Below are 56,998 nucleotides of genomic sequence, written 5' to 3'. Positions count from 1 at the left end.
TCGCTGCCGCTGATCGTGCCCAAGCTCCTGGCGACCGACGCCTTCTTCGTCTTCCTCATGGTCCAGTTCATGCGGGGCATCCCGCGCACCCTGGACGAGGCGGCGGCCATCGACGGCTGCGGTCCCTACTCCACCTTCGCCCGCATCGTGCTGCCGCTGACGAAGCCGGCGCTGGTGACCACCGCCGTGTTCTCCTTCATCCAGACGTGGAACGACTTCTTCACCCAGCTCGTGTACCTCAACGACCTGGAGAAGTACACGATCCCGATCGGCCTGCGGCTGTTCCTGGACTCCTCCGGGCAGAACGCCATCGGCCCGATGTTCGCCATGTCCGTCCTGTCGCTGATCCCGGTCTTCCTCTTCTTCCTGGTGTTCCAGCGGCTCATCGTGGACGGCATCAACACCAGCGGGATCAAGGGGTGAGCCGGGCGGCGCGGGGCACGGCGGCTCCCCGCCGCCGGCCGCCGGAGCCGACGGGGTCGGGGCGGGGCTGGAAGGAGCAGCTGCGCCGGGTCTCCGAGCTCTGCCTGCTGGGCCTCGTCGCCGCCCTGCTCTGCGCGCCCGTGCTGACGGCCGGGGCGGTCGTCGCGGCCCTGTCCGGCGCCGTCGGGCACTGGTGCGAGGAGGACGAGCTGCCGCCCTGGTCGCGAACCGGCTCGGTGTTCGTGCGGCGGCTGCTGCCGGGGGCCGTGGTCAGCGCGGTGGGGGTGCTCGCCGTGCTGGTCGTGGCCGCCGAGCACAGGTGGCTGCGGGCGGGCACCGTGCCCGGCGGGGAGGTGGCCGCCGGTGCGCTGCTGGTGGCCGTGACGTGCCTGGCCGCGGTGGTGCTGCTGGCGGTGCCGCGCCTGGCCGACGGCAGGTCCTGGCGCTCGGCGCTGGCGGCGGGGTGGCAGGCGCTGCTGCGCGTCCCGGCGGCCGGCGCCGCGGTCGTGGTGGTCACCGGGATCGCGGTGCTGCTGGCGGTGCTGCTGCCGGGGGTCGTGCTGGTCCTGCCCGCCCTGTGGGTGCTCGGCCTGCACGCCGTGGACCGCGTCCTGGTCCGCCCCCGCCTCGCGGTCGCCCTCCCGGCGGCCTGAGCCCCCGGGCCGGCACGTCGTGTCCCCCCGCGTACCGGCACCTCACGCGCCGCACCGGCACCTCCGCACCCGGACCGGGTGCCGGGCGGGGCCCTCAGCGGCGCGGGCGGCGGTGCTGGCTGGAGCGGCGGACGACCAGTTCCGGCTCGAAGACGACCTGCCGGTGCTCGTGGCCCGGCACCCCCTCCGCCTCCGCCAGCAGCAGCTCGACCGCCGTCCGCCCGAGCTGGTGCCGCGGCTGGCGCACCGACGTCAGCGGCACGGCGGCCGCGGCGGCGAAGTCGATGTCGTCGTACCCGACGATGGCGAGGTCCTGCGGCACGCGGACCCCGCGCGCGGTGGCGTCCTGCAGGACCCCGAGCGCGACGAGGTCGTTGGCGCAGAACACGGCGGTGGGCCGCCGCCGCACGGGCATCGCCGCGATGATCCCGCCGGCCCGCCGGCCCTCCTCGACACCGAGCCCGTCGAGCTCCACCACGGTGACGGCCGCGGGGTCCTCCCCGGCCGCGGCGACCGCGGCGCGGGCTCCGGCGAGGCGGTCCTGCACCTGCTGCAACCCGGCGGGGCCGCCGGCGAAGGCGATGCGGCGGTGGCCGCACTCCAGCAGGTGCCGCGCGGCGAGGCCTCCGCCGTGCAGGTCGTCCACCGCGACGGCGCAGGTCTGCCCACCGGATGCGACGCGGTCCACCAGGACCAGCGGGCGGGGTCCCGCGACGAGCTCGGCCAGCCGGTCCGGGGAGCTGTCGACGGGGGAGAGGAGCACGCCCGTGACGCGCTGCTCGCGCAGCACCTCCAGGTGCCGCCGCTCCCGCTCGACCTGCTCGTCGCTGGTGCACAGCAGCAGCACCATCCCCGCCGCGTCGGCGGCCTCCTGCGCGCCGCGGGCGACGTCGGTGAAGAAGGGGTTCGAGACGTCGAGGACGACGAACGCGAGGAATCGGCTGCGGCCCGCGCGCAGCTGGCGGGCGGACTCGTTGCGGACGAAACCGAGGTCGTCGATGGCCTGCTGGACGCGCTCGCGGTTGGCGGAGGACACGGCATCGGGCCGGTTCAGGACGTTGCTGACCGTCCCCACGGAGACGCCGGCGCGCGCGGCGACCTCCTTGATGCTCACGGGGGTCATCCGGTGATCGTAACGGTCGGCGGACGGCTGGGGACACCTTGACGGCGGGGCGCGCGGCACCGTACTTTGAGAATGTAGTGAAACGTTTCACAAAGGAGTGACGACATGGTGGTCCGGACGAGGTGCCGGGGATGCCCGCGGGTGCCGGCGTGAACCGCGTCGTGTTCACCCTCCAGGTGCGCCCGGAGCGGCTGGAGGAGTACCGCGAGCGGCACGCGGCGGTGTGGCCGGAGATGCTGCGGGCGCTGCACGGGACCGGCTGGAACTCCTACACGCTGCACCTGCGCCCCGACGGCCTCCTCGTGGGCGTGGTCGAGACCGACGACCTCGCCGCCGCGGTCGCCGCCATGGGCCGCACCGACGTCAACGCGCGCTGGCAGGCCGAGATGGCGCCGTTCTTCGTCGCGCTCGACGGTGCCCCCGACGAGGCCGTGCGCCCGCTGGAGACCGTGTTCGACCTCGACGCCCAGCTCGCCGCGCTGCCCGGGCCCGGCGACGCCGCGACCACCCGCACACCCAGCCAGGAACCCACCGACGACGCGGCCGGCACCGACGCCGAGCCCAGGGGAGCAGGAGCACAGCGATGACCGACGACAGCCGCCAGGCCGCAGCACTCGACGCCCTGCGAGGTTTCGGGATCGAGCTCCCCTCCTGGGCGTTCGGCAACTCCGGGACCCGGTTCAAGGTCTTCGCGCAGCCCGGCGTCCCCCGCGACCCGTTCGAGAAGATCTCCGACGCCGCCCAGGTCCACCGCCTCACCGGCGCCGCCCCGCGCGTGTCCCTGCACATCCCCTGGGACCTCGTCGACGACTTCGGCAAGCTCGCCGCCCACGCCGCCGACGAGGGCGTCTCCATCGGCGCCATCAACTCCAACACGTTCCAGGACGACGACTACAAGCTCGGCTCGCTGTGCAACGCCGACGCGGCGGTCCGGGCCAAGGCCGTCGCCCACCACCTGCAGTGCCTCGACGTCATGCGCGCCACCGGCTCGCGGGACCTGAAGATCTGGCTGCCGGACGGGCTGAACTACCCCGGTCAGGACGACATCCGCGCCCGCCAGGAGCGCCTCGCCGAGGGCCTGCGGGAGATCTACGCGGCGCTGGACCCCGGGCACCGCATCATCCTCGAGTACAAGATCTTCGAGCCGCACTTCTACACGATGGACGTCCCCGACTGGGGGACCGCGCTCCTGCACTGCCTGGCCCTCGGGCCGCAGGCGAGCGTCGTGCTCGACACCGGCCACCACGCGCCGAGCACCAACATCGAGTTCATCGTCGCGCAGCTCCTGCGCATCGGGAAGCTCGGCGCCTTCGACTTCAACTCCCGCTTCTACGCCGACGACGACCTCATCGTCGGCTCGGCCGACCCCTTCCAGCTCTTCCGGATCATGAACGAGATCGTCCGGGCCGACGCCCTGCGCCCGGACTCCGGAGTGAACTTCATGCTCGACCAGTGCCACAACCTCGAGCCGAAGATCCCCGCGCAGATCCGCTCGGTGACCAACGTGCAGGAGGCCACCGCCAAGGCGCTGCTCGTCGACCGCGAGGCGCTGGCCGCCGCGCAGACCGCCGGGGACGTCCTGGGCGCCCACGCGGTGCTCATGGACGCCTACAACACCGACGTCCGCCCGCTGCTGGCCGACCTGCGCGAGAGCCAGGGCCTGCCCCGCGACCCGCACGCCGCCTACGCCGCCTCCGGCTACGCCCGGAAGATCGCCGCCGAGCGCGTCGGTGGCGCGCAGGCCGGCTGGGGCGCCTGAGCCCCCGCCCTCCCGACGAGCCGCACGCACCACGCCGAGAACCTGGAGGAACCCGGTCATGAGCACGACGCCCGAGGCGCTGATCGCCCGGAGCAACCGCCTGGGGGCGGACCCGCGCAACACCAACTACGCCGGGGGGAACACCTCCGCCAAGGGCACCGACCGCGACCCCGTCACCGGCGGGGACGTGGAGCTGCTGTGGGTCAAGGGGTCCGGCGGTGACCTCGGCACGCTGACCGAGGCCGGCCTGGCCGTCCTGCGCCTGGACCGGCTGCGCGCCCTCGCCGGCGTCTACCCGGGTCTCGAGCGCGAGGACGAGATGGTCGCCGCTTTCGACTACTGCCTGCACGGGCGCGGCGGCGCGGCCCCCTCGATCGACACCGCCATGCACGGCCTCGTCGACGCCGCGCACGTCGACCACCTGCACCCGGACTCCGGCATCGCGCTGGCGACCGCCGCGGACGGCGAGGCGCTCACCAAGGAGTGCTTCGGCGAGCGCGTCGTGTGGGTGCCGTGGCGCCGCCCCGGCTTCCAGCTCGGCCTGGACATCGCCGCGGTCAAGGCGGCCAACCCGCAGGCGATCGGCTGCATCCTGGGCGGGCACGGCGTCACCGCCTGGGGCGCCACCAGCGAGGAGTGCGAGGCGAACTCCCTGGAGATCGTCCGCACCGCCGAGCGGTTCATCGCCGAGCGGACGGCCGCGCGCGCGGAGCACCCCTTCGGCGCGGTGCGCGAGGGCTACGAGCCCCTCCCCGAGGCGCAGCGGCGCGCCCGGGCCGCCGCGCTGTTCCCGCTGCTGCGCGGCCTGGCCTCCACCGACGCGCCCCAGCTCGGGCACTTCACCGACTCGCCGGAGGTCCTGGACCTCCTCTCCCGCGAGAAGCTCCTGCCCCTGGCGGAGCTGGGCACCTCCTGCCCGGACCACTTCCTGCGGACCAAGGTCCGCCCCCTCGTGCTCGACCTGCCGGCCGACGCGCCCCTGGACCGGGTCGAGGACGAGCTGCGCGAGCTGCACGCGACCTACCGCGACGAGTACGCCGCCTACTACGAGCGCCACGCCGCGCCGGACTCCCCGGCGATGCGGGGCGCCGACCCGGCGATCGTGCTGGTGCCCGGGGTGGGCATGTTCTCCTTCGGGAGGAACAAGCAGACCGCGCGGGTCGCGGGGGAGTTCTACGTCAACGCGATCAACGTGATGCGCGGCGCGGAGGCGATCAGCACCTACGCCCCCATCGAGGAGTCGGAGAAGTTCCGCATCGAGTACTGGGCGCTGGAGGAGGCCAAGCTCGCCCGGATGCCGAAGCCCAAGCCGCTCGCCACGCGCGTCGCGTTCGTCACCGGCGCCGCCTCCGGCATCGGGCGGGCCACCGCCGAGCGCCTGGCCGCCGAGGGCGCCTGCGTCGTCATCGCCGACCTCGACCTCGCGAAGGCGCAGGCCGCGGCGGAGGGCATCGGCGGCGCCGACGTGGCCGTCGGGGTCGCCGCGGACGTCTCCGACGAGGAGGCCGTGGCCGCCGCCCTGGCCGAGGCCGTGCTGGCCTTCGGCGGGGTGGACCTCGTGGTCAACAACGCCGGGCTGTCCATCTCCAAGCCGCTGCTGGAGACCACCGCGAAGGACTGGGACCTCCAGCACGACGTCATGGCCAAGGGCTCGTTCCTCGTCTCCCGCGAGGCCGCCCGCATCATGATCGCGCAGGGCATGGGCGGGGACATCGTCTACATCTCCTCCAAGAACAGCGTCTTCGCCGGCCCCAACAACATCGCCTACTCCGCGGTGAAGGCCGACCAGGCCCACCAGGTGCGGCTGCTGGCGGCGGAGCTGGGCGAGCACCAGATCCGCGTCAACGGCATCAACCCGGACGGGGTGGTGCGCGGCTCCGGCATCTTCGCCGGCGGCTGGGGCGCCAAGCGCGCCGCCGTCTACGGCGTGCCGGAGTCGGAGCTTGGCGCGTACTACGCCCAGCGCACCCTGCTCAAGCGCGAGGTGCTGCCGGAGTCCGTCGCCAACGCCGTCTTCGCCCTGACCGCCGGGGAGCTGGACCGCACCACGGGCCTGCACGTCCCCGTCGACTCCGGCGTCGCCGCCGCCTTCCTGCGGTGAGCGGGCGGGGAGGACGCTCGTGAGCACCCGCGAGCTGCTCGCCGCGGCCGTCGACCTCGGGGCCTCCTCCGGCCGCGTGGTCCTCGGCCGCGTCGGGCCGGACACCCTGGAGGCGGAGGTCGTCCACCGCATCCCGCACGAGCCGTCCGTGCGCTCCGGGCACCTGCGCTGGGACTGGCCGGCCCTGCAGGAGGGCGTCCTGGCGGGCCTGGCCGCCGCCGGGGAGCGCGCCCGGGAGCGCGGCGGGCTCGCCAGCATCGGCGTGGACACCTGGGCCGTGGACTACGGCCTGCTCGCCGCGGACGGGACGCTGCCGGCGGACCCGGTGCACTACCGCGACGAGCGCACCGCCGGGCTGCGCGAGCGGCTGCGCACGGTGATCAGCGACGAGGACTGGTACGGCGTGACGGGGCTGCAGTTCCTGCCCTTCAACACCGCCTACCAGCTCCTCGCCGAGGACGACGCGCTGCTGGAGCGCGCCGAGCACCTGCTGATGCTGCCGGACCTGCTCGTGCACCGGCTCACCGGCGCGGTGGGGGCCGAGCGCACCAACGCCTCCACCACCCAGCTCTACGACGTGCGCGCCGGGCGCTGGTCCGCGCAGGTCCTGGACGCCCTGGGCCTGCCCCGGCGCCTGCTGCCGCAGATCGTGGAGCCGGGCAGCGCCGCCGGGCCGCTGCTGGCCCCCGTCCGCGGGCGCGTCGGCGACGACGGGCGCGCCGTGGTGCACCGGGTGGGCTCCCACGACACCGCCTCGGCGGTGCTCGCGGTCCCCGCGCAGGGGGAGCGCTTCGCGTACATCTCCTGCGGCACCTGGTCGCTCGTGGGCGTCGAGCTGGACGCGCCCGTCCTGAGCGCCGACAGCCTCGCCGCCGACTTCACCAACGAGGTGGGCGTCGACGGGACCATCCGGTACCTGCGCAACGTGACCGGCATGTGGCTGCTGGCCGAGAGCATGCGCCAGTGGCAGCGGGAGGGCGGCGCGCCCGAGCTCACCGCCCTGCTGGCGGCCGCGGCCGCCGAGCCGGCGCTGCGCTCGGTGGTCGACGCCAACGACCCCTCCCTGGCCGCACCCGGGGACGTGCCCGGGCGCATCGCCAGGCTGTGCCGGCGCACGGGCCAGCCGGTGCCCACCACCCCCGCCGCGGTGGTCCGGTGCGTCGTGGACAGCCTGGCCCTGGCCCACGCCCGGACCCTGGCCGACGCGGTGCGCCTGTCCGGCCGCGAGGTCGACGTCGTCCACGTCGTCGGTGGCGGTGCCCTCAACGCGCTGCTCATGCAGGCCACCGCCGACGCCTGCGGCCTGCCGGTGCTGGCGGGACCCGTGGAGGCCACCGCGCTGGGCAACCTGCTGGCGCAGGCCACCGCCCTCGGCGTGGTGCGCGGCCGCGCCCACGCCCGCGAGCTGCTGCGGCGCACGCAGCGGCTCGAGCGCTACGAGCCGCGCGGGGACACCGCCTGGGCGCCGCTGCTGGCGGCCGGGGTGCCGGTCGCGGGCTGAGCGCCCCGGGGTCCTCCCCTCCCTCCCCGCCGGGCCGGCGGGGAGGGAGGGGGCCGCCCTCCCGGACGGCCCCCGGCGGCCGCGGCGGTACGCCGACAGCGAACAGCCGACCGGAACAGCGCCCCGTGAGCACCCGTTGACACCGGTGAGGGGTGCTGTCCACCCGCTCCGGCTGCGAGAACCACCGGTGCGGGGTGAAGCTGTCAGGGCCCAGGTCTAGCATCGGAGTGGTCCGCTGGGGGGAATGCCCCCGGTCCCGACCACCCGCGAGGAGCGCCGCATGTTCGAGAGGTTCACCGACCGCGCCCGACGGGTCGTCGTCCTGGCTCAGGAAGAAGCCAGGATGCTCAACCACAACTACATCGGGACCGAGCACATCCTGCTCGGGCTGATCCACGAGGGCGAGGGCGTCGCCGCGAAGGCGCTCGAGTCCCTGGGCATCTCGCTGGACGCCGTCCGCGAGCAGGTCCAGGAGATCATCGGCCAGGGTCAGCAGGCCCCCTCGGGGCACATCCCCTTCACGCCGCGGGCCAAGAAGGTGCTGGAGCTGTCCCTGCGCGAGGCGCTGCAGCTCGGGCACAACTACATCGGGACCGAGCACATCCTGCTCGGCCTCATCCGCGAGGGCGAGGGCGTCGCCGCCCAGGTCCTCGTCAAGCTCGGCGCCGACCTCAACCGCGTCCGCCAGCAGGTCATCCAGCTCCTGTCCGGCTACCAGGGCAAGGAGCCGGCCACCTCCGGCGGCCCCCAGGAGGGCACCCCCTCCGGCTCGCTCGTCCTCGACCAGTTCGGCCGCAACCTCACCCAGGCCGCGCGCGAGGGCAAGCTGGACCCGGTCATCGGCCGCGAGACGCAGATCGAGCGCGTCATGCAGGTCCTGTCCCGCCGCACCAAGAACAACCCGATCCTCATCGGGGAGCCCGGTGTCGGCAAGACCGCGGTCGTCGAGGGCCTGGCCCAGGGCATCGTCCGCGGGGAGGTCCCCGAGACCCTCAAGGACAAGCAGATCTACACGCTCGACCTCGGCGCGCTGGTCGCGGGCAGCCGCTACCGCGGTGACTTCGAGGAGCGGCTGAAGAAGGTCCTCAAGGAGATCCGCACCCGCGGCGACATCATCCTGTTCATCGACGAGATCCACACCCTCGTCGGGGCGGGTGCCGCGGAGGGCGCGATCGACGCCGCCAGCATCCTCAAGCCGATGCTCGCGCGCGGTGAGCTGCAGACCATCGGGGCGACCACCCTCGACGAGTTCCGCAAGCACATCGAGAAGGACCCCGCCCTGGAGCGGCGCTTCCAGCCCATCCAGGTGCCCGAGCCCTCCCTGGCGCACGCCATCGAGATCCTCAAGGGCCTGCGCGACCGCTACGAGGCGCACCACCGGGTGTCCATCACGGACTCCGCCCTCGTGGCCGCCGCCACCCTCGCGGACCGCTACGTCAACGACCGGTACCTCCCGGACAAGGCCATCGACCTCATCGACGAGGCCGGCGCACGGCTGCGCATCCGCCGCATGACCGCGCCGCCGGACCTGCGCGAGTTCGACGACCGCATCGCCGACGTGCGCCGCGAGAAGGAGTCCGCGATCGACGCGCAGGACTTCGAGAAGGCCGCCTCCCTGCGCGACGGCGAGAAGAAGCTGCTCATGCAGCGCGCCGAGCGCGAGAAGCAGTGGAAGTCCGGGGACATGGACGTCGTCGCCGAGGTCGACGAGGAGCTGATCGCGGAGGTCCTGGCCACGGCCACGGGCATCCCCGTCTTCAAGCTGACCGAGGAGGAGTCCTCGCGCCTGCTCAACATGGAGGGCGAGCTGCACCGGCGCATCGTCGGGCAGTCCGACGCGGTCAAGGCGCTGTCCCAGGCCATCCGCCGCACCCGCGCCGGCCTGAAGGACCCCAAGCGTCCCGGTGGCTCCTTCATCTTCGCCGGCCCCACCGGCGTCGGGAAGACCGAGCTGGCCAAGGCGCTGGCGGAGTTCCTCTTCGGCGAGGAGGACGCCCTCATCCAGCTCGACATGAGCGAGTTCTCCGAGAAGCACACCGTCTCGCGGCTGTTCGGCTCGCCCCCCGGCTACGTCGGGTACGAGGAGGGCGGCCAGCTCACCGAGAAGGTGCGGCGCAAGCCGTTCTCCGTCGTCCTCTTCGACGAGGTGGAGAAGGCCCACCCGGACATCTTCAACTCGCTCCTGCAGATCCTGGAGGACGGCCGCCTCACCGACAGCCAGGGTCGCTCGGTGGACTTCAAGAACACCGTGATCATCATGACGACCAACCTCGGGACGCGGGACATCTCCAAGGGCGCGCCCACCGGCTTCGTGCCGACGGGCAACTCCAAGCTCACCAACTACGAGCGGATGAAGTCCAAGGTCAACGAGGAGCTCAAGCAGCACTTCCGGCCCGAGTTCCTCAACCGCGTCGACGACATCGTCGTCTTCCCGCAGCTGTCCCAGGACGAGATCATCGAGATCGTGGACCTCATGCTGGCCCGCCTCGACGACCGCCTCAAGGACAAGGACATGGGCATCGAGCTCACCCCGGCGGCGAAGGTCCACCTCGCCACCAAGGGCTACGACCCGGTCATGGGTGCCCGGCCGCTGCGCCGGACCATCCAGCGGGACGTCGAGGACGTCCTGTCCGAGAAGATCCTCTACGGCGAGCTGCGGCCCGGGCAGATCGTGCTCGTGGACGCGGTGGAGGAGGACGGCGTCAAGCGGTTCACCTTCGAGGGCGCCATGAAGGCCGACCTGCCCGTGACGGTGGCCGTGGACGCCGCCGGAACGCCCGACGCGGAGTGACGCCGGCGGCCTGAGGCCGCCCGGCACGCGCCGACCGTCCGTCGAGAGGGCCGGACCCCACCCGGGGTCCGGCCCTCTCGCGCGTCCGGGTGGGGACGAGGTCGGCACCTCTTGCGCGCCCATCTCCGGGTTCGGGCGGTGCGGGAGGGGTGTTCGGTCGCCCATCTCCGGGTTCGGGCGGTGCGGGAGGGGTGTTCGGTCGCCCATCTCCGGGTTCGGGTGGTGCGGGAGGCCCGGGGGGCGCCCATATCCGGAGAAGGGCGGGAGGGGCGGGCGAGCCCAGGGCGGGGCGGGGTGGGTGGGTGAGGGGGACGGCCGGGGGTGGTCGGCGCGGGCCGGGGGCGCACCTGGCACCATCGGGCGATGCCCTCCGCCGCGCCCGACCCCGACGCCCCCGGCGGTGGCGTGCTCGTGCGGCCCGCCCGCACCGGCGACGTGGCCCAGGTCCGGGCCCTGGTGGAGGCGTACGCCAGCGAGCGCATCCTGCTGGCCAAGGAGGTCATCACCCTCTACGAGGCGGTGCAGGAGTTCGTCGTCGCGGAGCTGGACGGGCGGATCGTCGGCTGCGGCGCCCTGCACGTGCTCTGGGAGGACCTGGCCGAGGTGCGCACCCTCGCCGTCGCGCCCAGGGTGCGCGGCCGGGGCGTGGGCCACGCCCTCCTCACCGCCCTGCTGGAGCGCGCCGGGCGGCTCGGCGTCGACCGGCTCTTCTGCCTCACCTTCGAGACCAGCTTCTTCGCCGCCCACGGCTTCGTGGAGATCGAGGGCACCCCCGTCTCCCCGGAGGTGTACGCGGAGATGCTCCGCTCCCACGACGAGGGCGTGGCCGAGTTCCTCGACCTGGCCCGCGTCAAGCCCAACACCCTCGGCAACACCAGGATGCTGCGGGTCGCCCCCGCGGCGGCGAGTGGAAGGACAACGCCATCAACACCAGCGGAAGCACCCCGGACGGCGACCCCCGCGGCACCACGACCCTCGTCGTGATGGGGGTCTCCGGATCCGGCAAGACCACCGTGGCCCAGGGCGTCGCCGAGCGGCTCGGCTGGCTGTACGCCGAGGGCGACGAGTTCCACTCGCCCGCCAACGTGGCGAAGATGGCGGCTGGCACCCCCCTCGACGACGACGACCGCTGGCCGTGGCTGCGCTCCATCGGGCAGTGGGTCGGGCAGCAGGAGGCCGCCGGGCGCGACGCCGTGGTGACGTGCTCGGCGCTCAAGCGCAGCTACCGGGAGCTGCTGCGCGAGGGCAACCCGTCCGTGGTGTTCTGCGAGCTCGAGGTCCCCGAGTCCGTCCTCGCGGTCCGGCTGGCCGAGCGCAGGGACCACTACATGCCCCCCAGCCTGCTGCGCAGCCAGCTCGACGCCCTGCAGCCGCTCGCCGAGGAGGAGCCCGGGTTCGTGGTGCCCGTGATCGGCGGGCCCGACGAGGTGGTCCAGGCGGTCCTGACGCGCCTGCACGGCGAGCGCTCGGCCCGCGGGATCTGAGCCCCGCCCCGCCGGCGGGGCGGCACGGGCTCAGGTGCCGGGAGGGCTCGGGCGCCGGGAGGGCTCAGGTGCCGGGCAGGGCGAAGCGGCCGTCGGCCAGCGGCTCGACGAGCCCGTCGGCCACCAGGCCGTCCAGGCAGCGGGCCCGCTGCGCGGCGTCCAGCGTCCACGCCGCCTCCAGCGCCTCCACCGGCACCGGCCCGTCCGCCTCCCGCAGCACCGCCAGCAGCCTGCCGCGCACCTGCCGGTCGGTGCCCGCCCAGCGCTGCACCCTGCGCGGCGGGCCGTCGTCGGGCGGGCTGCCCGCCAGCCGCCACGCGCAGCGGCCCGCCAGGGGGCACGCCGGGCAGCGCGGCGAGCGCGCCGTGCAGACCAGCGCCCCCAGCTCCATGACGGCCACCCCCCACGTCGCCGACGTGTCCGGGTCCTGCGGCAGCAGCGACGCCGCCAGCCGCACCTCCGCGGCGGACAGGGACGGCGCGGGCTGCGCGGCGCCCGTGACGGCACGCGCCAGCACCCGGCGGACGTTGGTGTCCACGACGGCGTGACGCTGCCGGAAGGCGAACGCCGCGACGGCCGCGGCGGTGTAGGAGCCGATCCCCGGCAGCGCCAGCAGCTCGGCGTGGTCCTCGGGCACGCGGCCCCCGTGGCGCTCCACGATCGCGGCGGCGGCCTCGTGCAGGCGCAGCGCCCTGCGGGGGTAGCCGAGGGAGCGCCACGCGCGGACCGCCTCGCCCGCGGGGGCGGCGGCCAGGTCCGCCGGCTCGGGCCAGCGCTCCACCCACTCCTGCCAGCGCGGCAGGACCCGCACCACCGGGGTCTGCTGGAGCATCACCTCCGAGACGAGCACCCACCACGGTGGGCAGCCCGGGTGCCGCCAGGGCAGGTCGCGGGCGTTGTCGCGGTACCAGGCCAGCAGCGTGCCGTGCAGCGCGGCGGTGGCGGCGTCGGTGCCGGTGCCGGGTGGGGTGCCGGGTGGGGTGCCGGTGCGGGCGGTGGTGCGGGGAGGCATCGGCGCCATCGTCGCACCGGGCGCCCCGTCCCCCCGCCTCCGGGTGCTCACCCCCAGGGGTGCAGGACCTCCCGCAGGTGGCGGGCCGCCTGGGCGACCGCCGCCCGCGCCGCGGGGGAGTCGCACAGCCCCGGGCGGGTCACGAAGCCGTGCGGCACGCCCTGGTAGCGCACCGCCGTCACCAGCGCCCCCGCCCGCCCCAGCGCGGCGGCGTACTCCTCGCCCTCGTGCCGCAACGGGTCGTCCCCGGCGGTGACGACGAGGGTGGCGGGCAGCGCCGCCACGTCCTCCGGGGCCGCCTGCCGCACGGAGACGGGGATCTCCGCCTCCGGGCGCACCTGCCCGCCCCACTCCCAGGAGCGGCCGCCGTCGACGAGGTGGTAGCCGTGCTCGAACGCCGCGTAGGAGTCGGGTCCGAAGGCCGCGGTGACGGGGCAGAGCAGGACCTGCGCCAGGGGAGGGGCGTCCGCGCAGCGCAGCCCGAGCAGGCTCACCGCGGCCGTCATGCCGGCGCCCACCGAGTCCCCGGCCACGGCCAGGCGGGCGCCGTCCAGGTCCCGGGCCGGCCCGTGCCGCCGGACCCACGTCGTCGCCGCCCGCACCTGCTGCAGGGCCACGGGGTACGCGTCCTCCGGCGCGGCGGTGTACCCGACGACGACCACCGCGGCACCGGTGTCCAGCGCCAGGTCGTGCACCACCCTGCCCGGCCCCGCCGGAGCCGCGCCGGGAACGGCCGCGCCCGGGCTCCCGGGCGTGTAGACGACGACCGGCAGCCGCCCACGCGCGTGGCGGGGCCGCACGACGGTGAGCACCGGGGCCGCACCCGGCGGCCCGACCGGTTCGGTGACGGTGTCCCCCGCCGGGGACGGCGTCGGCGCGGAGGCCCGGTACCGCGGGGCGGGAACCGGCTCTGTCGTGGTCATGGCGCTCCCTTCCGGAGGCCGCCGGGCGGGGGAACCGTCCGGGGGGTCCGAGCAGGATGCGCCGCCGGTGGCACCGGCTCCACCTCCTGCGGCCGGTGGGCTGTGACCAGTGGTGCCCACCGCTGCTCATCCCGCGCCGGGACGTCCCGGACCCGGTGCTCAGGCCCTGCGGCGCAGGTCCGCGCAGATGCCCTCGAGGCCGTTGCGCAGGTGCCGCCGGTAGGTGCTGAAAGGGATCCCCAGACGGCGTGCGGCCGACTCCTGCGTGGGAGTGCCGGCCAGGTAGGTCGCCTCCACCGCGTCGTGGGCACGCACGCCGGCGACGTCGGTGCGCAGCGCGGCGACCGCGTCGCGGATCGCGGCCCGCAGCGACTCCACGGCCTGCGCGCCCGTGCCGCCGGCCGCCAGGCCCGTGCGCAGCAGCGGGCTGCCGGCGAGGGCCCGGGGCTCGTGCCACGCCCGCAGGGCCGCGCGCACCGCCTCGTCGAACTCCCCGGCGGACAGCGGCCCCGGTGGCGCGGCGACCGCGGTCGCCCCCGCCGCCGCGTCCCCGACCGCCGTGTCCGGCTCCGTCGACCCCGTCGTGTCCGACCCCGCCGTGTCCGGCTCCGCGGGGGCGGGCTGCTCCGGTGTCGGCCCCGCGAGCCGGTCGCGGGGGAGCAGGACGTGCGGGGACCCGCCGAGGTCGACGCGGTTGCCCGTCCGCCGCACCGCACCCGGATCCGCGTCCTCCTCGGGCAGCAGCACGAAGCCGCGCGCCGGCCCGGGCGCGCGGCAGACGCGGGCGAGGGCGGCGGCGTGCGCCGCACGGCGCGCGGCCGCGTCCCGCGGGTGCGCCCACGCGCGGGACAGGGCCACGTCGTCCCCGGGCCCGGCGTGGGCCACCGCCGCGGCGGCCGCGCGGTCCGCCGCGGGCACCCGCCCGCCCGCGGGCAGGTGCAGCAGGCAGGAGACGGCGACGGGGCGGCCGTCGGCTCCGCGCCGGTGGACCCGGAAGGCGCCCGGGCAGCGCTCCACCCAGTGCTGTGCGGCTGCGGCGTCCGCGTCGCCGGTCACGTCCGCCACCAGGGAGCGCAGCGCGGCGCGCTCGTCCTCCCGCAGCGCCTCCTCCAGGTCCCCGCCGTCGTCCCCGCCGCCGTCGTCCCCGGCGTCGTCGTCCCCGCCGCCCTCCGTGCCCCGCTGCAGGAAGAGCAGGTCCCCGGCGTGGTGCAGCGCCTGCGCGGCGGGGGCCTCGCGGACGCGCCGCGCCAGCGCCTCCGTCAGCCGGGTGCGCAGCTCGTGGTGCGCCTCGGGTGCCCGCCAGGCCAGGTCCCGGGCCAGGGCCGAGCGCAGGAACGCCCGCGGCCGCAACCCCCGTCCCGTGGCCGTCACGGACGGCAGCTCCCGCAGCCAGGCGAACAGCGCGGCGGCCTCCCCGGGCCCGCAGACCTCCCGCAGCAGGTCCTCCGTCGTGGTGCGCAGCAGGGCCGCGGTCTCCAGCGCCCGGCGGTGCGCGGGGGAGGGCAGGTCCCCGACGACCTGCGCCAGCACCGCCCGCACGAGCGCCGCGGGCGGCACCCAGGACGCCGCCGGGTCCACGCCGGGGCCGGCGTCGGCCCGTGCCGCCGCCGCCGCCATCGACAGCACCAGGGGGTTGCCCCCGGCGAACCGCACGAGGGCGGGCCGCAACCGCGGGGCCACCCCGTGCACGTCGAGGAGCGCGTCCCGCTCCGCGCCGGACAGCTCCGCCGGCTCCACCACCCGCAGCACCCGCGACCAGCCGGGGTCGACGAGCCACTCCACCTCCGGGGCGGCGCGACCCGCCAGCACCGCGACGGCGTCGTCCGGCAGGTGCGGCAGCAGGACCTCGCGCAGCAGCGCCCCGGCGCCGGGCGCACCCTCCAGCGCGTCCACCACCAGCACCGTGCCGGGGCGGGCCCGGACGGCGGCCACCGCCGCGACCAGCGGTTCCCGGGAGGAGCCCAGCGCCCGGCCGTCGACCTCGGCGACGGGCCGGCCGGCCTGCCGCGCCCGCTCGGCGAGCGCCTGCAGGAGCGAGGACTTGCCGATCCCGGCCGGGCCGTGCACGTAGAGCACCGATGGGGCCTGCGGACCGCCGCGCAGGACCGCCTCGAACAGCGCCTGCTCGGCGCGGCGCCCGACGAAGGCGGCGGCGCGGGCGGCGCGGACCCTGCCGGCCAGCCCGGCGGCGGGTCCTCCCCCGGGAGCGGGGGGCCGGGGACCAGCGACGGTGCCGACAGCGTGGTCCATGCCGTCATGCTGCCCGGCGGGCGCCGTGCGGGCATGAGTCGGATGACTGCGCTGTCGCAGGCACCTCTGTCACCATGCGGTCCATGACCGACGTGGACGTCGCGGCGGAGGCGGTGCTCGGGCGGCGTGCGGAGCTGACCCGGCTCGCGGCCATGCTGGACCGGGTCACTACGTCAGGTGACGCAATCATCATCCTCGGTGAGGCCGGGGTCGGCAAGAGCACTCTCGTCGCCGCCCTCGCGGACATCGCGCGCGCTCGCGGGTTCCGCGTCCTGACGTGTGCCGGGGTGCAGGGCGAGACCGGCGCGGGGTTCGCGGGCCTGCACGAGCTGGTGGCCGAGGCCCTGCCGCACCTGCCGGCCCTGCCGCCGCGGCAGGCCGCGGCGCTGCGCAGCGTCCTCGGGCTCGGCGGGGACGACCCCGCCGACCGGCTCCTCGTCTCCCTGGCCGTCCTCGGGCTCCTGGAGGAGCTCGCCGGTGAGCGGCCCGTCCTGCTCGTCGTGGAGGACGCGCACTGGCTGGACGCCGCGAGCGTGCAGCACCTGGGCTTCGCCGCCCGCCGCCTCGCCGCCACCCCCGTGCTGATGGTCGCGACCTGCCGCACCGGGGAGGACCAGCCGTTCCGGCGTTTCGGCCTGCCGGAGACGACCCTGGGCGGGCTCGACGAGGACTCCGCCCGCCGGCTGCTGGACCGCGGCGGTGCGCGGCTGCCCGCCCCCGTGCGCGAGCGGGTGCTGGCCGAGGCCGCGGGCAACCCGCTGGCCCTGCTGGAGCTGCCGCGGGCGCTGCCCGCAGCGCAGGCCGGCGCCCCGCTGCCCGTGCGGCTGCCGCAGACCGAGGTGCTGGAGCGGACCTTCGCCGCCCGCGCCGGCGACCTGCCCGCAGCCTGCCGCCGCCTCCTGCTGGCCGCGGCGGCCAGCGACGACGGGCACCCGGCCGAGCTGGACGCCGTCGCGGCCGCGTACGGCGGTGACCTCGGCGACCTGGACCCCGCGGTGACCGCCGGGCTGGTCCGCGTCGGCGGGCGGGTGGAGTTCCGCCACCCCCTGGTCCGCTCGGCCGTCTACGGCGCCGCGACCCTCGCCGAGCGCCGCGAGGCACACCTGGCGCTGGCCGGGGCGCTGGCCGGGGACGCCGACCGGGCGGCCTGGCACCGCGCCGCGGCGGCCCTCGGGGCGGACGAGGACGTGGCGGCCGGGCTGGAGGCCGCGGCCGGTCGCCGGTTCGCGCGCGGGGCGTTCAGCGCCGCGGCGGACGCGGCCGCGCGGGCGGCGGAGCTGAGCCCCGCAGAGCCCGACCGGGCCCGGCGCCTGGCCCTGGCGGCGGAGGCCGCCCGGGTCGCGGGGCGCACCACCTGGGCGGGCGCGCTGGCCGACGAGGCCTGGGGCATCGCCGGGGAACCGGCCGTGCTGGTCGAGCTGGCCACCACCTGCGCCCTGCTGCGGGTGCTCGCCGGGGTGCCCAGCCGCGGCAGCGCCGCGCACCTGCTGACGGTCTCCCGGTCGCTGCCGGCCGAGCAGGCCGCGCACCTGCTCGTCGCGGCGGCGTCCTCCCTGCTGCACGCCGAGCGGCTGCCGGCCGACGTCGTCGCCGACATGGAGCAGGAGCTGCTCGCGCTGGACCTGCCCCCGGACTCGCCGCGGCGGGTCCTCGCGCTCGCCGTCCTGGCGCCCGCACGGCACGCGCGGGCGCTGGTGCCGGCGCTGTGCACGGTGGCCCAGCCGGTGCTGCAGGCCCTGGGGGCCCCCGGCCTGCCGGCCGTGCAGCACCGCGCCCTGGCCAGCTTCACCCTGGGGATCGCCTCGGCTGCGGAGGCGCTGCGCGACCTGCCCCTGGCCCGGCGTGCCTGCGCGGCCGCGGCGGACGCCTACGAGCGCAGCGGAGCCGCCACGGACCTGTCCACCGCCCTGCCCGGCCTGGCCCGCGGGCACCTCGCCGCCGGGGACCTCCGGCAGGCGCTCGCCTGCGCCGAGCACGCCGCCCGCCTGGGCCGCGACGTCGGGGTGAGCGGCCTGGAGGGCATCGGCCTGGCCACCAGCGCGCGCGTGCACGCCTGGCGGGGGGACACCGCGGCGGGGACCGCGGCGCTCGCCCGCGCCCGCGAGCTCACCGACTCCCTCCCCCGGTTCCTCACCGGGGCGGAGATCGGGTGGGCGTCCGGCCTGGCGGCCCTGTCCGAGGGCAGGTACCAGGACGCCCGGGCGGCGCTGGGCGTCGCGCGGGGGCACACGTTCACCGTCTCCTGGTCGGCCGCGGACCTGGTGGAGGCGACCGTGCGGAGCGGGGAGCCGGCCGAGGCCGGGGAGCTGCTGGCCGCGGTGGAGGAGGAGGCCGCGTCCTTCGGCTCCGCCCGGCTGGACGCCCTGCTGGCACGGGCCCGCGCCCTGGTCGCCACCGACGCCGACGCGCAGGAGCACTTCGAGCGCTCCCTGGCGGGGCCGGGCGCGCGGGAGTGGCCGCTGGAGCACGCCCGCACCCGCCTGGTGTACGGGGAGTGGCTGCGCCGCCGCCGCCGCGCCACCGACGCCCGCGAGCAGCTGCACGAGGCGCTGGCCGCGTTCGAGGCCGCGGGGGCGGGTGCCTGGGCGGACCGCGCCCGCACCGAGCTGCGCGCCTCCGGCGTGTCCGTGCGGCGGACGGGGGACGCACCGGGCGTGGCGCTGACCGAGCAGGAGCGGCAGATCGCCGACCTCGCGGCGCAGGGCCTGAGCAACAAGGACATCGCCGACCGGCTGTTCCTCTCGCACCGCACGGTCGGTGCCCACCTGTACCGGCTCTTCCCCAAGCTGGGGATCACCAGCCGCGCGGAGCTGCGCGACGCCCTGGGACGCGCCGGCTGACGGGCGGGCCCGCACCCCTCCGCTCACCCCTCCGCCACGGGCAGCCCCAGCCACCGCTCGACGGGCTCGGTGCGCCAGTCGTGGGCGAAGAGGGAGAACGCGCGGGCGCCCACCGCGGTCACCGCCAGCGGCCCGAACCGCCACCGCGTCAGCAGCGGGCTCCACAGGTCCCCGTCCGCGACGACGACCACCCAGCACGCCAGCCGGGCGTCGCGGAACACCTCCGCCATGCTGCGCCGCTGCACGAGGTCGAGCACCGGCGAGGGGAGCTGGTACGTCTCCGGGTGGACCTGGAAACGGGTGATGCCGAGCCGCTCGCCGGGGCCCAGGGCCGCGCCCAGGTTCTCCCACGCCGCCGCCACCACCGGGTCCGCGGCCAGGTCCTCGGCCGTGGGGGCCTCCAGGTGCAGCAGGGCCGTGAACGCCACCGGCTCCTCGGCGCCGTGCCGGCGGAACACCCGGAAGCCCTGCGGGTGGCGGCCGAGCCAGTAGCGGGCGACGTCCGCGGAAGCCGGGCCCTCGGCGGCCTCCGCCAGCCGCAGCACCGCCGCGTGGTCCGCCGCCAGCAGCGGATCGTCCCGCAGGTCCGCGTGCTCCTCCCAGGAGTGGAAGTCGGACGTGCGCCCCTCGGCCCGGTGCAGGAAGAGGACCTCGGCGGCGCGCCGCGGCGCGTCCTCCGGTGCCGCGCTCCGCACCCGCTCCAGGGCGGCCACCCCGAGCCGCGCCCGCACCGCCTCGTGCGTCTGCCGGTCCCGCCAGCGCAGGTCCGCGGCCAGCGCCTCCCGCACGGCGTGGTGGGGGACGATCCCGTGCCCGTCGGCCTCGACGTACGGCTGGCTGCGCAGCCACGCGAACAGCTCGGCGGCACCCTCCCGCGGCAGGGCGCTGCGCAGCAGGTCCTCGGTGGTGACCCAGGCCTGCGCCGCCACCTCCAGGGCGTGGCGGTGCGCGGCGGTGGGCACCTCGCCCACCAGCTTCGACAGCAGCGCCTGCCGCACCGGTGGCGGCGGGGCCCACAGCGCGCCGCCGTCCCCGCCGGTGCCGGCGAGCGCCGCGGTGAGCGCGAGCGCGAGGGGGCTGCCGCCGCTGAACCCGGTGAGCGCCGCCCGGCGGCCGGGCTCGACGCCCAGCAGCTCCAGCAGCTCCTCCGCCTCCGCCGGGGCGAGCGGGCCGAGCGGGACCACGCGCAGCACGTCCCGCCAGGCCGGGTCGACCAGCCAGTCCGCGGCGGGTGGGTGCCGGCCGGCGACGGCGACGAGGGTCCCGGGGGCCAGGTGCGCGAGCAGGTGCCGGCGCAGCCACCCCTCCAGCGGCGGCGCGTGCTCCAGGGAGTCCACCAGCAGCACCGTGCCGGGGCCGGCCAGGAGGGGGAGGCAGCGGCCGGCGGGCGCCCCGCTGCAGGCCCCGGCGGCCGCGGCGTCGACCTCCACGACGGCGCGGCCCAGGAACCGCGCCGCCGCGGCGAGCTGGCCCAGCAGGGTCGTCTTGCCGATGCCGCCGGGGCCGTGCACGTACAGGACGGTGGGAAGCGCCCGCCGCTGGTGCAGGGCGTCGACGAGGAGCAGGAACTCCTCCTCCCGCCCGACGAAGGTGCGGGTGCGGGCCTGCTGGAGGCGCCGCTGCAGGGGGCCGTCCCCGTGGCGCGCTCCCCGGGTGCTCGTCACGCGGTCCTCCGGGCGCTCGTCGTCTGGTCCCACGGTGGCGCGCGGCGGGGCCGGGCGGCAGGTGCCGCGGCTGCCCGGTCCTGTCCGCCCCTGCCCGCCGGGGGGCGCGGCGAGCACCCGCGGTCATGCGTGAGCACCCCGGTGGGCTGTCCGGGGGGAGCGGCGGCGGGCACGGTGGGACGCGCACCGCGTCAGCACCACCGGGAGGAACCGTGACCACCTACGCCGTCACCGCAGCCGGCGGACGCCTCGGACGTCTCGTCGTCGACGCCCTGCTCGAGCGGGGGGTGGATCCCGGCGACGTCGTCGCGGTGGTGCGCTACCCGGCGCGGGCCGGTGCCCTCGCGGCGCTGGGCGTGCAGGTCCGGGAGGGGGACTACCGCCTGCCCGCCTTCCTGCGCGACGCCCTGGCGGGTGTCGACCGGCTGCTGCTGGTGTGCAGCCCCGACCCGTGGCAGCGCGTGGCGCACCACGCCAACGTCATCCGGGCGGCGCGGGCGGTGGGGGTCGGCGGGATCGCGTACACGTCGCTGCTGCACGCGCCGAGCAGCCCGCTGCCGGCGGCGGCGGAGCACCGCGTCACCGAGCGGCTGCTGCGCACGTCCGGCATCCCGTCCACGGTGCTGCGCACCGGCTGGTGCACCGAGGAGTACACCGACCGGCTGCCGGAGTTCGTGGCGGCGCGGGAGGTCGTCGCGGCCGTCGGTGCCGCCAGGGTCGCGCCCGCCGCGCGGGCCGACCTCGCCGGGGCCGCCGCGGCGGTCCTGGTGCAGGACGCTCACGCGGGGGCGGTGTACGAGCTGGCCGGTGCGCCGTTCACGTACGCGGCGCTCGCGCGGGCGGTCGGCGCCCTGACCGGTGTGCCGGTGCGCTACCGGGCGGTGAGCACCGCCGGGCTCGTCGCGCACCTGGTCCGCGGCGGCGTGGACGAGCACACCGCGCGTGCGCGGGCGGCGGCCGAGCAGGCCGTCGCGGCAGGAGCGCTGGACACCGACCGCACGGACCTGGCCGACCTGCTGGGCAGGCCCGCCACCACGCTCGCGGAGGTCCTGCGCGCCGCCGCGCCGGCCCTGGCCGCCTGAGCTCCCGGCCCGTCCCCGCTCACGCGGTGACCTCGAGCACGCCCATCATGCCGAGGTCCTCGTGGGAGGCGATGTGGCAGTGGTACACCGTGCGCCCCGGTGCCCCGCGGAAGGGCACGGCGAGGCGGACCGCGGAGCGCGCGGGGACGTTGACGGTGTCCCGCCACGCCCGGTACGGCTCCGGCACCCCGTCGCGGTCGAGCACCTGCACGGGGTAGCTGTGCAGGTGGAAGGGGTGGTCGGTGCCGTGGGCGTTGACGACCTCCCACACCTCCAGGGTGCCGAGGCGGGCGGTGAGGTCGGCGTGCCCGGCGTGGGCGGCGTGCACGTCGAAGGCGCGCCCGTCGACGGTGTAGCCGCCCCGGCCGTCGGCGTCCAGCACGATCCGGCGGGTGCGCGCGGCGCCCGCCGGGTCGAGCCGCTCCACGGGCCGCAGCGCGGCCGGCAGGGGCACCGGGCGCAGGCCCGCGGGGACGTCGAGGACCGCGAGGGTGCGCTCGGCGCCGCGCTCCCCGCCGGGGCCGTAGACGGAGTACGGCAGGGCCCGCACGCCGAGCAGGCCCTGCTCGGTGGTCTCCACGAGCACCTCGGCGCGCTCACCGGGCGCGAGCAGCACCTCGCGCAGCCGCACGGGCCGCTCGACGAGCCCGGCGTCGGTGGCGACGAGGTGCACGGGGACGCGGTCGCGCCCGCGCGTCACGCCGACCAGGAGGTGGTCGCCGGCGGTGGCGTTGAGCAGCCGCAGCCGCACCCGGCCGGCGCGGGCGGTGATGCGGGGGTGCAGGGCGCCGTTGACCCGGACGTCGGCCCCGGCGCGGGTGAGGGCGAGGAGCCGGTCGTCGGCCTCCCGCAGCCCGGGCAGCTCGTCGAGGGGGCCGGTGACGACGACGGGCCCGGCGAGGCCGGCGAGGATCTGCCGCTCGACGTCGCCGTGGGCGTGGGGGTGGTACCAGTAGGTGCCCGCGCTGCCGGGGGTGAGCTCGAACTCGCGCACATCGGAGCCGCCGGGGCCGAGGTGGGCCAGGGGGGCGTCCTGGGCGGGGGTGAGGGGCAGGCCGTGCAGGTGGAGGGTGCTGTCGACGCCGGTGCCGTTGTGGAAGGCGAGCCGCACCTTCTCGCCCTCGCGGAACCTGAGCAGCGGGCCGGGGCTGGAGCCGTCGTACGCCAGGCCGGTGGCGGTGGCGGCGGCGGTGAGCTCGCCGCCGAGGACGCCGCCGGGGTGGCGCACCAGGGGCAGGACGGGCGGCTCGGGCAGCGGCGGGCCGTCGGTGGGCAGGCCGGGCAGCAGGCTCGTGGCGCCCCACCACCCCAGGGCGCCGGTGGCGGCCAGGCCCACCCCGCCGGTCAGGAACGACCGGCGGGAGGGCAGGGCGCGGGCAGCGGCGTGCTCAGCCATGGGAGTGGCCCGGGGCGTGCGCCGCGGCGACGGCGGTGGCGGGTGCGGTGGCCGGTGCGGTGGCCGGTGCGGTGGCCGGTGCGGTGCCGGTCCCGGTGACCACGAGGCGTCCCTCCATGCCGTCCTCGCGGTGGTCGCTCACGGAGCAGTGGAAGACGTACTCCCCGGGGGGTGCGTCGAGGACGACGACGCGCTCGCGGCCGCTGGGCACCTCCACGTCGAGGCCGAGCTCCTCGATCGCGAAGCTGTGGCTGTCGTCGGTGGGGTTGGTGAACCGGAAGGCGACGGGGCCGGTGTCGCCGGCGCGCAGCTGGGCGGCCTCGAAGCGGTAGTTCTGCATCGAGACGGTGGGCAGGGCCTGGATCTGGGCGCCGGTGAGGGTTCCGGTGTCCTCGCCCTGCGGGGAGAGCACCACGAGGCCGAGGCCCGTGGCGGCGGCGACGGCGAGCCCGGTGGTGGACAGCAGCGCCGCACCGGGGGAGCCCTGCCAGGCGCGGCGGCGCGAGGCGGTGAGCAGGACGACGGAGGAGGTCACGGCGACGCCGGCGGTGAGCAGCTGGAGCGCGGCCAGGGCGAAGGGTGCGGGGGAGCCGGGGCGCACGAGGTCGAAGGACAGCTCGACCACCCGCAGGCCGAGGAGGACGGCGGTGGCGGCGAGCGCGAGGAGCGGGGCCCAGCGCCTGCGGGTGTGCACGGCCGCCGCGGCGGCGAGGGGGAGGACGGAGGCGGCGGCCATGCCGGGGTTGGGCTGGCCGGCGAGCAGGAGGTACGCGGCGAGGTTCTCCGCGGCGAGGGCCACCAGGGCGACGGTGGCCAGGCGGGTGGCGGCGGGGGCGCCGCCGATCGTGGCGGCGGGGGCGGGGCGGGTGGTGGTGCTCACGGGAGTCTCCTCGAATCATCGTTATTGACTGGACAGTCACTTGGTGGGGCCGGAAGAAGGCCGCCCGTGGCGGCCGGTGGGGGGGTCAGGCTGCGCGCAGGTGCCGCATCCCGGCGGTGAGGGTGCGGGCCCAGGAGGTGTCGAGGCCGTCCAGACCGGCGGTGACGATGAGGTGGCACAGCTGCCCGTAGGCGACGAAGCGCTGCACGGCGCCCTCGTCGGCCCCGGAGGCCTCCCGGGCGGCGGTGACCAGGCCGGCCAGGCCCCGCCGCACGGCCTCGCGGACCTCGGGCACGTCCGAGGCGCTCTGGGCGTGCACCTGGAACATCAGCAGGTCCCCGTCGGCGATGAGCTCGGCGTAGGCGTCCGCCATGGCGGCGAGCCGCTGCTCGGGGAAGCCGCCCGGTGCGCGCCGCGCCCCCTCGGTGACGGCCCCGGCGATGATCGCGTAGCAGTGGTCGACGGCGGCGACGAAGAGGGCGAGCTTGCCGGGGAAGAGCCGGAAGACGTAGGCGGGGGAGATCCCGGCGTCGGTGGCGACGTCGGTGACCGGGGTGGCGTGGTAGCCGGTGCGGGCGAAGACCCGCACGGCGCTGGCGACGACCCGGGCGCGCTGCGCCTCTGCGGTCGATCTGGAGGAGGGCTGCGGTGTCATGTGACTGAGTGAACACTAACAAGGCCGGGCGGTCAATGCCGGATCCCGGCGGCCCGGCGGAGGGTGCCTCAGCGCCCCGGCAGCAGCAGGGCGCCGGCGCACTCGCGCAGGAAGAACCCGGCGAAGCGCCCGAGGGTGCCCGCGCCACCGCGGACCGCCCCCTGCGGCGCGGTCGGGCGCATGGTGCCGAGCATCCGCCCCACCTCCCACGCCGACAGCGACATCGTCCCCGTCGGGACGGCCTCCTCGTAGGCCTCCCCGGTCGGCGCCAGGCCCACGTGCAGGCGGGTCGTCGCCCGCCACGGCCCGGAGCCGCGCCGGCGCCACACGTCCTTGCGCCCCTGCAGCGACCACTCCCGCCCCTCGTCGTCGGGGAAGCGCAGCAGGTAGCGCATGGTCCTCGCCCGGCCCGTGCCCGTCGGGGCCAGCAGGTGCAGGGTCCCCTCCGCGCGCGCCGGCGAGGCGGTGAGACCCGCCACGTGCACCGCACCCTCCAGCCGGGCGGCGTGGACGGGGTCGGCCAGGAAGATCCGCAGGTCCTCGACGGTGACCCGCAGGCGGAACTCCACCGCCCGCGGGGTGGGCGCGGTGTCCTCCCCGCGGGGGACGACGTGCCCGCGCATCCGCTCGCGGAAGGCCACCCCGCCGCCCGGCGCCGGGCGTGCCGCCGGGCGTGCGGCGACCGCCCGCACGGCCACGTCCTCCGGCGGGCGCACGTGCCGGGTCCGGGCGTGCTCGGGTGCCCGCCACGCGGGGTCCCCCGTCAGCTCCCGCACCGCGCGCTCGATGCAGCGCTCGGCGACCGCGGCGATCGTCATCGACGGGTTCGCGCCCGTGGCGCCGGGCAGCACCGCGCCGTCGAGCACGTACAGGCCCGGGTGGCCGTGCACCTGCCCGCCGGCGTCGGTGACCCCGGTGGCCGGGTCGTCGGACATCCGGCAGCCGCCGAGGTTGTGCACCGTGAGGGGCTGGCGGAACAGCCGCCACGTCGGGCTGGTACCGGGCGTGCCGCCCAGCTCCCGCACGACGTCCGCACACGCCACCTGTTCCGCGGCGTACAGGGGGTCGTTGCGGGTGACGTCCCAGCGCACCCGGAGCCGGTGCCTGCGCCCGGTGAGCTCGATCCGGCCGTCGGCGCGGTCCCGGCCCATCACCAGCAGCACGGCGGTGTGCGCGCGGTCCTCGTCCAGGAGGGCCCCGAGCCCCCGCGTCTCCCGCAGCAGCCCCTGCAGCCCCGCGCCCACCCGCTCCGCGACCCGGGCGGGCAGGCGGGAGACGTGCAGCGCGCGCACCAGGCGCGCCAGGTGCTCGGAGTAGCCGCCCTCCTCCAGCACGAACCACTGGTCGCGGCCGACGCCCTGCGCGCGCAGGACGGCGGCGGTGGTGATCGTCGGCCCGGCGGACGGCTCGACCGGATCGCGCGTGCCGTGCCCCAGGCCCAGGAAGTCGCCGTTGCCGGAGTAGCCCAGGCCCAGCGCGGCGGGCAGGTCCGGCAGCGTCCGGTACTGGTCGCGGCTGCGCAGCAGCAGTTCCGTGCTGCCCAGCGCCCCGGCGCACACGAACACCGAGCGCGCCTCGACGTCCCGCTCGACGCCCTCGCGGCTGCGCCGGCCGTCGGCGCCGCGGCCCGTCTCGCGCAGGCGCACGCGGTAGCCGTCGGCGGTGCGGGTGAGGTGCACGGCCCGGGTCAGGGTGCCCACGTCCGCGCCGGCGTCCTCCGCGGCGGCGAGGTAGTTCAGGTCCAGGGTGTTCTTCGAACCGGTGTTGCAGCCGATGTCGCACTGCCCGCAGAAGGAGCAGCCGGTCTGGGTGCGGCCGAAGGCGTTGACCACGGGGGTGCCCGGGTCGCCGAACGTCACCGCGAGGTTGGGGCGGAAGAACCCGTCGGCGTGCCCGAGGCGCTCGGCGGCGAGCCTGGCCGCGCGGGTCTTGGGCGGCAGCTCCCCGGTGCGCGGGTCCGCGGGGACGGGGGAGAGGCCCAGCATCGTGGCCACGAGGTCGTAGTAGGGGTCGAGGGCCTCGCGGGTGTACCCCGCGGGCCAGGCGGCGTCGAAGACGGGCGCCGGGGGGCGCATCGCCACGTTGGCGTAGACGAGGGAGCCGCCCCCGTAGCCGGCGGCGCACACGGCGAGGATGTCCTCGAGCGGGCGGGCCTCGTAGAGGCCGTGGTCGCAGAGCCACAGCCAGCCGTCGTCGAGCCGGGACAGGTCCCGGGGGAAGTCGCCGGGGCGCCAGCGGCGGCCGCGCTCGACGACGCCCACGTCGACGCCGGCCTGGGCGAGGCGGCAGGCGGCCACGGCCCCGCCGAAGCCGGTGCCGATGACCAGGGCCTCGTAGCGGTCCCGTCCCAGGCGCGTGTCGCGCCCGCTGCCGTCGTGCCCGCTGCCGTCGTGCATCGCTCCGCCCTCCGCCGGATGCGCGCACCCTACGGCTGCGACGGAGGGTGGGGGGAGGGATGTCGTCGGTCGCGAGGAGCGGGTGGGGGATTGACGCGACCCACTTGTGACTGTGTAATCACATACATCCGGGCCGCAGGGTGCGGGCGACCGCACCTTGCGGCCCCCCTCCGCTCCCGGCCGATGACTGACCAAACACTCACCAAGGAGCGCGACCATGAGCGGCACCCTCGCCACCACCTCCCGGACCACCACCACCGAGGCCACCGAGATCGTCCTGCCCGGCGTCGTCGCCCCCGACGGGCTGCAGGTCAGGCGCACCCGCCTGCCCGCACCCGCCCCCGGGCAGGTCCTCGTCGCCGTCGAGGCCAGCGGCGTGTCCTTCGCCGAGCAGCAGATGCGGCGCGGGAAGTACTTCGACCAGCCGCCCTTCCCCTTCGTCCCCGGCTACGACCTCGTCGGCACCGTCACCGCCGTCGGCCCGGGGGTGCACCGCGGCCTCACCGGCCGGCGCGTCGCCGCCCTCACCAAGACCGGCGCCTGGTCCAGCGCCGTCCTCCTCGACGCCGACGACCTCGTGCCCGTCCCCGACGGCCTCGACCCCGCCGAGGCCGAGACCGTCGTGGTCAACGGCATCACCGCCCGCCAGATGCTCCACCGCACCGCCCGCGTCCGGGCCGGGCAGACCGTCCTCGTCCTCGGCGCCAACGGCGGGGTCGGCTCCACCCTCGTCCAGCTCGCCCGCGCCGCCGGGGCCCGCGTCATCGGCACCGCCTCCCCGCGCCACCACGACACCCTGCGCGCCCTCGGCGCCGAACCCGTCGACTACGCCGACCCCGACGTCCCCGCCCGCGTCCGCGAGCTCGCCCCCGAGGGCGTCGACGCCGTCTTCGACCACGTCGGCGGCCCCGGCATCGTCGCCTCCTGGAAGCTGCTGCGCCGCGGCGGCACCCTCGTCGCCTACGGCACCGCCTCCACCCGCGACCAGGCCGGCAACGCCATGCTGCCCGTGCTGAAGCTCTTCGGCCGGCTGCTGCTGTGGAACGCCCTGCCCAACGGCAGGCGCGCGCACTTCTACAACATCTGGGCCGGGAAGAAGAACGCCGCCACGTTCCGCGCCCGCCTCGCCGAGGACCTCGGCAGGGTGTTCGCCCTCCTCGCCGACGGCACCCTGAAGCCCCAGGTCGCCGCGCGGATCCCCCTGTCGCAGGCCGGGCGCGCCCTGGAGCTCGCGGAGTCGAGGACCGTCGCCGGCAAGGTCGTCCTGGTGCCCGACCCCGCCCCGGCGTCGTGATCACCGAGGTCGTGTGGGGGTGGGCCCTCGCCGCACCGCACCTGCTGCTGTTCCCGCTGGTGCTGGTCGAGGGGCCGCTCGCCACGGTCCTGGCCGGCTCGCTCGTGACCGCCGGCGCGATCGCCCTGCCGTGGGCGGCGGTGCTCACCCTCGTCGCGGACCTCACCTCCGACTCCGCGTTCTTCGCCCTGGGCCGCTTCGGGCGGCAGGGCCGGGCGCGCGAGCTCCTCCTGCGGCTCGGGCTCACGGAGACCCGCCGCCGGGAGGTGGAGGCCCGCGTCGGGCACAACCTGCCCGGCGTCCTGCTCGGCGCGAAGGTCGTCGACGTCGCCGCGGTCCCCGTGATGATCACCGCGGGGCTCTCCGGGACCGGGTACCTGCGCTTCCTCGCCTGGAACGTCCTGTTCACCGTCCCCAAGGTCGGCCTGCTGCTCGCCCTCGGCGCCCTCTTCGGCTCCCAGGTCGCGCGCAACCTCAACCCCACCGCCGTCGGCCTGCTCGCCGCGGCCGGGGTCGGCGCCTACCTGCTCGCCCGGACCACCCTCTCCCGCCGCACCCGGCAGCGCACACCCGCCGGCGCCACCTCCTGAGGACCCCGCACCACCGCACCCCCGCAGCACCCCCGCACCACCGAACCCGACCCGCCACCGAACCCGACCCGAGGAGCTCCCGTGCGCATCCTGATCGCCGCCGACACCTACTTCCCCGACGTCAACGGGGCCTCCTACTTCGCCCAGCGCTTCGCCGCGGGTCTGCTCGCCCGCGGGCACGAGGTGCACGTGGTGGCACCGGCCCGCGGCGCCCGCTCCACCCGCACCGTGCGCGACGGCCTGACCGAGCACCGGGTCCGCTCGCTGCCGGTCCCCGGCCACCCGGGTTTCCGCTTCTCGCCGCCGGGCGCCCGCCGCTCCCTGCGCAGGCTGCTGCGACGGGTCCGCCCCGACGTCGTGCACGTCCAGGGCCACTTCACCCTGGGGCGCACCACGCTGCGGGTCGCCCGCGACCTCGGTGTGCCCACCGTGGCGACGAACCACTTCATGCCCGACAACCTCGTGCACTACCTCGGCCTGCCCGGCCCCGTGGAGCGCGCGGTGGAGGCGGTGGCGTGGCGGGACTTCGCGCGGGTGTTCAACTCCGCGGACGTCGTCACCACGCCGACGACGTTCGCCACCGACCTCGCCCGCGCCAAGGGGGTCGGCGGCCGGGTCCACACCATCTCCAACGGCATGGACTTCTCCCGGTTCTCCCCGGCCGTCTCCGGTGCGGAGTTCCGCGCCCGGCTCGGCATGGACGACCGGCCGACCATCACCTTCGTCGGGCGCCTGGACGCGGAGAAGAACGTCGACCAGCTCGTGCGGGCCCTGCCCCTGGTGCGCCGCAGCGTCGACGCCCAGCTCCTCGTCGTGGGCACCGGCCACGAGCGGGAGAACCTCGCCCGCCTCGCCGCGGACAGCGGCGCGGGGGAGCACGTCACCTTCGCCGGTTTCGTCTCCGACGAGAACCTGCCCGCCGCCTACGCCGCCTCCGACGTGGCCGTGAACCCCGGCACCGCCGAGCTGCAGAGCATCGTCACCCTGGAGGCCATGGCCACCGGCAAGCCGGTCGTGGGGGCGAACGCCCGGGCGCTGCCGCTGCTCGTCCACGACGGCGTCAACGGCCACCTGTTCGAGCCCGGCGACGTCACCGGCCTCGCCGGGGCCCTCACCCGCATCCTCACCGACGACGCGCTGCGGCGGCGGATGGGCGCGGAGAGCCTGCGCATCGTCTCCGACCACGACATCGACACCACGCTGGCGGCGTTCGAAGCCCGCTACGCGGCCCTGACCGGCGCCGTGCGCGTCCCCGCCCCCCGCGGCCCGCTCGGCGCGAGGACCGCCGAGGAGGTGGCGGCGTGACCGGGGTCGTCGGCCGGCGCGGGACCTGCGGCGACCGGGTCGCCGGAGCCGTGGCGCTGCGCCGCCGCGACGCCTGAACCGGCCCGTCGGGGCCCCGGCCCGCGGGCCCGGCCCCGGGTTCCCCCTGTCCCGGAGCGGGGGGAACCCGGGGCCGGCTCAGGTTCGCCTCAGGGTGTTCACCGATGGTTCCCGGCGCCGTCGCGCAACCAGGATCGAGGACATGAGAGGAATACCGCGGAGCGCGCGTGCACCCTCCAGCCGGACGCCGTCGTCCACGGCCGCGGTGCCGTCGCGGGAGCGCGACGGCAGGCGGGAGCCCACCACGGCCGACCGTACGAACGCACCGGCCCTGGAGGGGAAGGATGCTCGCTGAAGCGCTGTGGCAGTGGGTGCAGGGCGCACCCCACCTGGTCCTGTTCCCCCTCGTCCTCGTCGAGGGCCCCCTGGCGACCGTGCTGGCCGGATCCCTCGTCGCCGCGGGCTCGATCGCGCTGCCCTCGGCCGCGCTGATCGCCCTGGTCGCCGACCTCACGGCCGACACCGGGTTCTTCCTCCTCGGCCGGCTGGGCCGCGCGGGCCGGGGCCGCCGGTTCCTGGAGCGCCTCGGGCTCACCGACGCCCGCGCCGCACACCTGGAGGCCCGGCTCACCGGGAACCTGCCCGGTGTCCTCGCCGCCGCCAAGGTCGTCGACATCGCCGCCGTCCCCGCGCTGCTCGCAGCGGGGATGTCCGGGATCCGCTACTCCCGGTTCATCGCGTGGAACGCCCTGTTGACCGCCCCGAAGGTGGCCGTGCTGCTCACCCTCGGCGCCGTGTTCGGCAGCCAGGCGGCGCGCCACCTCGACGCCGGAACCGTGCTCGCGCTCGCCGCCGCCGGTGCCGCCACCTACCTCGTCGTCAAGAACCTGCTGGGCCGCAGGGCACCCGCAGCCGCCGGAGGGAACCACCCATGCGCATCCTGATCGCCGCCGACACCTACTTCCCCGACGTCAACGGGGCCTCCTACTTCGCCCAGCGCTTCGCCGCCGGCCTCGTGGCCCGCGGGCACGAGGTGCACGTGGTCGCGCCCTCCCGGGACCGCCGCCACCACACCCTGGTGCGCGACGGCGTGACGGAGCACCGGGTCCGCTCGCTGCCGGTCCCCGGCCACCCGGGTTTTCGGGGAACCCCGCCCGGCATCCGCCGGTACCTGGCCCGCGAGGTCGCCCGCGTCCGCCCCGACGTCGTGCACGTCCAGGGCCACTTCACCCTGGGGCGCACCACGCTGCGGGTGGCGCGCGCCCTGGGTGTGCCCACCGTGGCGACGAACCACTTCATGCCCGACAACCTCGTGCACTACCTGCACCTGCCGCGTCCGCTGGAGCGCGCGGTGGAGGCGGTGGCGTGGCGGGACTTCGCGCGGGTGTTCAACACCGCGGACGTCGTCACCGCCCCCACGCCGTTCGCCGCCGCCCTCGCGCAGGAGAAGGGGGTCCGCGCCGCGGTGCTGCCCATCTCCTGCGGCATGGACTTCTCCCGGTTCAGCCCCGCGAACCCCGGTGCCGGGTTCCGGCGCAGGCTGGGCCTGGGGGACCGGCTCACCATCACGTTCGTCGGGCGCCTGGACCTGGAGAAGAACGTCGACCAGCTCGTGCGGGCCCTGCCCCTGGTGCGCCGCAGCGTCGACGCCCAGCTCCTCGTGGTCGGGACCGGCCGCGAGCGGGAGAACCTCGTGCGCCTCGCGGAGCGGACAGGCGTGGGGGAGCACGTCACCTTCGCCGGTTTCGTGGCCGACGAGGACCTGCCCGCCGCCTACGCCGCCTCCGACGTGTGCGTGAACCCCGGTGTCGCGGAGCTGCAGAGCATCGTCACCCTGGAGGCCATGGCCTCGGGCAAGCCGGTGTTCGGGGCGAACGCCCGGGCGCTGCCGCTGCTCGTCCACGACGGCGTCAACGGCCACCTGTTCGAGCCCGGCGACGTGGCGGGCCTGGCGGAGCGGCTGGTGCGCGTCCTCACCGACGACGCGCTGCGGCAGCGGATGGGTGCGGAGAGCCTGCGGATCGTCGCCGCCCACGACGCCGGCGCCACCCTCGACGCCTTCGAGGAGCGGTACGCGCGGCTGGTGCCGGCGGCCGTGCGCACCGCGGTGCCCGCGGTCCTGCCGGGGCCGCGCCGGCCGCGGCGCTCCGCCCTCGCCTCCCCCGCCGGGACGGGCGGGACCCGCGTGGACCAGCCCGCCTGACGCGGCGGCACCCGGCGGGGGCCTCGGCGCGGCGGGGTCTCAGCGCGCCGGGGTGCTCAGGTGCCGCATCCCGGCGGTGAGGGTCTGCGCCCAGGAGGCGTCGAGGCCGTCGAGCTCGGCGGTGACGATGAGGTGGCACAGCTGCCCGTAGGCGACGAAGCGCTGCACGGCTGCGGGCTCGGCCAGGGACCGGTCGCCGACCGCGGCCACGACGGAGGACAGGCCCCGGCGCAGCGCGTCCCGCACCTCGGGGATGTCCCCGGCGCTCTGCGCGTGGACCTGCAGCATCAGCAGGTCCCGGTCGGCGATGAGCTCGGCGTAGGCGTCGCCCATGGCCTCCAGCCGCTCCTGGGCCGAGCCGTCCGGTGCCCGCTCGGCCCCGGCGGCCAGCGCCTCCACGACCCGCTCGAAGCAGTGGTCGACGGCGGCGACGAAGAGGGCGAGCTTGCCGGGGAAGAGCCGGAAGACGTAGGCGGGGGAGATCCCGGCGTCCGCGGCGACGTCGGTGACCGGGGTGGCGTGGTAGCCGGTGCGGGCGAAGACCCGCACGGCGCTGGCGACGACCCGGGCGCGCTGCGCCTCCGCGGTCGAGCGGGACGACGTCGTCGGCATGTGAGTGATTGGATACTCAAGACTCGCCGGAGTCAAGTCGGCCCCGCTGCCCGGCACCGCCCGCGCGGCCCGGTACGGTCACGCGGGTGAGCAGCGTCTGGCACCCGGTCGGCCCCGCGGGCGCGAGGACCTACTGGCGGCGCCGCCTGGTGCTCCTCGTCGTGCTGGCCGCGCTCGTCACGGGCGTCGTGGCGCTCGTGGGCCGCGGCGGCGGCGAGAGCACCCCGGCCGGTGCGGCCGCGCTCGCCCTCAGCCCGACCGCGCCCGCGCCGAGCACCTCCGCCGCCCCGGACGCGGTGACGACGCCGTCCGAGCAGGCCTCCGGTCCCGCCGGCCCCTGCGAGCCCGCCGACCTGGAGGTCGGCGTCACCACCGACGCGGTCCGCTACGGGCGCGACGCCAAGCCCCTGTTCACGCTGCTCGTGGAGAACGCCTCGGACGCGCCGTGCACCGCCGAGCTCGGCGCGGGCCTCGTGCGCTTCGAGGTCCTCGACGCCGCCGGTGTGGCCGTGTGGAACAGCAGGCACTGCTCCACCGGCACCGACGCCCGGCCCGTCCGGCTGCCCGCGGGCGAGGTCAAGCCCGTCGTGCAGGTCTGGCAGGGCGCCCGCTCCGCCGACGGGTGCCCGCCGGGTCAGCCGCGCGTGGAGCCGGGGGAGTACACCGTCAGCGCGCACCTCGGCGACGTCGCGGCGCAGGAGCGCAGCTTCACGGTCCGCTGAGCCCCGCGGGGGCCGGTCTCAGACGTAGCGCTCGAGGATGCTGGACTCCGCCAGCCGCGACAGGCCCTCGCGCACCGCCCGGGCCCGCTGCTCGCCCACGCCGTCGACCGTCATGAGGTCGTCGATGCTCGCGGCGAGCAGCTTCTGCAGGTCCCCGAACTGCTCCACGAGGCGCTCCACGATGGCGCCCGGCAGGCGGGGGACCCGGTGCAGCAGCCGGTACCCGCGCGGGCTCACCGCAGCGTCGAGGGAGTCCCCCCCGACGGAGAACCCCAGGACCCGCGCCACGGACGTCAGGTCCACCAGCTCCGAGGCGCCCAGCACGGCCAGGTCCGCCAGCACCGCCTCGGCGGGGCCCGGGTGCTTGGAGGACTCCAGGTAGTCGCGGACCACGAGCTCGCGGTCCGGCCCCACCCCGCCGATGAGCTCGTCGAGCTGCAGCGAGAGCAGGCGGCCGTCGACGCCCAGCTCGACGACGTAGCCGGAGATCTCGTCCGCGATGCGGCGCACCATCTCCATGCGCTGCACCACGGAGCAGACGTCCCGGACCGTCACGAGGTCCTCGATCTCCAGCGCGGACAGGGTTCCCGTGACCTCGTCCAGCCGCGCGCGGTAGCGCTCCAGGGTGGCCAGCGCCTGGTTCGCCCGGCCGAGGATCGCGTCGGAACCCTCCAGGACGTAGCGGCGCGATCCCACGTACACGGCCACGATCCGCATCGACTGGCTGACGGAGATGACCGGGAAACCCGTCTGCTTGGCCACCCGCTCGGCGGTGCGGTGCCGGGTTCCCGACTCGCTCGTCTCGATGGAGGGGTCCGGGACCAGCTGCACGGCCGCCCGCAGCAGCTTCGTGACGTCCCGGTCGATGACGATGGCGCCGTCCATCTTCGCCAGCTCCCGCAACCGGGTGGCGGAGAACTCCACGTCGAGGCTGAAACCCCCGGTGGAGAGGGAGTCCACGACGCGGTCGAAACCCAGGACGATCAGGGCGCCGGTGCGGCCGCGCAGGATGCGCTCGAGCCCGTCGCGCAGTTCGGTCCCGGGGGCGACGGCGGCGAGCGTCGCGCGCAGGATCTCCTCGGGGCTGCGGTCTGCAGTGGGCACGGACTCCTCCTCGCGGGCGAGGCCGCTCTCGTACCGGCTGGTGCCGGACCGACCCCCGGCGCGGTACCGCCGACCGGGTGAACCGGCGGCGGTTGCCGTGATCCTATCGTCCGCCCCGTCCCGGGGAGGCATCGCGGACGAGCCGGGCGTGACGGACCGCCTCCGCCAGCGTGGTGACCTCGTGGACCCGCAGCCCGGCCGGCGCCCGGCCCGCGGCCTGCGAGCCCGTCGGCACGATCGCCGTGGTGAAACCCAGCCGCGCCGCCTCCGACAGCCGGCGCGGCACCCCCGTCACCGGCCGCACCTCCCCGGCGAGCCCGACCTCGCCGAACGCCACGAGCCCCGCGGGCAGCGGGTGGTCCGCCGCCGCGCTCGCCACCGCCAGCGCCGCCGCCAGGTCCACCGACGGCTCCGTCAGCTTCACCCCGCCCACCGTCGCCACGTACGTGTCCCGGTCCGCCAGCGGCACCCCCAGGCGCCGCTGCAGCACCGCCAGCAGCATCGCCACCCGGCTGCCCTCCAGCCCGCTGGTGACCCGGCGGGGGCTGCCGCCGCCCGCGTTGGCCGCCACCAGCGCCTGCAGCTCCGCCAGCAGCGGCCGGCGCCCCTCCAGCGTCACCGTGATGCACGTGCCCGGCACCTGCTCCGTGCGCTGGGACACGAACAGCCCGCTCGGGTCGGCCAGCCCCTCGATGCCGTCCTCGGTGAGGTCGAAGCAGCCCACCTCGTCCGTCGGGCCGTACCGGTTCTTCACCGCGCGCAGCAGCCGCAGCCGGGAGTGCCGCTCGCCCTCGAACTGGCACACCACGTCCACCAGGTGCTCCAGCACCCGCGGCCCGGCGATGGAGCCGTCCTTCGTGACGTGCCCGACGAGCAGGGTCGCCAGGTTGCGCCGCTTGGCCGCCCCGATCAGCGCCGCGGCGACCTCCCGGACCTGCGTCACGCCGCCCGCGACGCCCTCCACGGCGCCCGAGGCCACCGTCTGCACCGAGTCCACGACCAGCAGGTCCGGCGAGCTGTGCTCGATGTGGCCCAGCACCGTGGCCAGGTCCGTCTCCGCCGTCAGCAGCAGCCGCGGCCGCAGCGCGCCGATCCGCTCGGCCCGCAGCCGCACCTGCGCGGCCGACTCCTCCGCCGTGACGTACAGCACCGTGCGACCCGTGGCGGCCGCGCGCGAGGCCGCGTCCAGCAGCAGCGTCGACTTGCCCACCCCCGGCTCGCCCGCCAGCAGGACCACCGCGCCCGGCACCAGGCCCCCGCCGAGGACGCGGTCCAGCTCCTCCACGCCCGTGGGCTGCGCGCGGGCCGCCTCCACGTCCACGTCCGCGATGGGGCGGGCCGGCTCGCGCACCGTCGCCGGGGTGGTCGTGCGCACCGTCGGGGTGCCGACCTCCTCCACCGTGCCCCACGCCTGGCACTCCCCGCAGCGGCCGACCCACTTGGCGGCCACCCAGCCGCACTCGGCGCAGCGGTAGCTCGGGCGGGCGGGGCGGGAGACGGTCTTCGCGGGCACGGCAGCACGCTAGGCGCCGCCTCCGACACCCCGACGCGCGACGCCCCGCCCCCCGGGTCGGGGAGCGGGGCGCCGCGGACGCGCGGGAGGTCAGCCCAGCAGGAGCATGGTGGCGATGATCGCGCCGCTGACCACGACGACGAACGTCGGGACGAAGGCGAGGATCGCCGCGCCGATGCTGCCGGTGCGCCGGTGCAGCGCGTAGGCCGAGACCAGCATGATCAGCGAGCCCAGCACGGTGGCGCCCATCGCCAGGCCGATGTTCAGCCCCGAGATCCCCGGGTTGCCGTGCGGCTGCACGCTCCCGGCGCCCGGGTCGCCCGTGTTGCCGAACTCCGGCGGGGCCAGGATCGCGGGCACCACGAGCGCGATCAGCAGGCCGACCGCCCACAGGGCCATCGAGAGCGTCGTGCCCCGGTCCGGCCTGCGCCAGCGGATCGGCGCGAGCGCGCGGTGCTCGGCGTGACCCGTCGGGGCGTGGTCGCCGTGTCCGGTCGGGGCGTGGCTGCCGGTGGCGGAACCGGCGCTGGACTGCGAGCTCATGGCGCCATCATCCTCCGTCCGCGGCCCCCGGGGCGAGCCGACCCCCCCGCGGCGGCGCGGGCACCTCCTCAGAACCGCCGCCAGCGCAGCACCACCGCCTGCTCCAGGCTCGTGCCGGAGCACTCCGCCAGCGCCTGCCGCGCCACCCGCTCGCCCAGCTCGATGCGCAGCACCGCCTCCAGGTCCGCCCGCGAGCCGAGCTCCCAGCGCACCACCAAGCGCTCCGCGGAGAAGCCCCGGCGGGCGAAGAAGCGGTCCACCGCGGCCTGGTCCCGGCCCGGGACGGCGCGGCGGAACCAGCGCCCGAACGCCGAGCGGTCCGCGTCCGTGTCGACGACGAACGCCACCCCGCCCGGGCGCAGCACCCGCTCCAGCTCCGCCAGGCCCGGCTCGCAGCCCGGGCCGAAGAAGTACGCCCACCGCGCCTGCGCCACGTCCACGCTGCCGTCGGCCAGCGGCAGCCGCTCCGCGCTGGCGCGCAGCACCCGCACCCCCGGCAGGCCCGCCACCCGCGCCGCGGCCCGCTCCACCAGCGGCGGGTGCGGCTCCACCCCCACCACGCTGCGGGCCGTGGCGGCCAGGCGCGGCAGGTGGAAACCCGCCCCGCAGCCCACGTCGAGGACGTCCGCGCCCGCCCGGTCCCGCACCGCGTGCATCGCCGCCTCCAGCACCCCGTCCGGGTCCACGGCGCGGTTCTGCACCTCGTACACGTCGGGGGAGTGCCAGATGTTCGGGCTGGGCACGACCCCCGGCAGCTCCTCGTCCAGGTCCCCGTCCGGGTCCTCCGGCGGCCGCGCGCTCACCGCCCCGCCCGCCGCGTCGCCGGGTGCACCGTCAGCGGCAGCGACCGCCGCCGCCCCACCAGCGCCTCGCAGTGCCGCACCAGCTCCGCGTACGCCGGCGCCCCCAGCATCTCCACCAGCTCCGCGGCCATGCCCCGGAACACCGGCTCCGCCCCCACGTGCGCCTGCGGGTTGCCCGTGCAGTACCAGTCCAGGTCGTGCCCGCCCTCACCCCAGCCGCGGCGGTCGTACTCCGCCAGCGTGACCTCCAGGTAGGTGCTGGAGTCGGGGCGCGTCACCGTGCGGTACGTCCGGCGCAGCGGCAGCTGCCAGCACACGTCCGGCTTCAGCTCCAGCGGCTCCCGGCCCTCCCGCAGCGCCAGGGAGTGCAGCGCGCACCCCTGCCCGCCCGCGAAGCCCGGCCGGTTGAGGAAGACGCACGCCCCGTCCACCACCCGCGTCTTGCGGGCGCCGCCCTCGTCCACCTCCACCGTCCCGCGGCGCCCCGCGGCGGCGTGCTGCCAGGTGCCCGCGTCGAGGCGGCGCGCGGCGGCCCGCACCCGGCGCTCGTCGGCGGCGTCGCTGAAGTGCGCGCCCAGCGTGCAGCAGCCGTCGTCCGGCCGGTCGGCGTGGATGCCGCGGCAGCCGCGGCCGAAGATGCACGTCCACGACGACGTCAGCCACGTCAGGTCGCAGCGGTACACCACCTCCGGGTCCTCCCCGGCGGCGGCGGGGTCGGGGAACTCCACCCACAGCCGGGCCGTGTCCAGGGGCTGCTCCGGAGGTGGTGGGCTCGGCATCCCGGAAGCGTAGGCACGCCCGCGCCGCCGCCGCAGGCCCCCCGCGCGCGGCAACGAGTGCGCTGCGGGACCGGTACGGTCGTCCCCATGCGGCTGGGCGTGCTCGACGTGGGTTCCAACACCGTCCACCTCCTGGTCGTGGACGCACATCCCGGTGCCCGCCCGCTGCCGGCCTCGTCCTTCAAGGCGCCGCTGCGCCTCGCCGAGCACCTCGACGACGACGGCGCCCTGCGCAAGGCGGGCGTCGAGGCGCTGCTGGGCACCGTCGCCAAGGCGCTGGAGGTCTCCGAGGACCGCGGGTGCAACGAGCTGCTGCCCTTCGCCACCTCCGCCGTGCGCGAGGCCCGCAACGGCGAGGAGGTCCTGGCGCGCGTGGAGCAGGAGACCGGCGTGCGGTTGCGCGTGCTGCCCGGCCGCGACGAGGCGGAGCTGACGTTCCTCGCGGTGCGGCGCTGGTACGGCTGGTCCCGCGGCTGCGTCCTCGTGCTCGACATCGGCGGTGGCTCGCTGGAGCTGGCCGCCGGGCTCGACGAGGTCCCCGACGTGGCCGTCTCCCTGCCCCTGGGCGCCGGGCGCCTGACCCGCGACTGGCTGCGGCACGACCCGCCGAAGCCGGCGGAGGTGAAGGAGTTGCGCGGCTACATCCGCCGCCAGGTCGCCTCCGTGGCCCGGGAGGTGGGCCGCACGGAGGCCCAGAGCGTCGTCGTCACCAGCAAGACCTTCCGCAGCCTCGCCCGCATCTGCGGTGCCGCCCCCAGCGCCGAGGGGCCCTTCGTGCGGCGCGTCCTGCGCCACGGCGACCTCGCGGCCTGGGTGCCCCGGCTCGCGGAGATGAAGGCCGCCGAGCGCGCGGAGCTGCCGGGGGTGTCCGTGGAGCGCGCCCCCCAGCTGCTGGCCGGTGCGCTGGTGGCCGAGGCCGCGCTGGACCTGCTGGAGATCCCCGAGGCCGAGGTGTGCCCGTGGGCGCTGCGCGAGGGGATCATCCTGCGCAGGCTGGACGCCATCGCGGCCGGCACCTCCCCGGAACAGGACCTCGAGCCGGGGGCGGAGCCCCGCGGGGGGCGCCGGGTCGCGACCGGGGCGGCATCCCGATCTAGCCTGGTCTCGTGGATCCCGACCGGAACGACGGCGGCCCGGTGAGCGGGACGGGCACGGGCCGGCACACGGCCCCCGGCGGGCCCGGGGCGCAGGACGCCCGGCGGCGGATCCCGGTGGGCCTGTCCTCCTCCTGCGCCTACCCCGAGGCGACGACGGCCGCGTTCGAGATCGCCGGCCGCCTCGGCTACGACGGCGTGGAGATCATGGTGTGGACCGACCCGGTCAGCCAGGACGCCGACGCCCTGGCGCGCCTGGTGGAGCACTACCGGGTCCCGGTGCTGGCGATCCACGCCCCCACGCTGCTGCTGACCCAGCGCACGTGGGGCCGGGACCCCTGGGGCAAGGTCGAGCGCTCCTGCGAGATGGCCGCCCAGCTCGGCGCGGGCACCGTCGTGGTGCACCCGCCGTTCCGCTGGCAGCGCGAGTACGCCGCCTCGTTCGTGGCCGGCGTGCGCCGCGTGGAGGCCCGCACCGGCATCACGCTGGCGGTGGAGAACATGTTCCCCTGGCGGGCGCGCGGCCGGGAGGTCGTGGCGTACGCGCCCGGCTGGGACCCCACCGACCTGGACTACGACCACCTCACGCTCGACATCTCCCACGCGGCCACCTCCGGCCTGGACGCGCTGGAGCTGGCGCACGCCTTCGGGGACCGGCTGGCGCACCTGCACCTGTGCGACGGCTCCGGCTCCTTCAAGGACGAGCACCTCGTGCCCGGCCGCGGCGCCCAGCCGTGCGCGGAGGTCCTGCGCTGGCTGGCCGCCCGGGACTGGGCGGGCACGGTCGTGGTGGAGGTCAACACCCGCAAGGCCCGCAACCGCGCCGAGCGCGAGGACGACCTGGCGCAGACCCTCGCCCACGCCCGCGAGCACCTGGCGCCCGCACCGTGAGCGCGCAGGTGCGGCGCCCCGGGGTCCTGGCGGTCGTGGGGGCCGGGGTGATGGGGCAGACCCTGCTCGGCGGCCTGCTGCGCGCCGGGCGCGACCCGGGCACCGTGGTCGTCGTGGACCGCCGCCCGGGCCGGGCGGAGGAGCTGCACGGGCGCTTCGGGGTGCGGGTGGTCTCCGACGTCGCGGAGGTCGCCGCCGCGGGCACGGTGCTGCTGGCGGTCAAGCCTCAGGACATGGCGGCGCTGCTGGCCTCGCTGCGCGGGCACCTGCACCCGGCGGCGCTGGTGGTGTCCCTGGCGGCGGGCACGACGACGGACTTCTGCGAGCGGCACCTGGAGCCGGGCGTCGCGGTGGTGCGGGTCATGCCCAACACCCCGTCGCTGGTGGACGAGGGCATGGCGGGCCTGGCGGGCGGCAGCAGCTGCTCGCCGGAGGACCTCGCCGAGGCGGAGGCGCTGATGCGCTCGTGCGGCCGGACGGTCGTGCTGGCGGAGAAGCACATGGACGCCGTGACGGCCCTGTCCGGCTCCGGGCCCGCGTACGTGTTCTACGTGGTGGAGGCGATGGTGGAGGCCGGGGTCGTGCTGGGCCTGCCGCGCGCCACGGCCACCGAGCTGGTGGTGCAGACGGTCGTGGGCGCCGCGGCGATGCTGCGCGAGACGGGCCAGCACCCCACGGTGCTGCGGGAGCAGGTGACGTCCCCGGCGGGCACCACGGCCGCGGCGCTGCGCCAGCTCGACGAGCACAAGGTGCGGGCGGCGTTCGTGACGGCCGTGGAGGCCGCCTGCGCCCGCTCCCGCCAGCTCTCCGGCGGCGTCTGAGCCCTGCGCCCGCGGGGCCGCCGCCGGGACGCCGTCGGGACGCCGTCGGGACGCGTGGCGTGCCCGCCCGTGCGCAGCGGGTACGGTTCCGCGCATGGGAGCCGCCCCCTCCGCCGCCGCGGAGCCCGCCGGTGCCGGACCGTGCCCCGAGGGGACGGCGGTGCAGGTCGTCTGGGACGCCCTGTTCACGCGCTACGACTTCGGCCGCCTGCACCCGATGTCACCGGTGCGGCTGGACCTGACGGCCCGCCTGTGCGCGGAGCTGGGGCTGTTCGGCTCCCCCGGCGTGGCGGTGGTGACGGCCCCGCCGGCCTCCGACGAGCTGCTCGGCACGGTCCACGACGCGGACTTCATCGCGGCGGTCCGCCGGGCGTCGCTGGACCCGTCGGCGGCGCAGGAGGAGTACGGCCTCGGCACGGACGACGACCCCGCGTTCGCCGGGATGCACGAGGCGAGCGCGCGCATCGTGGGGGCGTCCACGGCGCTGGCGCTGGCGGTGTGGCGGGGGGAGTGCCTGCACGGGGTGAACTTCTGCGGCGGCATGCACCACGCGATGCCGGGGCGGGCGAGCGGCTTCTGCATCTACAACGACGCGGCGGTGGCGATCCGGGCGCTGCTGGACGCCGGGGCGCGGCGGGTGGCGTACGTGGACACGGACGTGCACCACGGCGACGGGCCGCAGCAGGTCTTCTGGGACGACCCGAGGGTGCTGACGGTCAGCGTCCACGAGTCGGGCCGCACGCTGTTCCCGGGCACGGGCTACCCGCACGAGGTGGGCGGGCCGGGGGCGGAGGGCACGGCGGTGAACGTGGCGCTGCCGGCCGGGGTGGGCGACGCCGGGTGGCTGCGGGCGGTGCACGCCGTGGTGCCACCGCTGCTGCGCTCCTTCGGCCCGGACGTCGTCCTGACCCAGCACGGGTGCGACACGCACGTGCTGGACCCGCTGGCGCACCTGGCGGTGTCGGTGGACGCGCAGCGGCAGGTGGGGCGCACGGTGCACGCGCTGGTGCACGAGGTCGCCGGCGGCCGGTGGGTGGCGCTGGGCGGTGGCGGCTACGAGGTGGTGGACGTGGTGCCCCGGGCGTGGGCGCACCTGGTGGCGGAGGTGGCGCACCGGCCGCTGGACCCGGCCACCGCGGTGCCGGCGGCGTGGCGGGACCACGTCAACATCCTCACGGGCCGGGTGCCCCCGCTGCGGATGACGGACGGGGCCGCGGCCACGTGGGAGCCGTGGGACTCCGGTTTCGACCCGGACGACGCCGTGGACCGCGCGGTCCTGGCCACCCGGCAGGCCGTCTTCCCCCTCCACGGGCTCGATGTGCTCTTCGATTAATCACTCTCGGTGATCGATTGGTCGCTCAGACCTTCCAACGTGCCCCATGTGCCCCTACAGTGGGCAGGGATCGCGCGGGATCGCAGCCCGGGACGGTGACCGGGTCGCTGGCGCGCGCCGAAGGAGCGCTGTGGGGATGCCAGAGGACCGCCCGCTGACCGACGTCCGGTTCCTGACCGTGGCCGAGGTGGCGTCGTTGATGCGCGTTTCCAAGATGACCGTGTACCGCCTGCTCCACCACGGGGAGCTGCCGGCGGTCCGCGTGGGCCGGTCGTTCCGGGTTCCCGAGCACGCCGTCCACGAGTACCTGCGCCAGCCGTACATCGACACGGCGTGAGCCGGCGGCGGGTCCGCCGTGCCCGCCCGGAGCCGTGCCGGGGGCGGTCCGGAACCCCCGGGAGGGTGGTCCCGCCGGGAGACGCCGGGACCAGTGCCGCCACGCCGGTAGGCTGGGGCCGGTTCGCCGTGGCCACCCCCCGTCCGGGGGCGACCTCCAGGGTCGAGGGCTGCGGCCCTTCAGTGCACGACGACCAGTGCACGTCCGACCCGTCGAAGTGAGCGAGGACCCCTTGGGCTCTGTCATCAAGAAGCGCCGTAAGCGCATGGCGAAGAAGAAGCACCGCAAGCTGCTGCGCCGCACGCGTCACCAGCGCCGCAACAAGAAGTGACCGCCGCGCGGCGGACGGGGACCCCGTCCGCCGCGCGTCGTCGTGAAGGCCCCCGAGGTGTCCTCAGGGGCCTTCCGGCCGTCGGGCGGTGAGCACCGGCGACGCCGCGGCGGACCGGCCCGGCGCCCTGCGCCCCGCTCCGCCCCGCTCCGCCGGGGGCCGCGCCCGGCGGAGCACCACGGGCGGGGGAGCGGTGGCACGGCGCGACTGCAGCCGCCGCCGGGCACCGGCGGTAGCGGCCCGGGTGCCGGCGCCGGCCGGTGTGGGGGCCGGTGTGCGGGCCACCTGCTCAGGACGGGTGGCAGCGCACGTCCGCGTCGATCGAGCCGGTGCGCACCTCCTCCTCCACCCAGCCGGACCCGAAGTCCTGCCGGACCCAGCCGGGACGGCCGGGTCGGGCCGGGCCGGTGGGGAAGTTCAGGCAGCCGTGCTGCATCCCGAGGGACTCCCAGAACGCGCGGATCCCGCCGGTCACGGGGTGCGCCCCGGTCTCCGGGCTCCACGCGATCACGCCGCGCTCGAAGGTGCTGTGGGCGCCGGGATCGCCCTGCCCGCTGGAGGTGGGGACCTCACCGGTGACGGGGTAGCCGAGCGGGCCGCCCTCCGCGCCGGTGCGGTGGTAGGCGTCCCGGATCGCACCGAGCACCCGGTGCGCGCCGGTGCCGGGGGACCACCAGACCCAGCCGCCCTCGAAGACGCCGTACGCGCCGCGGCCGTCCGGTGTGCGGGACTCGTCGCTCACCGGGAAACCCAGGGCGCCCTGCGTCCGGACCTGACCGGTCCATGCGGCCAGGATCGCGCCGTGCACCTCGAAGGCGCCGGTCCGCGGGGACCAGTAGACGACGCCGTGCTCGAACGTCACCGAGGCGCCGCGCCCGTCGGGGGTGGGGACCTCACCGCCGGTGGGCCGCCCGAGGAACCCCCGGGCGCCGCCGAGGGCCTCGTAGCGCACGCCGATCTCCCCGCCGACGCGCGGGTCGGCCTGCGCGGGGGCCGGTGCCGCGGGGGAGGCGAGGACGGGTGCCAGCAGGAGCGCGGCCCAGGCGGAGCGCGCCGCCCGGTGCCGCGGGTGGGTGGGCCGGGTGGAGCGCGGGTGGGTGGGCTGGGTGGACATCGTTTCTCCCCGGGAGGAGGAAACCGCCGTCGGCGACGGCGCCACCGCCGGGACGGCCCCGCGCCCTCCCGGACGGGCGCGGAACCGGTGCTCCCGCCCCGGCCAGTGCACACCCGCCCCCGCGCGGGGTCAACGGTGCGCTCCGCGCGGCGGTGGTCACCGGACGGGCGTCACCGTCACCCGGCCCGTCGTCGCCGACACCGTGATCGAGCCGTGCTCGAAGTCGCTGCGCCAGCCCTCCGGCACGACCTGCTCGTCGCCCACCGGGAACCCCAGCGGCCCGGGCTGCCCGCCCCGCTCGACCCAGGCGGTGCGGACCGCCCCGCGCACCGCGTGCGCCCCCGTGGTGGGGGAGGCGTACACGGAGCCGTGCTCGAAGTGCGCGAAGGTGCCCCGCCCGTCGCCGGTGGCGACCACGTCGGTGGTGGGCAGGCCCAGCGGCCCGGTCTCGGCCCCGCTCGCCAGCCAGACCCGCGCGACCTCGCCGCGCACCACGTGGGCGCCGGTCGCGGCCGAGGAGTACACCGAGCCGCCCGCGGAGCGCTGCAACCAGGCCCGCCCGTCGGCGGTGCGCTGCACCGGGCCCAGCGGCTCGCCCAGGTCCCCGGCCGTGCCGGCCAGCTCCCGCCGGGTGCGTTCCACCTCGCCGGCGGGGTCGCGCTGCCGGCCCTGCACCGTCAGCCGCCCGTCCGCGGCCTGCTCCAGGGTGACGATCCCCATGCGCCGCGGGTGCGGGTGCGCGCCGCCGAGGTTCTCGCCCAGCCGGAACGCGGCGTACGCCATGCGCAGGCGGCCCTCCGCGTCGACGAAACCGGCCGAGCCGCCGGGGCCCTGCACGTCGCCCTCGCTGGCCAGCAGCGGCACCTGCGGGTCCGGGCGCGTGCACGGCCCGAGGGGGCCCTGCGGGCAGACCGCGTACCCGGAGGCGTAGTCGCTGCGGCCCTCCGCGTCCAGGACGCCGGAGTAGTTCGCCGAGTAGAACAGGTACGTCGTCCCCCCGGCGGTGACCATCGACGGGTTCTCGATCGTCTGCCCCTCCCACGCCGCGTCGGGGTTCGTCTCCAGCAGCGTCGTCACCGGTGCCCCCGGCAGCGGCCTGCCGTCGGCGCCCAGCTCCGTGGCCAGCAGCGACGAGGGCCGCTCCCCAGGCTTGCCGGCCGCCTTCCAGAGCAGGTAGTTCCTGCCCGTGGCGGGGTCGGTGTACGGGCTGGGGTCGATCGAGCCGCCGGGGTCGCGCTCCTGCGGCTGGCACTGGACCGGCGCGTCGCCGCTGACGTCGCGGAAAGGGCCCAGCGGTGTGGGTGCGGAGGCCACGGTGAGGCAGAACCGGTCGGGGCCGACCCGTACCGCGGACCACGCGTACCAGGTGGGGGCACCGCCCGCTTGCGGGGGACCCCCGATGCGCGCCGCGGAGGACGCCCACAGGTCCCGGGAGAGCCAGGGGCCCTGCTGGTGGGGCAGGCCCCAGGAGGCGGGGCGCACGAGGGCGTCGTTGAGGTCGTACACGCCCCACTCGTCCAGGCCCGAGGCGCGCAGCTCGGCGGGGATCGCCTCGTCGGTGCGCACGTCGTAGCCCGGGCGCCCCGGCGGGCCGTCCTCGGACCAGCGCGGGTGCACCGTCCACGTCCGCAGGTCCGTGCTGGTGAGCACGGGCAGGTAGCGGCCGCCGACGGGGGAGGCGTACGCGAAATAGGTGCCCTCGTGGAGCACGACGTGCGGGTCGCCGAAGTCACCGGTCCAGGCCGTGCCCGGCTCGAACCACGTCTGCTCGGAGCTGGTGCGCGCGGGCGCGGGGGCCCCCGCGTCCCCGCCGGCGGTCCCCGCGGCGGGAGCGCCCGCGGAGGACGGAGGTGCGGCCCGCGGTGTGTCGTCCGGCTCGTCCCCGGCGGAGGGGATCGAGGTGCAGCCGGTCAGCGCCAGGGCCGCGGCCACGAGCGCCGTGCGCAGGCCCCGGGTGCGGCGGGTGTGCGGCGGGTGCGGTGCCACGTGGTCCTCCCCGGCCCCTCCGGGCGAGGGTCCACCCAGGGGAACGGGCGGGGTGGACGGCGGATTCCGCGCCGCACCTGTGAGCCGCGACTCCCCGCCCCGGACGTGCGGGAGCCGTGGCGCGCGGCGCCACGGCTCCCGGCTGTCTCCCCGGTGCGTCCCGGGGGTGACCGCTCCCGGGCCCACGCGTCCCGTCCCGGGGCGCGTGCCGCCAGACGTCCGCCGCCCCGCGGGGGGACGGCGTGCCCGGAGCGGGCCTCCCCGGCGGCGGCCGGGTCCGCCCGGCGGCCGGCGGGTGTGCCCGGTGGCGCCGGGCGCCCCCGGTACCGGTGTTCCGGCTCCCGCCCCGACCCGGCCTCGAGCTCCAGCCACAGCTCGAACAGCGCCCAGGCCCCCGCCTCCTCGGGTGCGGCCTCCGGGACCGTCCCCGGGGCCGCGCCCGGTGCGGGCGGGGCCGCGGGGAGGTCCGGGAGGACGACGTCGACCGTCACCGCCGGCACCTCAGCGGGAGATGGCCAGCTGCTGGTCGTCCTGGGCCTGCGTCTGGATCTGGATGCGGCGGGGCTTGGCCTTCTCGGCGACCGGGATGTGCAGGCTCAGCACGCCGTTGCGGTAGCCGGCCTGGATCCGCTCGGTGTCGAGGTTGTCGCCGAGGATCAGCTGACGGCTGAAGACACCCCGCGGGCGCTCGGCCGCGACCATCTCGGCGGTGCCCTCGTGCACGGGCCGCTGTGCCTTGACGGTCAGCACGTTGCGCTCGACGTCCAGCTCGACCGAGTCCGGGTCCACCCCCGGCAGGTCGAACTCCACCACGAACTCGTCACCCGTCCGCCAGGCGTCCATCGGCATCACCGCCGGGCGGGCCGACGTGCCGAGGAACTGCTGCGTGAGACGGTCCAGCTCACGGAACGGGTCGGTGCGCATCAACATCACCACCACCTCCGGAACACGAAAGGAGATGCGCGTCGAGGTCACCACCGGAACCCTCCGCGGTTCCGGCGCACTCCCAGGTTTAGCACTCCCGCGCATCGAGTGCAAGGGGAAGTTCGGTGCAGCGCAACAGGTCTGCCGGTGTCAGCGGGTCCGCCGGACGAGGGCCGCGGCACCGGCCGCCGCCGCCCCGCCCGCCAGCACCAGACCCGCGCGGACACCGGCCCGCGCCACCCGGCGCCACACGCGGAACTCGTGCACCGGCCAGCCGTGCGCCCGCGCGTGCGCCCGCAGCGCGTGGTCCGGGTTCACCACCACGGGGGTGCCCACGAGGGAGAGCAGGGGCAGGTCGTTCGCGGAGTCGCTGTAGGCGGCGCAGCGCGCCAGGTCCAGCCCCTCCCGCCGCGCCAGCAGCCGCACCGCCTCGGCCTTCGCCGCGCCGTGCACCGGCTCGCCCACCAGGTGCCCGGTGTAGACGCCGTCCACGCTCTGGGCCACCGTGCCCACCGCGCCCGTGAGGTCCAGGCGGTGGGCGATGACGTCCGCGACCTCCACCGGCGCGGCCGTCACCAGCCACACGGGCTCGCCGCGCTCGCGGTGCCCGCGAGCCAGGGCCTGCGTGCCGGGCCAGACGCGGGCGGCGACGTACTCGTCGTACAGCTCCTCGCCGATCGCGCGGATCTCCGCGACCTCGCGGCCGGCCACGAACGCCAGGCCCAGCTCCCGCGCCTCCACGAGGTGGCGCAGGTTCTCCCCGTGCAGCGCGAAGTGCAGCGCCCGGCGGCCCCAGAAGCGCAGGTCCTTCGCGGTGAAGAACCTGCGCGCGTGCAGGGCCCGGGCCAGCAGGAACAGCGACGCACCGCGGATCATGGTGTTGTCGAGGTCGAAGAACGCCGCGGCCCGCTGCGGCCCGCTGCTGCCCGTGGCCTCCAGGGCGGCGGGCAGCGCACCGGCCGGCGCGGGCGCCGGCGCGGTGGGAGGGGGCTGCTCCCCCGTCGGCCCCGGCATGGTCAGCATCGTAGGACCGCCGCCCCGCACGGGTGCGGTCGCGGGCGCGCGGCAGGACGCCCGGCGCGGCGGCACCTAGCCTCGAGGGCGTGCCACCGCAGCCCGCGCCGCCGCCCTTCTCGGACCTGAGGGTGCTGGCCCGCCTGCCCGCGGTGGAGCTGCTGACCGGCCGGGACGGCGCCGGTGCCCCGGTGACGGTGGCGGTGCTCTCACCCGCGGCCTCCGCCGACCCCGCCGCCCGCCGGGCGCTGGTGCACGCCGCCGGCGGCGGTGGCGTCCCGGTGCCGCCGGGCCTGCCGCGGCTGTGCGCGGCGGACCTGCACACCTTCCGGCCGTGGGTCGCCTCGTACCTGCCGCCGGAGGACCCCTCCTGGCAGGCGCTGGTGGCGTCCCTGCCCGCGGGCCCGTCGGCCGCCGCGGTTCCCGGTGCGGTGCCCGGTGGCGGCCGGGGGGCGCAGCCGTGGGCGCCCGGCCCGCGCTCCCGCCGCGGCCCGGCCACCGCCACGATCGTCGCCGTCGTGGCCGCCGCCGTCGCGGGCCTGGCGCTGCTCGCCGGCGGCGGTCTCGTCCTCGTCTCGGCCGTGCGCGAGCAGCTCGCCGCGGCGGGCTCGCCCGCCGACCCGTTCCCGCCGCAGCGCCCCGCGCCCCCCGACGCCGCACCCCCGGACCCCGCGCCGTCGGACCCCGCGGCCCCGGGCCCCGGCGCCGTCCCCTGGCCCGGCCCGGCCGGGGAGCCGGAGCTGCGGGAGCAGCCGGTGCGGACCCTCGTGGGCCCCTCCTACGAGGAGGGCGAGGAGACGTGGACGATGGCCTTCGAGGGTTTCCCGTTCGCCTTCCGCACCCCCGCCTCCTGGGGCTGCGTCGCCACGGACCAGACCGCCGCCCCCGACGCGCGGGGCTGGGTGTGCATCGACGAGCAGAACCCCGGCGACCGCCAGCGCGTCAACATCCGGCTGCGGCCCTGCCCCGCCCCCTGCGGCCCCGGGGAGCGCCGGGACCTGGACGAGGCGTGGTTCGACGAGCCGGCCGACGCCCACCCCGCCGACGAGCGCACCACCTGGGACGAGGACCCGCCCGTGCGGCAGGAGGGGGACTACGCCCTCGACGTGAGCCGGTACTTCGGGGACGCCCCCGGCGGCCCGCCGCGCTGGCAGCTGGGGGTGTACGTCTCCTCCCCGCCGCAGACCCGCGAGGAGGTCCAGAAGGTCCTCAACGACATCGTCACCCAGACCCCCTGAGGGCCGACCTCAGGCGGCACCCGCCGAACCCCCGGCCGTTCCCCGCACCCGCCCCAGCCACGTCATCAGGTGGTACACGGCGATCGCCGCGAACGTGCCCAGCGCGATGCCCTCGAACGCCAGCCCGCCCGGGGACCACGAGAAGTTCGCGATCCCCACCACCAGCGCCACCCCGGCCGTCGTCAGCGCCACCGGGTCGGAGAAGTCCACCCGCGCCTGCACCCAGATCCGCGCGCCCAGCACCCCGATCATCCCGTAGAGGACGGTGGTGGCCCCGCCCAGCACCCCCACCGGCACCGCCGCGACCAGCGCACCGAACTTCGGGCACAGGCTCAGCAGCACCGCGGTGCCCGCCGCCACCGCGTACGCGGCGCTGGAGTAGACGCGCGTGGCGGCCATCACCCCGATGTTCTCCGCGTACGTCGTCGTGCCCGACCCCCCGCCCAGGCCCGCCAGCGCCGTCGCCGCCCCGTCCGCGGCCAGCGCCCGGCCCACCAGCGGGTCCAGGTCCTGCCCGGTCATCGCCGCCACCGACTTCACGTGCCCGATGTTCTCCGCGACCAGCACCAGCACCACCGGCAGGAACAGGCCCAGCACCGCCACGTCGAAGCGCGGGGCGGTGAAGTCCGGCAGGCCGACCCAGGCCGCCTCGCGCACCGCGGTCAGGTCCCCCTCCCCGCGCAGCGCCGCGACCGCGCAGCCCACCAGGACCCCCAGCAGGATCGCCAGTCGCCCCAGCAGCCCCCGGAACAGCACCGTCGCCAGGACGATCGCCAACAGCGTCACCAGCGCCGTCACCGGTGCCTTCGCGAAGGAGTCCTTCGCCACCGGCGCCAGGTTCAGCCCGATGAGCGCCACGATCGCGCCCGTCACCACCGGCGGCATCAGCACGTCCAGCCAGCGCGTGCCCGCCCGGTGCACCACCAGGCCCACCAGCGCCAGCGCCAGGCCGGTCACCACCACCCCGCCGAGCGCCGCCGCCTGCCCGCCGGTCGCGCTCGCCGCGGTGATCGGCGCGATGAACGCGAAGCTGGACCCCAGGTAGCTCGGCAGCCGCCCGCGGGTCAGCAGCAGGAACAGCGCGGTGCCCACCCCGGAGAAGAACAGGGTGGTCGCCGGGTCCAGCCCCGTGAGCACCGGCACCAGGAACGTGGCGCCGAACATCGCCACGACGTGCTGCGCCCCCACCGCGGCGGTGCGCGGCCAGGTCAGGCGCTCGCGCGGGCCCACCACCTCGCCGGGGGAGACCGTGCGGCCGTCCCCGTGCAGCGCCCAGCCCCGGCCTGCACCCCCCGTGTGCTCGCCGGTCGTGGTGCGCTGGTCCCCGGACACGCTGCCGTCCTCCCCGCCGCTCCCGCGGGAGGGCCCGGCGCGGACCCGGACGACCGGCGGGCGGCTCCGTCGCGCACCGTAGTGGCTGACCGCCGCACGCCCCGGTGTCCCCGGCGGCGCGTCGGGCGCGACGGCACCGCCGCGGTGGGGGAGGCTGGCCCGCGGGTCGCCGGGAGCGGGGAGGACGTCGTGGCCGCGGAGCGCATCGTGCTCGTCGGGCGAGCGGGCTGCCACCTGTGCGAGGACGCCCGCGCGGTCGTGGCCCAGGTCGCCGCGGAGACCGGTGCGACGTGGCGGGAGGCCGACGTGGACGCCGACGAGGACCTGCACCGCCGCTACACCGACCTCGTGCCCGTGGTCCTCCTCGACGGCGCCGAGCACGACTTCGGCCGGGTCGACGCCGCCCGGCTGCGCTCGGCGCTCGCCGGGGGCCGGTGGTGGCGCAGACGCTGATCTCCTCCCCGCCCCACAACTTTGTGCGTGCGTTCACAAACGCTTAGGCTGGCTGCGCTCGACTGCCCCGGAAGCACCAGTGCCACCACCCCCGCGACACGAGGACGCCACGATCCGGTGAACGACGACGACGCGACGGTCGACCCGTCCGGCGGGCCGCGTCCCGCGACGGGCGCCCCCGGAACGCGCGGGACGTCCGAGCAGGCGGGGGAGGACGCGGCGCGCGGGGTCCCCGAGGCCACCGTGGCCCGCCTCCCGCAGTACCTGCGCGCCCTGACCGCCCTGGCCGAGCGCGGCACCGAGACCGTCTCCTCCGAGGCGCTCGCCACCGCCGCCGGTGTCGGCTCGGCCAAGCTGCGCAAAGACCTCTCCCACCTCGGCAGCTACGGCACCCGCGGCGTCGGGTACGAGGTCAGCCGCCTCGTGCGGCAGATCTCCGCGCACCTGGGCCTCACCCAGCACTGGAACGTCGTCATCGTCGGCATCGGCAACCTCGGCCACGCCCTCGCCGGGTACGGCGGCTTCGCCTCCCGCGGCTTCAGCGTGGTGGGCCTGTTCGACGACTCCCCGGCCGTCGTGGGCGAGCGCGTCAACGGCCTCGTCGTGCGCCCCCTGGCCGAGCTGGAGCGGGCCGTGGAGGCCGACCGCCCGACCATCGCGGTGCTGGCGGTGCCCGCCTCCGTCGCCCAGCAGGTCTGCGACCGGCTCGTCGGGGCGGGCGTGACCAGCGTCCTGAACTTCGCGCCCGTGGTCCTGCACGTCCCGGAGGGGGTGCACGTGCGCAAGGTCGACCTCGCCTCGGAGCTGCAGATCCTCGCGTTCCACGAGCAGCGCAGGGCCGCGTCCGGCAGGCCCGCGCCCGGGGCCTCCGCGGCCGAGCGGACCGTCGCCGACGCCGAGCGCGCCGTCGCGGACGCCGCCGTCAGCGCCGCGCTCGACGTGGCCCTGCCCGCCGGCGGGGTGGGCCGGTGAGCCTCCTCGTCGTGGGCCTGTCCCACCGCACCGCCTCCCTCGACGTCCTGGAGCGCGCCGCCCTGGACGCCGCCTCGGCCCGCGCGCTGGTCGCCGAGCTCGTCGACGGCCCGCACGTCTCCGAGGCCGTCGTGCTCTCCACCTGCAACCGGGTGGAGATCCACTGCGACGTCACCCGCTTCCACGGCGGTGTCGCCGACGTCGGGGCCGCCCTGTGCCGCCGGATCGGCGCCCCGCTGGAGGTCCTCGGCGACCAGCTCTACGTCCACTACGAGGACGCCGCCGTCGAGCACCTGTTCTCCGTGGCGTGCGGGCTGGACTCGATGGCCGTGGGGGAGAGCCAGATCCTCGGCCAGCTGCGCCTCGCGCTGCGCGAGCTGCAGGCCGACGGCGGCGCCGGCGGTGCGCTGGACGCCCTGCTCCAGCAGGCCCTGCGGGTCGGCAAGCGCGCCCACTCCGAGACGGGGCTGGACGCGGCCGGCGGCTCCCTCGTGGAGGCCTCCCTGCGGCGGGCCGGGGACGTCCTGGGGGACCTGGCGTCCGCGCGGGCCCTCGTCGTCGGCGCCGGCGCGATGAGCGCGCTCGTCGCCACCACCCTGCACCGCGCCGGGGTCGGGGAGCGCAGCGGCGGCCTCGTCGTGGCCAACCGCACCGCCGAGCGCGCCGTGCGCCTGGCCACCGCCGTCGCCGGGCGCGCCACCGACCTCGCGGACCTCGCCGGCGAGGTCGCCGCCGCCGACCTCGTCGTCTCCTGCACCGGCTCCGTCGGCCACGTCCTGGACGCCGCGACGGTCTCGGCGGCCCTGGGCGCCCGCGCCGGGCGCCCCCTGGTGCTCGTCGACCTCGCCCTGCCGCGCGACGTGGACCCCGCCGTCGCCGACCTGCCCGGTGTGGTCCTGGTCGGCCTGGAGGTCCTCGGCGCGGACCTGGCCGGCGCCGACGCCGGGGCGGACCTGCGGGCCGTCCGCCAGATCGTGGCCGGGGAGGTCGCGGCCTGGACGGCCGCGCGCCGCGCCGCGGAGGTCGCCCCCACCGTCGTCGCGCTGCGCGCCCAGGCCCGGCACGTCGCGGAGGTGGAGCTGCGCCGCCTGGAGCAGCGCACCCGCGGCCTGGACCCCGCGCTGCGCGCGGAGGTGGAGCGCACCGTCCACCGCATCGTCGACAAGCTCCTGCACACCCCCACCGTGCGGGTGAAGGAGCTGGCGGAGGAGCCGCAGGGCGCGGAGTACGCCGCGGCGCTGCGGACGCTGTTCGACCTCGACCTCGACGTCACCGCCGCCGCGCGCGTGGGCGAGACCCCGCTCAGCGGCACCGTCGCCGGTGCCGTCGGCCACGTGGGCGGTGCCGCGTGAGCGCACCCCCCACGACCCTGCGCCTGGGCACCCGGCGCAGCGCCCTGGCCACCACCCAGAGCGGCCACGTCGCGGACCTCGTCACCGCGCGCGGCCGCGACGTCGAGCTCGTGCTCGTCACCACCCACGGGGACGTCTCCACCGCGCCGCTGACCAGCATCGGCGGCACGGGCGTCTTCGTCTCCGCGCTGCGCGACGCGCTCGTGGCGGGGAGCGTGGAGCTGGCCGTGCACTCCCTCAAGGACCTGCCCACCGCCCCGCCCGACGGCCTCGTCGTGGCGGCGGTGCCCCCGCGGGAGGACCCCCGCGACGTGCTCGTCGCCGCGGGCGGGCGCACCCTCGCGCAGCTGCCGCCCGGCGCGCGCGTGGGCACCGGCTCGCCCCGGCGGCGGGCGCTGCTGCTGGACGCGCGCCCGGACCTGGACGTCGTCGCCGTGCGCGGCAACGTGGACACCCGCCTGGGCATGGTCTCCGGTGGGGAGCTGGACGCCGTGGTGCTCGCCGCGGCGGGCCTGAGCCGGCTCGGCAGGCTGGGCGAGGCGAGCGAGCTGCTGGACCCGCGGACCTTCGTGCCCGCCCCCGGCCAGGGGGCGCTCGCGGTGGAGTGCCGTGCCGCCGACGAGTCGGTGCTGGCGGTGCTGCGGGAGCTGGACGATCCGGCCACCCGCGTCGCGGTGAGCGCGGAGCGCGCGCTGCTGGCGGCGCTGGAGGCGGGCTGCTCGGCGCCCGTCGGCGCGTACGCGCGCGTCCTGCCCGGCGACGGCGCGGGTTCCGGCGAGGTCGTGGAGCTGCTCGCCGCGGTCGCCGTCGAGGGCGGCACCGTGCTGCGCGAGCGCGCCCGGCTCGACCTGTCCGGGGACCCCTCCGGCGCACCGGCGCTCGCCGCCGGTCTCGGGCGGGACCTCGCCGCCCGCCTGCTGCCCCACCTGGCCCGCGGCCACCCGGTCGCCGCCGACCGCAGAACCCAGGGCCGTGGGCCGGGCGCCGCTCCCGGTCCCGACCGCCCCCGTGCCCAGTCCGACAGGGAGAGTGGCTCGTGAGCCCCACCGTGAAGACCCCGAACGCCGTGGCGACCGCCGAGGGCGGCGACGGCCTCACCGTCAGCGAGGTGAGGCTCGTGCCCGGCCCGGCGTCGCCACGTCCGGCGGCGGTCCCGGACCTCGCCCTGGAGGAGGCGCACCCGGCCGCCGCGCCGCCGCAGGCCGCCGCGGCGGAGGTCCCGGCGCAGCCGCACGCGGCTCCCGCCGCCCCGGGTGGGCAGGGCGCGACGGCACCCGGCCGCAGCGCCCTCGGGCAGGTGTCGTTCGTCGGCGCCGGCCCCGGCGACCCCGGGCTGCTCACCGTCCGCGCCACCGAGCTGCTCGGCGAGGCGGACGTGGTGGTGCTGGACACCGGCTCCCGCGAGGAGGTCGTGCGCCGCTACGCCCGCGAGCAGGTGCAGCTCGTCGACGCCGGCCGCGGTGACGACGGCCGCCCGCTGGCCCGCGCCGCCCGCGCCCGCCTCGTCGTCCGCGCCGCCAAGGGCGGCTGCCGGGTCGTGCGGCTGCTCGACGGCGACACCACCACCTTCACGGGCATCGCCGACGAGATCGCCGCCTGCCGCAAGGCCGGGGTGCCCTTCGACCTCGTGCCGGGCGTCTCCGCGATCAGCGCCGTGCCCGCCTACGCCGGCGTCCCCGTCACCTCCGCCGACACCAGCAGCCTGCACGTCGTGGACGCCGGCGGGCGCGTGGACTGGTCGGCGCACGTGCGGCCGGAGTCCACGGTCGTCCTGCTCGGGGACCGGCAGGAGCTCGCCACCGCCGCAGCGGGGCTGCTGGAGGCCGGCCGCGCCGCCACCACCCCCGCCGCGCTCACCACCCAGGGCACCACCACCACGCAGGCCACCACCACCACCACGCTGGCCGGCCTGGCCGCGGCCGCCGCCGCGCAGGAGGCCGACGTGCCGGTGATGGCGGTCGTCGGGGACGTGGTGGACCTACGCGAGCAGGCGTCCTGGTACGAGACGAAGCCGCTGTTCGGCTGGCGGGTGCTGGTGCCGCGCACCAAGCAGCAGGCCGGCAGCGTCACCACCCGCCTGGCGGGGTACGGCGCCACGAGCGACGTCGTCCCGACCATCTCGGTGGAGCCGCCGCGCACGCCGCAGCAGATGGAGAAGGCCGTCAAGGGCCTGGTCACCGGCCGGTACGAGTGGATCGGCTTCACCAGCGTCAACGCGGTGCGCGCGGTGCGGGAGAAGTTCACCGAGTTCGGCCTGGACGCGCGGGCGTTCTCCGGGCTGAAGGTCGCCGCCGTGGGCGGGGTGACGGCCGCGGCCCTGCGCGAGTGGGGCATCGAGCCGGACCTGGTGCCCGAGGGCGAGCAGTCCGCCACGGGCCTGCTGGAGGCGTGGCCCCCCTACGACGAGGTGCTCGACCCCATCAACCGGGTCCTGCTGCCGCGGGCGGACATCGCCACCGACACCCTCGTGGCGGGCCTGCAGGAGGCCGGCTGGGAGGTCGACGACGTCACCGCGTACCGCACGGTGCGGGCCGCGCCGCCCGCCGCGCCGGTGCGCGACGCCATCAAGTCCGGCGCGTTCGACGCGGTGGTGTTCACCTCCTCCTCCACGGTGCGCAACCTCGTCGGCATCGCGGGCAAGCCGCACCCGTCCACGGTGGTGGCCTGCATCGGGCCGCAGACCGCGAAGACCGCCGAGGAGCACGGCCTGCGCGTGGACGTCCTGGCTCCCGAGCCCAACGCCGACGCGGTCGTCGACGCCCTCGCCGCGTTCGGGGCGGGGCTGCGGCAGAACGCGATCGACGCGGGGGAGGCGCCGCTGCGGCCGAGCCAGCGCCGGGGCGGGGCCCGGCGGCGGGCCCGCTGATGACGGCCCCCGCCGGTCCGGGTGCCCTGCCGGGGGGCGCGGGGTTCCGCGGTCCGCTGGCGGTGCGCCCGCGCAGGCTGCGCTCCAGCGCGGCGCTGCGCCGGCTCGTCACGGACGTGCGGCTGCACCCCTCGGACCTGGTGCTGCCGCTGTTCGTGCGGGAGGGGATCGCCGAGCCGCAGCCGGTCCGGTCCATGCCCGGCGTCGTGCAGCACACCCGCGCCTCCCTGCTGCGGGTGGCGCGGGAGGCCGTCGACGCGGGTGTCGGCGGGCTCATGCTGTTCGGGGTGCCCGAGCGGCGCGACGCGGTCGGATCGGGGGCCGACGACCCGGACGGGATCCTCAACGTCGCGCTGCGGGACCTGCGCGACGCGCTCGGCGAGGACACCGTCCTGATGGCCGACACCTGCCTCGACGAGTTCACCGACCACGGCCACTGCGGGGTGCTGAACGCCCGCGGACTGGTCGACAACGACGCCACGCTGGACCGCTACGCCGCGATGGCGCTGGCGCAGGCCGCT

48 protein-coding genes and 2 pseudogenes (2 of these 50 only partly in view) are annotated in these 56,998 nt (G+C 76.9%); 30 read left to right on the top strand and 20 right to left on the bottom strand.

The genetic code is table 11. The annotated features are described in order from the left end of the window. Together ACYQBY_RS16905 and ACYQBY_RS16900 are read left to right on the top strand one after the other, a co-directional pair. On the top strand, window positions 1-423 hold the final stretch of the coding sequence (locus ACYQBY_RS16905) for a carbohydrate ABC transporter permease (RefSeq protein WP_459645025.1). The gene continues 483 nt to the left of window position 1, outside the view; the window shows 423 of its 906 coding nt (coding positions 484-906); its start codon lies beyond the left edge, outside the window; it ends in the stop codon at window positions 421-423. Continuing rightward, window positions 420-1,076: a hypothetical protein gene (locus ACYQBY_RS16900; RefSeq protein WP_459645024.1), complete on the top strand. Its 657-nt coding sequence runs from the start codon at window positions 420-422 to the stop codon at window positions 1,074-1,076. The genes ACYQBY_RS16905 and ACYQBY_RS16900 overlap by 4 nt, the downstream gene beginning before the upstream one ends. A 94-nt stretch (window positions 1,077-1,170) precedes the next feature. On the opposite strand, the gene ACYQBY_RS16895 is transcribed toward ACYQBY_RS16900, so the two are convergent. Continuing rightward, on the bottom strand, window positions 1,171-2,199 hold the full coding sequence (locus tag ACYQBY_RS16895) for a LacI family DNA-binding transcriptional regulator (RefSeq protein WP_459645023.1): 1,029 nt from the start codon (window positions 2,197-2,199) through the stop codon (window positions 1,171-1,173). Between the two features lie 149 nt (window positions 2,200-2,348). Between ACYQBY_RS16895 and ACYQBY_RS16890 the strand changes: the two are divergent. From ACYQBY_RS16890 to ACYQBY_RS16860, 7 genes and pseudogenes are all read left to right on the top strand, one after another. Then, window positions 2,349-2,663, top strand: a pseudogene (locus tag ACYQBY_RS16890) (L-rhamnose mutarotase); the annotation flags it as partial. Window positions 2,664-2,782: 119 nt separating this feature from the next. Then, window positions 2,783-3,958, top strand: coding sequence for an L-rhamnose isomerase (rhaI, locus tag ACYQBY_RS16885; protein ID WP_459645022.1), 1,176 nt, complete (start codon window positions 2,783-2,785; stop codon window positions 3,956-3,958). A 58-nt stretch (window positions 3,959-4,016) separates the two neighbouring features. Further along, window positions 4,017-6,059, top strand: a complete 2,043-nt coding sequence (locus tag ACYQBY_RS16880; protein WP_459645021.1) for a bifunctional aldolase/short-chain dehydrogenase — start codon at window positions 4,017-4,019, stop codon at window positions 6,057-6,059. 19 nt (window positions 6,060-6,078) lie between these two features. Continuing rightward, window positions 6,079-7,560 (top strand): rhamnulokinase, encoded by a 1,482-nt coding sequence (locus ACYQBY_RS16875; protein ID WP_459645020.1) that lies wholly within the window; start codon window positions 6,079-6,081, stop codon window positions 7,558-7,560. A gap of 280 nt (window positions 7,561-7,840) precedes the next feature. Beyond that, a complete protein-coding gene (locus tag ACYQBY_RS16870) occupies window positions 7,841-10,351 on the top strand; it encodes an ATP-dependent Clp protease ATP-binding subunit (RefSeq protein ID WP_459645019.1) in 2,511 nt (836 codons plus the stop codon). 363 nt (window positions 10,352-10,714) lie between these two features. Further along, window positions 10,715-11,236: pseudogene (locus ACYQBY_RS16865) on the top strand (amino-acid N-acetyltransferase); the annotation flags it as partial. A 98-nt stretch (window positions 11,237-11,334) separates the two neighbouring features. Then, the gene (locus ACYQBY_RS16860) at window positions 11,335-11,835 is read left to right on the top strand and encodes a gluconokinase (RefSeq protein ID WP_459645018.1); all 501 of its coding nucleotides are present in this window, start codon (window positions 11,335-11,337) and stop codon (window positions 11,833-11,835) included. A 64-nt stretch (window positions 11,836-11,899) separates the two neighbouring features. On the opposite strand, the gene ACYQBY_RS16855 is transcribed toward ACYQBY_RS16860, so the two are convergent. From ACYQBY_RS16855 to ACYQBY_RS16845, 3 genes are all read right to left on the bottom strand, one after another. Next, window positions 11,900-12,847: an HhH-GPD family protein gene (locus ACYQBY_RS16855; RefSeq protein WP_459645017.1), complete on the bottom strand. Its 948-nt coding sequence runs from the start codon at window positions 12,845-12,847 to the stop codon at window positions 11,900-11,902. 47 nt (window positions 12,848-12,894) lie between these two features. Continuing rightward, window positions 12,895-13,770 carry an alpha/beta hydrolase fold domain-containing protein gene (locus ACYQBY_RS16850; RefSeq protein ID WP_459645016.1) on the bottom strand — a complete coding sequence of 292 codons (876 nt, stop codon included), beginning with the start codon at window positions 13,768-13,770 and terminating at the stop codon, window positions 12,895-12,897. A gap of 159 nt (window positions 13,771-13,929) precedes the next feature. Beyond that, window positions 13,930-16,020: an AAA family ATPase gene (locus ACYQBY_RS16845; RefSeq protein WP_459645015.1), complete on the bottom strand. Its 2,091-nt coding sequence runs from the start codon at window positions 16,018-16,020 to the stop codon at window positions 13,930-13,932. 83 nt (window positions 16,021-16,103) lie between these two features. On the opposite strand from ACYQBY_RS16845, the gene ACYQBY_RS16840 reads away from it, so the two are divergent. Next, window positions 16,104-18,860 carry a helix-turn-helix transcriptional regulator gene (locus tag ACYQBY_RS16840; RefSeq protein ID WP_459645014.1) on the top strand — a complete coding sequence of 919 codons (2,757 nt, stop codon included), beginning with the start codon at window positions 16,104-16,106 and terminating at the stop codon, window positions 18,858-18,860. A gap of 23 nt (window positions 18,861-18,883) precedes the next feature. On the opposite strand, the gene ACYQBY_RS16835 is transcribed toward ACYQBY_RS16840, so the two are convergent. Further along, window positions 18,884-20,524 carry an AAA family ATPase gene (locus tag ACYQBY_RS16835; protein ID WP_459645013.1) on the bottom strand — a complete coding sequence of 547 codons (1,641 nt, stop codon included), beginning with the start codon at window positions 20,522-20,524 and terminating at the stop codon, window positions 18,884-18,886. A gap of 212 nt (window positions 20,525-20,736) precedes the next feature. Here ACYQBY_RS16835 and ACYQBY_RS16830 point away from each other — a divergent pair, with 212 nt between their 5' ends. Beyond that, complete coding sequence (locus tag ACYQBY_RS16830) at window positions 20,737-21,606, top strand: NAD(P)H-binding protein (protein ID WP_459645012.1); 870 nt, start codon at window positions 20,737-20,739, stop codon at window positions 21,604-21,606. A gap of 19 nt (window positions 21,607-21,625) precedes the next feature. On the opposite strand, the gene ACYQBY_RS16825 is transcribed toward ACYQBY_RS16830, so the two are convergent. The 4 genes from ACYQBY_RS16825 to ACYQBY_RS16810 form a co-directional block, all read right to left on the bottom strand. Then, the gene (locus ACYQBY_RS16825) at window positions 21,626-23,002 is read right to left on the bottom strand and encodes a multicopper oxidase family protein (RefSeq protein ID WP_459645011.1); all 1,377 of its coding nucleotides are present in this window, start codon (window positions 23,000-23,002) and stop codon (window positions 21,626-21,628) included. After that, on the bottom strand, window positions 22,995-23,882 hold the full coding sequence (locus ACYQBY_RS16820) for a cupredoxin domain-containing protein (protein ID WP_459645010.1): 888 nt from the start codon (window positions 23,880-23,882) through the stop codon (window positions 22,995-22,997). The genes ACYQBY_RS16825 and ACYQBY_RS16820 overlap by 8 nt, the downstream gene beginning before the upstream one ends. A gap of 85 nt (window positions 23,883-23,967) precedes the next feature. After that, complete coding sequence (locus tag ACYQBY_RS16815) at window positions 23,968-24,537, bottom strand: TetR/AcrR family transcriptional regulator (RefSeq protein WP_459645009.1); 570 nt, start codon at window positions 24,535-24,537, stop codon at window positions 23,968-23,970. Window positions 24,538-24,605: 68 nt separating this feature from the next. Continuing rightward, entirely contained in the window at window positions 24,606-26,933 is a 2,328-nt protein-coding gene (locus ACYQBY_RS16810; protein ID WP_459645008.1) for a GMC oxidoreductase, read from the bottom strand. Between the two features lie 217 nt (window positions 26,934-27,150). On the opposite strand from ACYQBY_RS16810, the gene ACYQBY_RS16805 reads away from it, so the two are divergent. The 5 genes from ACYQBY_RS16805 (at window position 27,151) to ACYQBY_RS16785 (ending at window position 32,343) form a co-directional block, all read left to right on the top strand. Beyond that, the gene (locus ACYQBY_RS16805; protein ID WP_459645007.1) at window positions 27,151-28,227 is read left to right on the top strand and encodes a medium chain dehydrogenase/reductase family protein; all 1,077 of its coding nucleotides are present in this window, start codon (window positions 27,151-27,153) and stop codon (window positions 28,225-28,227) included. Further along, window positions 28,224-28,817, top strand: a complete 594-nt coding sequence (locus tag ACYQBY_RS16800; protein ID WP_459645006.1) for a DedA family protein — start codon at window positions 28,224-28,226, stop codon at window positions 28,815-28,817. Before ACYQBY_RS16805 ends, ACYQBY_RS16800 begins: the two co-directional genes overlap by 4 nt. A gap of 81 nt (window positions 28,818-28,898) precedes the next feature. Next, window positions 28,899-30,122, top strand: coding sequence for a glycosyltransferase (locus ACYQBY_RS16795; protein ID WP_459645005.1), 1,224 nt, complete (start codon window positions 28,899-28,901; stop codon window positions 30,120-30,122). Window positions 30,123-30,484: 362 nt separating this feature from the next. Further along, window positions 30,485-31,084, top strand: coding sequence for a hypothetical protein (locus ACYQBY_RS16790; RefSeq protein WP_459645004.1), 600 nt, complete (start codon window positions 30,485-30,487; stop codon window positions 31,082-31,084). Beyond that, a complete protein-coding gene (locus ACYQBY_RS16785) occupies window positions 31,072-32,343 on the top strand; it encodes a glycosyltransferase (RefSeq protein ID WP_459645003.1) in 1,272 nt (423 codons plus the stop codon). The genes ACYQBY_RS16790 and ACYQBY_RS16785 overlap by 13 nt, the downstream gene beginning before the upstream one ends. A 39-nt stretch (window positions 32,344-32,382) precedes the next feature. Here ACYQBY_RS16785 and ACYQBY_RS16780 read toward each other — a convergent pair whose 3' ends face one another. Next, complete coding sequence (locus tag ACYQBY_RS16780; RefSeq protein ID WP_459645002.1) at window positions 32,383-32,955, bottom strand: TetR/AcrR family transcriptional regulator; 573 nt, start codon at window positions 32,953-32,955, stop codon at window positions 32,383-32,385. Window positions 32,956-33,041: 86 nt separating this feature from the next. On the opposite strand from ACYQBY_RS16780, the gene ACYQBY_RS16775 reads away from it, so the two are divergent. Further along, the gene (locus ACYQBY_RS16775; protein WP_459645001.1) at window positions 33,042-33,677 is read left to right on the top strand and encodes a hypothetical protein; all 636 of its coding nucleotides are present in this window, start codon (window positions 33,042-33,044) and stop codon (window positions 33,675-33,677) included. A gap of 18 nt (window positions 33,678-33,695) precedes the next feature. Here ACYQBY_RS16775 and disA read toward each other — a convergent pair whose 3' ends face one another. The 5 genes from disA to ACYQBY_RS16750 form a co-directional block, all read right to left on the bottom strand. After that, on the bottom strand, window positions 33,696-34,781 hold the full coding sequence (gene disA / locus ACYQBY_RS16770) for a DNA integrity scanning diadenylate cyclase DisA (RefSeq protein WP_459645000.1): 1,086 nt from the start codon (window positions 34,779-34,781) through the stop codon (window positions 33,696-33,698). A gap of 103 nt (window positions 34,782-34,884) precedes the next feature. Next, window positions 34,885-36,294, bottom strand: coding sequence for a DNA repair protein RadA (radA, locus tag ACYQBY_RS16765; RefSeq protein WP_459644999.1), 1,410 nt, complete (start codon window positions 36,292-36,294; stop codon window positions 34,885-34,887). A 90-nt stretch (window positions 36,295-36,384) separates the two neighbouring features. After that, window positions 36,385-36,837: a hypothetical protein gene (locus ACYQBY_RS16760; RefSeq protein WP_459644998.1), complete on the bottom strand. Its 453-nt coding sequence runs from the start codon at window positions 36,835-36,837 to the stop codon at window positions 36,385-36,387. A gap of 68 nt (window positions 36,838-36,905) precedes the next feature. Next, window positions 36,906-37,640, bottom strand: a complete 735-nt coding sequence (locus tag ACYQBY_RS16755; RefSeq protein WP_459644997.1) for a class I SAM-dependent methyltransferase — start codon at window positions 37,638-37,640, stop codon at window positions 36,906-36,908. Then, the gene (locus ACYQBY_RS16750; protein WP_459644996.1) at window positions 37,637-38,419 is read right to left on the bottom strand and encodes a hypothetical protein; all 783 of its coding nucleotides are present in this window, start codon (window positions 38,417-38,419) and stop codon (window positions 37,637-37,639) included. Before ACYQBY_RS16750 ends, ACYQBY_RS16755 begins: the two co-directional genes overlap by 4 nt. Before the next feature lie 87 nt (window positions 38,420-38,506). Between ACYQBY_RS16750 and ACYQBY_RS16745 the strand changes: the two genes are divergently transcribed. From ACYQBY_RS16745 to ACYQBY_RS16720, 6 genes are all read left to right on the top strand, one after another. Beyond that, window positions 38,507-39,559 carry a Ppx/GppA family phosphatase gene (locus tag ACYQBY_RS16745; RefSeq protein WP_459644995.1) on the top strand — a complete coding sequence of 351 codons (1,053 nt, stop codon included), beginning with the start codon at window positions 38,507-38,509 and terminating at the stop codon, window positions 39,557-39,559. Window positions 39,560-39,624: 65 nt separating this feature from the next. Further along, window positions 39,625-40,404, top strand: a complete 780-nt coding sequence (locus ACYQBY_RS16740) for a sugar phosphate isomerase/epimerase family protein (protein WP_459645120.1) — start codon at window positions 39,625-39,627, stop codon at window positions 40,402-40,404. Window positions 40,405-40,454: 50 nt separating this feature from the next. Continuing rightward, window positions 40,455-41,225, top strand: coding sequence for a pyrroline-5-carboxylate reductase (proC, locus tag ACYQBY_RS16735; RefSeq protein ID WP_459645119.1), 771 nt, complete (start codon window positions 40,455-40,457; stop codon window positions 41,223-41,225). 217 nt (window positions 41,226-41,442) lie between these two features. Beyond that, window positions 41,443-42,558, top strand: coding sequence for an acetoin utilization protein AcuC (locus ACYQBY_RS16730; protein ID WP_459645118.1), 1,116 nt, complete (start codon window positions 41,443-41,445; stop codon window positions 42,556-42,558). A 136-nt stretch (window positions 42,559-42,694) separates the two neighbouring features. Continuing rightward, window positions 42,695-42,895 carry a helix-turn-helix domain-containing protein gene (locus ACYQBY_RS16725; protein WP_459644994.1) on the top strand — a complete coding sequence of 67 codons (201 nt, stop codon included), beginning with the start codon at window positions 42,695-42,697 and terminating at the stop codon, window positions 42,893-42,895. A 232-nt stretch (window positions 42,896-43,127) separates the two neighbouring features. Further along, window positions 43,128-43,226, top strand: a complete 99-nt coding sequence (locus tag ACYQBY_RS16720) for a 30S ribosomal protein bS22 (RefSeq protein WP_012085056.1) — start codon at window positions 43,128-43,130, stop codon at window positions 43,224-43,226. A 289-nt stretch (window positions 43,227-43,515) separates the two neighbouring features. Here ACYQBY_RS16720 and ACYQBY_RS16715 read toward each other — a convergent pair whose 3' ends face one another. The 4 genes from ACYQBY_RS16715 to ACYQBY_RS16700 form a co-directional block, all read right to left on the bottom strand. Then, window positions 43,516-44,340: an LGFP repeat-containing protein gene (locus ACYQBY_RS16715; RefSeq protein WP_459644993.1), complete on the bottom strand. Its 825-nt coding sequence runs from the start codon at window positions 44,338-44,340 to the stop codon at window positions 43,516-43,518. A gap of 156 nt (window positions 44,341-44,496) precedes the next feature. Then, entirely contained in the window at window positions 44,497-46,326 is a 1,830-nt protein-coding gene (locus ACYQBY_RS16710; protein WP_459644992.1) for a family 43 glycosylhydrolase, read from the bottom strand. A 501-nt stretch (window positions 46,327-46,827) separates the two neighbouring features. After that, a complete protein-coding gene (locus tag ACYQBY_RS16705; RefSeq protein ID WP_459644991.1) occupies window positions 46,828-47,256 on the bottom strand; it encodes an Hsp20/alpha crystallin family protein in 429 nt (142 codons plus the stop codon). Window positions 47,257-47,400: 144 nt separating this feature from the next. Further along, window positions 47,401-48,264, bottom strand: a complete 864-nt coding sequence (locus ACYQBY_RS16700) for an HAD family hydrolase (protein WP_459644990.1) — start codon at window positions 48,262-48,264, stop codon at window positions 47,401-47,403. 89 nt (window positions 48,265-48,353) lie between these two features. On the opposite strand from ACYQBY_RS16700, the gene ACYQBY_RS16695 reads away from it, so the two are divergent. Continuing rightward, entirely contained in the window at window positions 48,354-49,502 is a 1,149-nt protein-coding gene (locus ACYQBY_RS16695) for a hypothetical protein (protein WP_459644989.1), read from the top strand. Window positions 49,503-49,511: 9 nt separating this feature from the next. Here the strand turns inward: ACYQBY_RS16695 and ACYQBY_RS16690 are convergent, their stop codons facing one another. Continuing rightward, complete coding sequence (locus tag ACYQBY_RS16690) at window positions 49,512-50,834, bottom strand: uracil-xanthine permease family protein (RefSeq protein ID WP_459644988.1); 1,323 nt, start codon at window positions 50,832-50,834, stop codon at window positions 49,512-49,514. Window positions 50,835-51,023: 189 nt separating this feature from the next. Between ACYQBY_RS16690 and ACYQBY_RS16685 the strand changes: the two genes are divergently transcribed. From ACYQBY_RS16685 to hemB, 6 genes are all read left to right on the top strand, one after another. Continuing rightward, entirely contained in the window at window positions 51,024-51,287 is a 264-nt protein-coding gene (locus tag ACYQBY_RS16685; protein WP_459644987.1) for a glutaredoxin family protein, read from the top strand. Window positions 51,288-51,530: 243 nt separating this feature from the next. Beyond that, entirely contained in the window at window positions 51,531-52,259 is a 729-nt protein-coding gene (locus tag ACYQBY_RS16680; protein ID WP_459645117.1) for a redox-sensing transcriptional repressor Rex, read from the top strand. Beyond that, on the top strand, window positions 52,256-53,611 hold the full coding sequence (locus ACYQBY_RS16675; RefSeq protein WP_459644986.1) for a glutamyl-tRNA reductase: 1,356 nt from the start codon (window positions 52,256-52,258) through the stop codon (window positions 53,609-53,611). Before ACYQBY_RS16680 ends, ACYQBY_RS16675 begins: the two co-directional genes overlap by 4 nt. After that, the gene (hemC, locus tag ACYQBY_RS16670) at window positions 53,608-54,651 is read left to right on the top strand and encodes a hydroxymethylbilane synthase (RefSeq protein WP_459644985.1); all 1,044 of its coding nucleotides are present in this window, start codon (window positions 53,608-53,610) and stop codon (window positions 54,649-54,651) included. Before ACYQBY_RS16675 ends, hemC begins: the two co-directional genes overlap by 4 nt. 257 nt (window positions 54,652-54,908) lie before the next feature. Then, window positions 54,909-56,477 carry a bifunctional uroporphyrinogen-III C-methyltransferase/uroporphyrinogen-III synthase gene (locus ACYQBY_RS16665; RefSeq protein WP_459645116.1) on the top strand — a complete coding sequence of 523 codons (1,569 nt, stop codon included), beginning with the start codon at window positions 54,909-54,911 and terminating at the stop codon, window positions 56,475-56,477. Continuing rightward, window positions 56,477-56,998, top strand: partial view of a porphobilinogen synthase gene (gene hemB / locus ACYQBY_RS16660; RefSeq protein WP_459644984.1) — the 5' portion only. 507 nt of this gene lie beyond the right edge of the window; 522 of the gene's 1,029 nt are visible here — the first part of the coding sequence; it begins with the start codon at window positions 56,477-56,479; its stop codon lies off the right edge, out of view. Before ACYQBY_RS16665 ends, hemB begins: the two co-directional genes overlap by 1 nt.

The sequence above is a fragment of the Kineococcus anabasis genome (genome assembly GCF_054590795.1).
The sequence above is the reverse complement of the archived record's forward strand: the minus strand, read 5'-3'. Positions and strand labels throughout refer to the sequence as shown.

Coding starts and splice junctions, on each gene's coding strand:
- ACYQBY_RS16880 (WP_459645021.1), top strand. CDS start 4,017: ATGAGCACGACGCCCGAGGCGCTGATCGCCCGGAGCAACCGCCTGGGG.
- ACYQBY_RS16785 (WP_459645003.1), top strand. CDS start 31,072: ATGCGCATCCTGATCGCCGCCGACACCTACTTCCCCGACGTCAACGGG.
- ACYQBY_RS16715 (WP_459644993.1), bottom strand. CDS start 44,340: ATGTCCACCCAGCCCACCCACCCGCGCTCCACCCGGCCCACCCACCCG.
- ACYQBY_RS16855 (WP_459645017.1), bottom strand. CDS start 12,847: ATGCCTCCCCGCACCACCGCCCGCACCGGCACCCCACCCGGCACCCCA.
- ACYQBY_RS16725 (WP_459644994.1), top strand. CDS start 42,695: ATGCCAGAGGACCGCCCGCTGACCGACGTCCGGTTCCTGACCGTGGCC.
- ACYQBY_RS16780 (WP_459645002.1), bottom strand. CDS start 32,955: ATGCCGACGACGTCGTCCCGCTCGACCGCGGAGGCGCAGCGCGCCCGG.
- ACYQBY_RS16745 (WP_459644995.1), top strand. CDS start 38,507: ATGCGGCTGGGCGTGCTCGACGTGGGTTCCAACACCGTCCACCTCCTG.
- ACYQBY_RS16760 (WP_459644998.1), bottom strand. CDS start 36,837: ATGAGCTCGCAGTCCAGCGCCGGTTCCGCCACCGGCAGCCACGCCCCG.
- ACYQBY_RS16845 (WP_459645015.1), bottom strand. CDS start 16,020: ATGGACCACGCTGTCGGCACCGTCGCTGGTCCCCGGCCCCCCGCTCCC.
- ACYQBY_RS16860 (WP_459645018.1), top strand. CDS start 11,335: ATGGGGGTCTCCGGATCCGGCAAGACCACCGTGGCCCAGGGCGTCGCC.
- proC (WP_459645119.1), top strand. CDS start 40,455: ATGGGGCAGACCCTGCTCGGCGGCCTGCTGCGCGCCGGGCGCGACCCG.
- ACYQBY_RS16825 (WP_459645011.1), bottom strand. CDS start 23,002: ATGGCTGAGCACGCCGCTGCCCGCGCCCTGCCCTCCCGCCGGTCGTTC.
- ACYQBY_RS16750 (WP_459644996.1), bottom strand. CDS start 38,419: ATGCCGAGCCCACCACCTCCGGAGCAGCCCCTGGACACGGCCCGGCTG.
- ACYQBY_RS16705 (WP_459644991.1), bottom strand. CDS start 47,256: ATGTTGATGCGCACCGACCCGTTCCGTGAGCTGGACCGTCTCACGCAG.
- ACYQBY_RS16700 (WP_459644990.1), bottom strand. CDS start 48,264: ATGCCGGGGCCGACGGGGGAGCAGCCCCCTCCCACCGCGCCGGCGCCC.
- ACYQBY_RS16790 (WP_459645004.1), top strand. CDS start 30,485: ATGCTCGCTGAAGCGCTGTGGCAGTGGGTGCAGGGCGCACCCCACCTG.
- ACYQBY_RS16895 (WP_459645023.1), bottom strand. CDS start 2,199: ATGACCCCCGTGAGCATCAAGGAGGTCGCCGCGCGCGCCGGCGTCTCC.
- ACYQBY_RS16730 (WP_459645118.1), top strand. CDS start 41,443: ATGTCACCGGTGCGGCTGGACCTGACGGCCCGCCTGTGCGCGGAGCTG.
- ACYQBY_RS16870 (WP_459645019.1), top strand. CDS start 7,841: ATGTTCGAGAGGTTCACCGACCGCGCCCGACGGGTCGTCGTCCTGGCT.
- ACYQBY_RS16810 (WP_459645008.1), bottom strand. CDS start 26,933: ATGCACGACGGCAGCGGGCACGACGGCAGCGGGCGCGACACGCGCCTG.
- rhaI (WP_459645022.1), top strand. CDS start 2,783: ATGACCGACGACAGCCGCCAGGCCGCAGCACTCGACGCCCTGCGAGGT.
- ACYQBY_RS16850 (WP_459645016.1), bottom strand. CDS start 13,770: ATGACCACGACAGAGCCGGTTCCCGCCCCGCGGTACCGGGCCTCCGCG.
- ACYQBY_RS16805 (WP_459645007.1), top strand. CDS start 27,151: ATGAGCGGCACCCTCGCCACCACCTCCCGGACCACCACCACCGAGGCC.
- ACYQBY_RS16815 (WP_459645009.1), bottom strand. CDS start 24,537: ATGACACCGCAGCCCTCCTCCAGATCGACCGCAGAGGCGCAGCGCGCC.
- ACYQBY_RS16840 (WP_459645014.1), top strand. CDS start 16,104: ATGACCGACGTGGACGTCGCGGCGGAGGCGGTGCTCGGGCGGCGTGCG.